The organism is Sediminibacterium sp. C3 (assembly GCF_000508085.1).
Classification (GTDB): Bacteria; Bacteroidota; Bacteroidia; order Chitinophagales; family Chitinophagaceae; genus Sediminibacterium.
Window position 1 is genome coordinate 129,273 of the sequence record NZ_KI669560.1, and the last position, 53,924, is coordinate 183,196.

Genomic DNA, 53,924 nt, shown 5'->3' on the forward strand with positions numbered 1-53,924 from the left:
CGTTACAGCAGAATTGCCCCTGTAAAACCTATCCTTGTTTATTAATCCAATAAAAATCTAGACCATGGATATTCAAAACACACAAAGTCAGATGCGCAAGGGCGTGCTGGAGTTTTGTATCCTTTCAATCATTCGCCAGGGAGAAGTTTACCCCAGTGACCTGGTTGATCGGATGAAAGCAGCCAACCTCCACATTCTGGAAGGTACCTTGTATCCGCTGCTTACCCGACTTAAGAATGCTGAATTGCTCAACTACAGATGGGTTGAAAGCAATAGCGGACCGCCCCGAAAATATTTCGTGATGACTGAAAAAGGTCTAGCCTTCTACAGTGAACTCGAAAGAACCTGGAAAGAACTGGCAGGTGCCGTTCAAGTACTAACAGAACCCTTAGCTCCCCCAGCCACCGAAAACCAAAACCAACCTTAACCAAGCAAAATAAACATACCATGAAAAAGGTAATTAATATAAACTTCCAAGGCAGAGTAATTCCCATTGAGGAATCGGCTTACGACGTATTGAAAGTATACGTTGAAAGTTTACGCCGCTTTTTTGCCAATGAAGAAGGAAGAGATGAAATCATCAACGACATTGAAGGTCGTATAGCCGAACTATTTGGTGAAAGCCTTAAAAAAGGAAGCACCTGTATTACTGAAGAAGACGTAAATAATGTCATAAACAGTATGGGCAGACCTGAAGATTTTGAAGGTGAAGAAACCAATATGCAATCTCAGCTGGGCGGTCAGCAAGAACAAAAAAATAATAGTTACTCAGAGCAGGACCATCACACTTCAAGAGGTCGCTTATACAGAGATACCAACGATAAAATGCTGGGTGGTGTTTGTAGCGGTATGGCTGCCTACTTCAGAATTGACCCAACGGTTGTAAGACTTTTATTCCTTGTATTATTCTTCGGCGGTGGCTCAGGTTTTTTATTGTACTTATTGCTATGGATCATCTTGCCTGCTAAACCATTAGACCATGTAAGCAGCAACAGAAGACTGTACAGAAATCCGGAAGAAAAAGTAATTGCGGGTGTTGCCAGCGGTATCGCCACTTATTTTGATGTAGCGGTTTGGATCCCCCGTTTAATATTCTCTTTACCATTGGTCATTGGTATATTCTCTTCCTTTGTAAGTTCATTATTCTGGTTCGAGTTTAACCCATTCCCCGGATTCATCTTTGGCTCTTTTGGAGGAACCTTATTTGTAATCTACGCTGTTCTGTGGGCTGTAATACCTGAAGCAAAAAGCGCTTCAGAAAAACTGGAAATGCGTGGTGAAAAAGTAGATCTGAATACTATCAAAAATACCATTCAGGAAGACCTTGAAGGATTCAAAGCCCGTGCTGAAAAATGGGGTGGCGAATTCTCTCAGAAAGCAAAAGAATTTTCTTCAGAATTCAGCAGCACCGTAAATGAGAAAAGCAAACAATTTGCCTCTGAAGCCAGTGCTGTATCCAAATCGGGTGGAAGTAAATTGGGTAATGCCATCGGCATTCTTTTCAAAGCATTCTTCTTATTCCTTGCGGGTATATTGGCTTTCACTATACTAGTTGCCCTATTAGGAATGATTGCAGGTAGCGTAAGTGTTTTCCCACTTAAAAGCTTTTTCTTAGAAGGATTCTGGCAAAATGTATTGGCATGGGCTACCTTGGTATTATTCCTCTTTGTTCCTGCCATTGGACTACTTACTTGGCTTGTTCGCAGAATCATCGGAGCTAGAGCGGGCAGCAAGTATTTGGGTTTCACCTTTGGTGGATTATGGACCCTGGGCTGGATCAGCGTTGTATTACTGATAGCATCCATTGCACAAAACTTTGATGCTGGTGCCAAAGACAAAGGCGAAATAAAAATTGTACAACCTACTTCCAACAAAATCACCATTAAAGTGGCAGATGCCAACGTTAGAGTGGTGAGTGGAAAATGGTTTAAAATGGATGGCCTATTAAGATTGGACGATGATAGCATTGTACTCAACAATATCAGAGTTCGCATTGCAAAAAGTCCGGATTCCTTATATCGTGTTAGCTATGTAAAATTCAGCAATGGTTCCGATGAAAAGACCGCATTGAAAAACATAGAGCAAATTAAATACGGTGCCGTTCAGCAAGACAGTGTGCTGTATTTAGACAGAGGCTTCAAGTTGAACAAAGGATCTAAATTCCGCAATCAGGGTGTAACTGTTACCATTTTTGTACCGGTGGGCAAGAAAATAGAAATTGATGAAAATGTTTCCAGAAGATTGAATCATTTCAGCTTTAACTCTGGCAGAAACGACTACGACTGGGACGATGAGTGGAACAATGAAAGCTATGAAAGCTGGATGTCTAATCAGGAATATATCATGACCCCGGGTGGATTGGAAAGAGTTAAAAAGCAAGGAGATGATAATGATGACGCTGATAACAATGAGGATGATTCTGATAAAAGCGCTATTGAAGAATACAAAAAGAGCAGAGAAGAATTGCGCAAGGAATATGAGCGCAAGCAGAAGGAAGCAGAAGAACTAAAAAAGGAATTGGATAAGCCGGTAGATACTACCCGCTACCGTTACCAAAAAGTAGCCATTCTGGATCCACATATTTCTGGTCCTACCAACAAGACCAAGCATATTGAAAATCCTGAAATTATTGAGATTGGAACAGAATTGGGAAGATTCTCCCTGCTGAATTTACAATCCTAAAGAAGGTTGGCACAGGTTGGAAAAGAACCCTGTCTCTAATTTGAGATGGGGTTCTTGCTTTTTACCATCGGTTCGTGGCTTTCACCTATTTTTGCAGCCTAATTTATTGCGCAATGAAAAACACACCGTTTACCCATAAACATATTGCACTAGGTGCAAAAATGGCTGAATTTGCCGGATACAATATGCCAATCAGCTACACTGGTATCAATGATGAACATGCCACTGTAAGAAAGAATGCAGGTGTATTTGATGTTAGCCATATGGGCGAATTCATATTAAAAGGCGAAAATGCCCTGGACCTGATTCAGCGTGTTACCACCAATGATGCTTCAAAACTGGTTGCTGGTCAGGCACAGTATAGCTGCTTACCCAATGAAGAAGGTGGCATTGTGGATGACTTAATTGTGTATTGCATTGAACCCAACAAAACTTACATGTTGGTGGTGAATGCCTCCAATATAGAAAAAGACTGGAACTGGATTTCTAAATTCAATACCAATCAGGTTGAAATGCATAATATCAGCGACAAAACAGCATTGCTTGCTATTCAAGGGCCAAATGCAACCAAGATATTGCAGCCATTAACCGAGCTGGACATCATGAATTTAAAATATTACACTTTTGTTAAAGGAACTTTTGCAGGTGTAGAGAATGTTTTAATCAGTGCAACTGGCTACACAGGTTCTGGAGGTGTAGAGATTTATTTTGAAGACAGCAACGGAGCTGCGGATAAAATCTGGGATGCAATTTTTGAAATTGGCGGACCACAGGGATTAAAACCCATTGGGTTAGGTGCAAGAGATACCTTGCGTTTGGAAATGGGATATTGCTTATACGGAAATGATATTGATGACACCACTTCTCCTTTAGAAGGAGGATTGGGATGGATTACCAAATTCACCAAAGACTTTACTGCTAAATCAATTATTGAGAAAGTAAAGGCAGAAGGCGTAAAACGCAAGTTGGTAGGATTTGAACTGTTAGAAAGAGGGATACCCCGCCACGATTACTTAATTAAAGATGCAGAGGGAAATACCATTGGAAAAGTAACCAGCGGAACCCAGGCGCCATCTTTAAATAAAGCCATTGGGCTGGGCTATGTAGCTACAGCACATGCCGCAATTGATTCTATTATTTACATTGAAATTAGAAATGCGCTGGTGAAAGCAAAAGTGGTGAAAGCCCCATTTGCTTAATTAGCAATATCCAATATTTTAAAGGCTTTTTCGTTTTAAAAGAATGAGAAAGCCTTTTTTCTTTTCCCTGTTGCTGCTAACAATGGCCGGTATGAGCTCCTGTTTCAGAAAAGGCTCAGAAACAGGACTGGCTTCTTTTTATGCGGATAAGTATGTAGGTCGCAAAACGAGTAATGGAGAAACCTTCAGACAAAATAAATTGACGGCTGCCCATAAAACCCTTCCCTTTGGAACCAAAGTAAAAGTGATTAATCAGAACAATGGCAAAACCGTGAAAGTAAGGATCAATGACCGAGGACCTTTTATCCAGGGACGGATAATTGATTTGAGTAAGAAGGCTGCTAAAAAAATAGATATGGTTAACGATGGTGTAACCAAGGTCAGGATTCGATACTAGCTTCCTGAATTATTTTAACTGCATCTTTCCCTACATAATAATAACCAAATTCATAACAATAGGTATACAGCGTTTTACCGGTATGTTTAGCCTGATGGGTAAAATGCTGAGGTGTGAAGCCCTTTATATACAGCTCACTTAAAGGAATATAAGAACCCTTTCTTTGCAGGAGAAATAAGTCGGAAAGTATTTTTCTGTTTCGCAATAACAAGGCATTGATTCGTCGCATATAATTGGTTCGGTTGCCGTAAATGGTATTGTGATAACTGCTTCTGCAATGATTGCTGCAGAATTTCTTGTCTGTTCTCCCTTGCATTTTTTTATTGCAATACAAACATTGTTTAATTAACTGATCCATAGTAGTAAATTTTCAACTACCTGAATTTACCCGGAGGATTGTATAAAATACTTGTAAAAATACCAGTCGCTTTGGGGTATTTAACGGTAAAAGTGTTTGCAAACGTTTATAAACGCCAACAGATGTTTATTATACCCAATTGCCGGAAAGGGTTGTTCATATTTGTTGGGTTAACGGCAGTACGTACTGCTCTTTAAAAAATCAATTTAACTGAACCGTTATGAACGCAGTAAAAAACAAAGTCCAATTAATTGGCAATCTGGGTCAGGATCCCGAAGTAAAAACCATTGGTGAAGACAAAAAAGTAGCACACTTAAGTTTGGCAACCAACGAAAATTACAAAAACGCCAAAGGTGAAAAAGTAACTGAAACCCAGTGGCACAATGTAGTTGCCTGGGGCAAACTGGCAGACATTGCCGAGAAGTACCTGGTGAAAGGAACAGAAGTAGTGATTGAAGGAAAGCTGGTCAATCGTAACTACACTGACAAGCAAGGTGTAAAGCGATATGCCACAGAAATTCAGGCCAATGAGCTATTGATTCTGACCAAAAAAGCCTGACCAATTATCACCCCCCCCCCAATTCAGCTATACCTTATTTAATCAGTAGATGCAGATGGAACCCCGACCCCACTGCACTACTGGTAGTAAGGGCTGATCATGAAATATACAATGGGTCCGGTTACTGCAACATAAAACCAAAGTGGCCAGGTAATTTTTGCCAGTTTCTTATGTGCAGGAAATTCACTGGTTAATCCTCTATAAGCAGTAAATAAAATAAAGGGCAAAATAATAGCTGCTAAAATAATATGCGTAATCAATATAATGAGATACACCACTCTCATGGTTCCTGCAGCCAGTTTCTCTGCTTCGTCTACGATTCCATCGTGATTGGCATCGCCGTATTTGGCTTCTCCGGCCAGTAAATGATGTGCGATATAGGAAAGAAGAAACAATACCGAAAGCACCAATGCTCCCATCATTAGCTTCTTGTGCAATTCATATCGCTGATTTTTAACCGCAATCAAAGCTGCAACAAGCACCACCGCTATCGTTGCATTTACAAAGGCATTAATAGCCGCGAAAATATGTACATCAAAGCCTAAATTAACATCCAGCTTGAACTTGCCAAGAATCACAACAACAATAAAAACCACTAAAGAAAAAATTCCAATCAGCCAGTTGGCCAAACGATCGTTCTTTTGAAATACAGGTTTAAGCATGTGAAATCAATTTTTTACTTATTCGTTTTTTCTCTAAATGATTCTATCTAACTATATGTTCTTCTTCTCAATCTGCCAAATACAGATATTACTGATTGTGATCCTGACGTTTTCTCTTACTCTGCATATAAGTAACAAAAAAGAATACGGCGGTAATGATGATTAACCATAACCAGCTTAGGTCTAATATTTGTTTAAAGACCCCACTCTTTTTCTGACCATCTTTCTCCAGCATTAATAATCCAATATCCCTGGCCAGTTTTTTCATGTCTGCACTATCCAAACCGTTGTAGTAGCCTCTTACTTTATAGGCTTTGTCAATCAAAACAAACCGACTGGTATGAACAAAATCTGGACTAACCGGCTCCTCGCTAAACTGGTCCACTTTCAACTCTTCAAAAGCAAACTGGTAAATATCTTTCTTGTTGCCAGTTAAAAACCACCAGTTATCATGAATGGCTCCGAAACGATCTGCATATTTTTTTAAGACAGAAACGGAATCATTTTCCGGGTCAACCGTAAAAGACATAAAATGAACAATGGAAGTATCAATCTTGTTGCGGACATTACCGCCTTTCTTAAAAGATTGCTGTAAAGTTGACATATTACGGGTAAGCCTTGGGCATATGCTGCGGCAACTGGTAAAGAAGAAATCGGCTACAATGATTTTACCCTGTGGATCGTATAAGCTAACCGAGTCGCCTAACTGATTCACCAATTTGATATTCTTGGTAGTATGCCATACAGTATCACTAACCGATTTTCCATCCCGCACTTTTTCAATTACGGTGTCCAGCAAATAATGTCTTGGCATCACTACCGCTGTTTCACTGGCTGATTTCAATATCAGGTAACAGCTGATGGGTATACCCAGTGCTACCAATAATCCTAAAATGGCTTTCTTTTTCATAATTGTCCTAATAAAAAACCATCGCAAAGCAGCGATGGTTTAGAAATCTAAAAATATTTATTGTGCATAGACCCAACTAGTGAGCTGCTTTTCCTTCCTCTTTTCCCGCTTCGTGCTTGCCTGCTGCTCCGTGTTCTTTCTTCTCTACCTTCTTGGTGCTTTGCTCCTTGAAATAAGGGTCGTAAGTATTACGCAAGTTTTTGAAAGAGTTTCCATCGTACAGGAAGGCAATAATGAACCAAATAAACAAAGCCAATGGAACTACAATCGTCATAATCAGATTCTTCATTTCATGCTTTAAGTGCATGAAGTAAGCAACGATATAAAACGCTTTCGCCATCATTAAAATTACGATTGCTCCTTTCAAAGCCATTCTCAAGCCTACGCTGGTTAATGGAATGTCAATCATCCAGAAACCAATTAAAAGTTCAATGATGGTAAGTACAGTCAGGTAAACCGTGATTTTGATTACTTCCTTGGTACCTCCACCTGCATGTTCGTTGTGCTCAGCTGTATGTGACATATGCTTAAATTAACTTTTGTGAATGAATTAAATCAAATAGAAACAAGTAAATACAAATACCCAAACCAGGTCTACAAAGTGCCAGTACAAACCAGCTTTTTCAATCATTAGATAATGACCTCTTTCTTCAAACTTATTGTTAACGGCCATAATCAACATGATTATATTGATAATTACACCAGAAAATACGTGGAATCCATGGAAACCAGTGATGGTAAAGAAGTAGTTGGTGAAATTGGTTGAAGAAGCAGTTCCATCATGATTCAAGAATGGATTGCTACCCCACCATGCACCTTCATGGTGTAAATGGTTCCACTCCCATGCCTGACAAGACAAAAATGCAATACCACCAATAATGGTCCAGATTAAATTCTTAACTACCCCTTTTTTATCCATATTGTGTCCTGCCTGTACTGCTAGTACCATGGTTACAGAACTAATAATCAGGATAAATGTCATAATACTTACGAACACCAACGGAGCATTCATTCCTTCCGGAGCAAATGGAAAACTCTTAAACACTTCATTTGGGTCAGGCCATCCATTCGTAGAAAAACGAATGGTACCATAAGAAATCAGGAAAGCACCAAATGTAAAGGCATCACTCATGAGGAAATACCACATCATTACCTTTCCATACTCTACGTTAAAGGGACTCTTACCTCCACCCCAGGATTTGGTGGTAGGTGCTGTTGCAGTTGTTGCCATGTTAAAGTAAAATTTCGTACACAAAAGTATTGGCTAGAGTTGAAAAAAGGTGCATAAAACGCAACTTTTTTGTAATTAACCAATCCAATTATAAAATATGAATAAATAAATCCAAAGTATATCTACAAAATGCCAGTAGGTACCCACTAATTCAATGGATAAACTACTGTAATTTTTGACGCTGCTTACATAAGCTTTAATAAACATCACCAGCAATGCAATTACGCCGCCCAGTACATGCAGCATATGCAAACCAGTGATCACCAGCAAAAAGGATGCTGCAGAATTACTTTTAGCACCTGTTAAGGCAATATTGCGCGCTTCCAGATCCATAAAGCCTAGTATCTGCAATGCCATGAATAAAACACCCAGCAAGGCAGTAACCGTTATTAAAGTTCTGTATCTGGCCATCTCCCTTGCTTTAAAGGCTTTTGCAGCCAGATGAACTGTTAAACTACTGGCAATAATCACCAGTGTTGAATACATAAAAACAACAGGCAGGTCAAATTCTAACCAGCTGCTCTGATTCTTTTTTACAATGTAAGCACTGGTTAAACCGGCAAACATCATAATAATGCTCCCCATGGCCACCCATAAGGTAAATTTATGGGGGTGAATTCTTTTCGGGGCTTCGTTCGCAATCGCACTCATCGTTTTAAATTTAATTGTTACCCAATCTTATCCGCCAGCAAAGCCAGCAAAACAATTGGTAAATAGATATAACTACTAAACATCACTCTTCTGGCAGCTTTTACATCCATTTCCTTATATAGTCTGGCACTTTGTACCACCATAAACAAATTGCAGACCAATACAATCCACAAACTGGTAATACCGGTAAGCCCTATAAAATAAGGCACCATGCCAATTGGAATCATTAATACAGAATACATAATCGTCTGTATGGCTGTAAATTTCGTTGGCCCCTTATCAGCGGGTAATAGTTTAAAACCAGCCTTGGTATAATCTGCATGTGCCACCCAGGCAATCGCCCAAAAATGCGGGAATTGCCAAAGGAACTGCATGCCAAATAATACCCAGCCACCCAATGAAAAATCATCGTTTCCGGCAACCCAGCCAATTAAACAGGGTAATGCACCCGGAAGAGCGCCAATCAATACCGCAATGGAATTGATTTTCTTTAAGGGCGTATAGATAAAAGCATATAAAAACAAACTGAAAGCGGAAACCAATGCAGAAGACAGATTAAAATAATACCACATCATGGCAACTCCAACAATCCCGGCGATGATGGCAAAAGCATAGGCTTCATTCTGACTCATACTTCCATTGGCAACGGGTCGCTTGGAGGTACGCTTCATTAAAGCATCTGTATCTTTTTCAACAGCCTGATTAATGGCATTGGCACTACCCGTGATTAACATGCCTGCTACAAACAGCAAGGTAATCATTGTCCAGTCGTATTCCACAACTTTTGGCGCCAGTAAATAACAGATTACGCAGGAAAACACAACAGTAAAGCTCAGAGTGAACTTAATCAGTAACATATAGTCCCTTAATTTGGCAACTACTGCTAATGATGGCGTTGGTTTTTTCTCTGTTGTGGATTTTGTCATTCCTGATTTTGCTTAAAAACAATGCTCCCGTAATTCGGGAGCATTGGAATATAATCACTGAAATTAATTCAGTATTGAATATTAGTGACTGCTTTCGTCGGCTCCTACTGGTGTGGTTTGAGAGATGAACTCTTTACCATCTTTACCATAATCGTAAGCCCAGCGGTGAACTTCAGGAATTTCTCCCACCCAGTTTCCGTGACCAGGATTAATTGGAGTAGTCCACTCTAAAGTATTTGCATTGTATGGATTCTGTGTAGTAACTTTTCTTCCTTTGAAAACAGAGTAGAAGAAGTTAAATAAGAACAATAACTGAGCTGCAAATACAATCATAGCAACAGTACTGATGAATCTGTTTAATTCAGCAAATTGCTTGAAGCTTTCCCATACACTGTAGTCATAGTATCTTCTTGGCATACCAGCTAAACCCTGGTAGTGCATTGGCCAGAAAATCATGTACGCGCCACCCAATGTGATCCAGAAGTGTAGATAAGCCAATGTATTGTTCATGTAACGACCATACATTTTAGGGAACCAGTGGTAGATACCGGCAAACATACCGAACATACTGGCCACACCCATTACAATATGGAAGTGAGCAATTACAAAATAAGTATCGTGTAAGTGAATATCCAATGCAGAGTTACCCAACCAGATACCGGTTAAACCTCCCGAGATGAATAAACTAACAAATCCAATAGAGAATAACATACCAGGGGTGAAGCGGATATTACCTCTCCATAAAGTAGTTAACCAGTTGAACACTTTAATAGCGGAAGGAACGGCAATTAACAAAGTCAATAACACGAACACAGAACCTAAGAAAGGATTCAAACCTGTAACGAACATATGGTGTGCCCATACAAGGAAAGCCAGGATAGCAATTGCAAATAAAGATCCCACCATCGCAATGTATCCGAAGATTGGTTTTCTGGAATTCACAGAAAGGATTTCAGAAACCATACCCATGGCTGGTAACAAGATGATATATACTTCAGGGTGACCCAGGAACCAGAACAAGTGCTGATAAAGAATGGCACTACCGCCTTCGTTTGGCAATGCACCTACTCCATTAATGAAGATATCAGACAAATAGAAGCTGGTACCAAAGTTTCTATCGAAAATCAAAAGGATAAAACCAGAGAACAATACAGGGAAAGATAATACTCCTAATACTGCAGTGAAGAACAATGCCCAGATGGTCAATGGCATACGAGTCATGCTCATTCCTTTTGTACGCATGTTCAATACAGTAGCAATGTAGTTAAGACTTCCCAATAAAGAAGATACCACAAACAAAGCCATTGCAATCAACCATAGGTCCATACCTGTTCCGGAACCTGGAGAAGCAGCTGCCAATGCACTCAAAGGAGGATAAGCAGTCCAACCACCACTGAATGGTCCGAATTCTACGAACATAGAAGATAACATTACGATGCTGGCTGCAAAGAAGAACCAGTAACTTAACATATTCATGAATGGAGAAGCCATATCTCTTGCACCAATTTGCAATGGAATCAAGAAGTTGGCAAAAGTTCCACTAAGACCTGCAGTTAATACGAAGAATACCAATACGGTACCGTGTGTGGTAACCAAAGCATAATATGCTTCAGGGGTTATTTTACCACCTTCAGCCCATTTCCCTAAAATATCTTCTAACCATGGGAAAGTGGATTCAGGATACCCCAGTTGTAAACGGAAAAGCACGCTCATTAAACCACCCAGCACTGCCCAAACCATACCGGTAATCAAGAATTGCTTGGCGATCATTTTATGATCCATGCTGAAGACATACTTCGAAATAAATGTCTCGTGATGATGCTCATGATGATGGTCACCATGTGCGTCATGTAAACCTGCTCCGGCAGGTGCGTGCAATACGGCTTCGTTACTCATACACTGATTCTTTATTAGTTATAACAACCTGATTTTTTGATGGTTGTTGATTGTTCTACAATTTCGCGGTTACTTTTGATGCTAGTTCAACAGGCTTTGCAGCTGTTTTAACAGTATCTGCTTTAGCATTGGCCGGATCCTTATCAGGATTGGAAGTATAGTAGTAAGGAGACTGGCCCGCCATTTTAGCATCAAACTCAGCCTGATCCAATACTTCAATAATTCCCTTCATTGAATAGTGACCATTGCCACACATCTGATCACAACTGATTTCGTATTGGAAATCCGGATTGCCGGTAATTTCCTTCATTTCTTTGGTTGTGTACTTAGGGGTGAACCACATGGTGGTTGGAATTCCGGGAACTGCATCCATCTTCATTCTGAAGTGAGGTAAACCCACATCATGAATCACGTCTCTGGAGCCAATGATTAATTTTACCGGACGCCCCTTTACAATGTACATGGTTTGTTCCATTACCAAGTCGTCATGACCAAGTTTATCGTCCCAGATCAACCCTAAAGAGTTGTTGGCGTTATCGATGTTTTTATAATATTTTTTTCCGAAAGCACCGTCTTTACCCGGATAGCGGTAAATCCATCCGAATTGCTTTCCGGTTACTTCAACTACCATTGCTTCCTTTGGAGGTTCACCAGTGAAAAGGAACCAGTTTCTTAAACCAATTACCACCAATACAGTTAAAGCAATGGCTGGAATAACGGTCCAAATGGCTTCTAATTTATTACTGTGTGCAAAGAAGTAAACTTTACGGGTTTCACTTTCCTGGTATTTGTAAGCAAACCAGAAAAGTACTATTTGGGTAAGGATAAATACAAATCCTGTTACTGCAAGCGTTAACCAAAGCATTGAGTCTACGCGCTCACCTTCCACACTGGCTGATTCATATGGCAACAAGGTTTTATCGTATAAAACTTCATTACAATACCAAACGCCTACTAGTCCCAACACAAGGAAGACTACCATCAGAAAACCATTAATCTTGTTATTCTGCTTACGGCTATGCTCTTCCCCTTTCAAGATTGCCACATACTCACTTGCTTTAGAGATCTGAAAGATCACTACAAAAATGAGTAACGATACCGCGGTGATTAATAAAGCTGTCATAATGCTGTATATATATTATCTAATGTCTTAACAATTTTTAAATTACGCAGGTCATCAATTAAACCTGGTGAATCACACTCTCCTTCAGATAAGGGTGGTACTTGGCAATCAATGGCTTCTTAGATAATGCTGTACCAACATATAGAATCATTACTCCTACAAAGAAGGCAAGTATGCCAAAATCCATCCATCCTAAAGTAACGTGATCCTGCATTAAAGAACCCATTACCATCTGATAAAAATCGATCCAGTGACCAAAGATGATTAAAACTGCCATAAAAGTTACCAATGTATAATTTCTCTTGGCAGAACGCTTCATCAGAATCAACAAAGGACAAAGGAAGTTCACAATCAAATTGAAGAAGAAAATTCCCTTGTAAGCACCCTGAGTTCTGTGCTTGAAATAAACGGTTTCTTCAGGAATATTTGCGTACCAAATCAACATGTACTGAGAGAACCATAAGTAAGTCCAGAAAATAGAGAAAGCAAACATGAACTTACCAATATCGTGCAAGTGCTCCTGGCTGGTAAGCTCCAAATAGCCTTTGTTCTTCAGGTAAATCACCCAAAGTGCAATCAGAGACATACCCGCAACAAATGAACTTACAAAAGTATACCAGCTGTACATGGTAGAATACCAGTGTGCATCAATACTCATCATCCATAACCATGGAATAGTTGAACCAACGGTTAATCCAAACCATACAGTGAACATAGCAGTTCTAACCGTACCTCTGTAAATAAAACGATCACTGGTTTCGCGATCCATTGGACCCGCATCTGCTTCATCATTTAATTTACGGATTCTCCATCCCAAGAAACTCCACAATGCAATAGTAAGGGTAGTCCAGATTACAAAGAAAGTAGGATTTAAAAACCCCGCTTTACCTTTTAAGATAGGATCAGCAGCCACAGCTTCGGTATCTAACCAATGGTAGATATGGTGCTTATGTCCAAAAATAATGTACATCAATACCGCAAAAGTGATGGCACCAAAAATGGGAACCAAGGTAGAAATTGCCTCTGGAATTCTGCGGAAAGTTTGTGTAAATCCGGCTTGAGCCAAAGTAGTAACAGATATAAAGAACATGCTCGCATTGCAAATCAATGTCCAGAATATGGTATTATACATTAGTGTTCCCCAGAAATGCACTTGTTCGTGCTCGTCGGAACTAAAACCCTTGGTGAACATCCCGTACAATAAAGCTGCCAAGCCCAACCCTATCAGGGCGTAAGACCAGGTTTTCATTTTACCGGGAACTTCAAATTGTGTTCTTAAAGATGCCATTGTTACTCTTTTAGTTCAGTTAGTATTGATCTGCTATCAGACCCTTTGCTAAATTTATTTTGTTGTTGCAGTAGCTTCTGCTGCTGGAGCAGGAGCTGATTTTGCTTTACTTGCCTGTTGTTTTGACTTGATGTAAGCAATTACTTCCCAACGCTGCTTGCGACTTAATTGAGATGCATAGGAGCCCATTAAGTTTTTACCATACGCTACAGAGTAGAACATCTGACCTGCAGGCATTGCTTCATATTTTGCATCACCAACCAAAGCTGCTGGCTTGGCAGCATAAGGCCCGTTTCCGTCTTTATAAAGAGGTCCATTCCCTTTTAAATCAGATCCATGACAAATACCACAGTTGATAAGGTATAAACGCTCAGCTTCTTCCATATCCGCCTTACTTAATGAATCATAAGGATTGGGTACTGCTTTAGAAGCAGTATAGTTGGTTGTATCACCGGGCTGATCCATTGGAATATGGAAAGGCATTTCTTCCTCACGGGAAATGGTTCCTGCTACTGGACGACTGTTGTAATTGATCCCCTTTTCTGCAAGATTGCTATGATCTGCATAAGATTCATAAGCACGGCTCTCCGCCATATCCGGCATGTAAATTTTACCAGGAGTGCGCTTAACATCGCTGCAGGCAGTTAATACAGCCAGGGCAGACAAAGAAGCTATGATAAATTTATTCTTCATGATTCAATAGTTCTAATAGTTCTAAATTAAGCGGCAACAATTTGCTTTTCTTCAAAAGGCATTTCGTCTTTATCGTATCGGCCTAACCACCAGCCATCTTCTGCAACTTCCACCTTTGTTTCCAAAGCGCCATTGCTACTCAAGAAAGCCTGAAGATCATCGGTATTGGTTTTGTCTGTACACTCAATTACCATAACAAAAAGATCATCAGTAGCTCTAGCATGAAAATGATGCTTCTTTACAAAAGGAGCCAACTGACACAGGTAGCAAAAAGTAAGTACCATACCTACAGCGGCAAACAAAACGGTTAATTCAAACATGATTGGAATCCAGGCTGGTAAAGCAAAGTGAGGCTTACCTCCAATGTTTAAAGGCCAGTCCTTGGTAAAAATCCAACTGATTGCGCTTATTGCAGTAGTTGTACCGGTAATACCATAAATAAATCCTGCTGTGTGCAAGCTGGTTTCACGAAGACCCATTGCATGGTCTAATCCGTGAACAGCAAATGGCGTGTACACATCATGGATTTTATATCCAGCTGTACGTACTTTTTTTACTGCAGGAAATAAAACTGCTTCGTCATCAAAACAGCCCACTACAAATTTCTTTTTTGCCATACTTTATTTTTTTTCTGCCCCGTATTAACAGGAGCAGTCAATCATACGATTATTAATGGTGTGCATGTTCGTGCACAAAATCTTCCAGTTTCTGATCTTCAATCTTAGTCATCTGATTCTTGTATCCTTCACCCGTTGTTTTTAATACATACTTGATTTCTGCAATTGCAATAACAGGGAAGTATTTGGCGAATAAGAAGAAGCAAGTGAAGAACAATCCGAAAGTACCTGCATAGAAACCAATTTCCCAGATGGTTGGGCTGTAGTAAACAGACCAGCTGGAAGGCAGGTAATCACGATATAGAGAGGTAACGATGATTACGAAACGCTCGAACCACATACCAATGTTTACAATGATACTCATGAAGAAGGTAACGAAGATGTTTCTTCTCATTTTGCGGAACCAGAAAATCTGAGGGCTTAATACGTTACAAGCCATCATACCCCAATAGCTCCATCCGTAAGGAGAGAACAAATAAGCACGGCTGTACCAGAATGTATATCCTTCGTATTTATTCTGGCTGTACCAACCCATGAACAACTCGGTTAAGTAGGCAATACCCACAATTGAACCGGTTAATACAATCACCTTGTTCATGGCTTCTATGTGACCAATGGTTACATAGTCTTCCATCGCAAATACCTTACGAACAATAATCATCAGGGTTTGCACCATGGCAAATCCGGAGAAGATGGCACCCGCAACGAAGTAAGGAGGGAAGATAGTAGTATGCCATCCTGGAATAACAGAAGTAGCGAAGTCAAAAGATACGATAGTGTGAACCGATAGTACCAGCGGCGTACTTAATCCCGCCAATACCAATGATAAGCTCTCGTGACGCTGCCAGTGCTTGGTAGAACCAGTCCATCCGAAAGAAGCAATACCATATAAACGCTTACGTAACTTAGTAAATGCACGGTCTCTTACAGTTGCGAAGTCAGGAATTAAACCTGAATACCAGAATAAAAGAGATACAGTAAAGTAAGTAGAGATCGCAAATACGTCCCACAATAGCGGAGAGTTAAAGTTAACCCATAAAGGACCGCGGGAGTTAGGGTAAGGCAATACAAAGAAAGCCATCCATACTCTACCCATGTGGAAGATAGGAAACTGACCCGCACACATTACCGCGAAGATGGTCATCGCTTCTGCTGCACGGTTTACCCCTGTTCTCCATCCCTGACGGAATAACAACAAGATTGCAGAAATCAAGGTGCCAGCGTGACCGATACCCACCCACCATACGAAGTTGGTGATATCCCATCCCCAACCCACTGTTTTGTTAAGGTTCCACTGTCCAATACCGTAAGTAACTTCACGGTAAACGCTGTAGACACCAAACATGAGTAAGGCAACAGCAATATAAAAACCTACATACCATAATTTGGTAGGCTTGGCTTCAATAGGGCGAACAATGTCTTCTGTAACCTGCTTGTATGTTTTGTCGCCATACACCAGTGGTTCCCTGAGCTGTGATTCGTACTTTAAATGCATCTGTTCTTATTTTGGTCCTTGATCTGCCCGAAGGCAGAATCTGGTTATTTCAAATTCTTTAATTATCCGTGTGCTTTTTCTGTTTTTGCTTCCGCAGCTTCGTGATGAGGCATATCATCTGTGTTTCTAATTTTAGCCATATAGGTAACATTAGGTAACACGTGTAATTGCTCTAACACATAGAACTGACGGTTAGGATTTTCCTGTCTAGCCAAGGTAATTGCACTCTCCTTGCTGTTGGCATTACCGAAAGTAATTGCGTGTGTAGGACAAGCCTGCTGACAAGCTACTTTGATATCGCTGTCGCTTAAAGGACGGCTATCCTTCTTCGCTTTCAACTTACCTTCCTGTAAACGCTGCACACAGAAAGAACATTTTTCAATTACCCCTCTTGCACGAACAGTAACATCAGGATTCAACACCATTCTGGTTAAATCGTCGTTCATGTCTAGTACCACATCGTTCACAATTCCTTTCTGGTTGTCACCAAAGCTATCAGAGCCATTGTAGTCGGCCCAGTTGAAACGACGTACTTTATAAGGACAGTTGTTGGCACAATATCTGGTACCAATACAACGGTTATAAGTCATTTGGTTTAAACCTTCACTGCTGTGGTTGGTTGCAGCAACCGGACAAACGTTTTCACAAGGAGCGTTGTCGCAATGCTGACACATCAAGGGCTGGAATACCACGTTTGGATTTTCCAAATCGCCGCTGTAGTAGCGGTCAATACGCAACCAGTGCATTTCATGACCACGCAACACTTCAGGCTTACCTACAACTGAAACGTTGTTCTCCGCATTACAAGCCACTACGCAGGCACCACAACCGGTACAGGTATTCAGGTCGATGCTCATACCCCACTTAGCACCTGGTCTGTCGAACACAGGATACAGTGTACCCTGAGATTCAAACTTCTCTAATCCACCCCAAGGCTTTAATTCCTTGTCACGCTCATCGCGGATTTCAGTTGGATGGTGTTTATAGGCAGCTAAGCTTAATTCTTTTACTACTTCGGTACGATTTCCTTGTTCAGTATCGTAACGGCTATGTGTTTGTGTTAAGGCAACCGGATACTTCTCATCAGTAAGGGTAAGGGTAACTTCTCCATTGAAGAAGTTTACGGCAGAACCACTTAAAGAAGCCAGAGGAAACGCATTCTTACCAACACCGGCAGCAGACTTTCCTACTTTTTCACTGCGGCCGTAACCAACAGCAATACCAACGGTTTCAGGATGTGTACCCGGTATAATTAATGCAGGTAACTCGATGGTTTTCTGACCTACAGTTACTTTAACTACTTTCTTAGGAGGATTCACTTCGTAAGCATCTGCCTGACCACCATTGCTGATATCAATACCCAACAATGTTTTAGCCATAGCAGGAGACACCACCAGGTAGTTATCCCAGGTTGCTCTGGTAACCGGATCAGGTAATTCCTGTAACCATGGGTTACTTGCGCCCTGACCAGCACCAATACCTACTTTTTCATATAAAACCAATTCAACCTTACCGCCCTTCTTTGCAGAAGAAGCAGCAGCCAATGCACCTGCAACTGCAGCGCCATTGAAGCTTCCAGCGGATTTAGCTGATTCACCTAATACTACTACTCCATCTTGTAAAGCTTTGTCCCAACCATTTACGCCACCCAATTTAGCAGACCAGAAATTCTTTAAGTACGCTAAATAATCTTCAGTTGCACCGCTCCATTTTAAAAGGCTATCCTGCCACTGACGGGTTTTGAATAAAGGATAAATAGTAGGCTGTATAAAAGAGAAATGACCGGTTTTAACTTCCGCGTCACCCCAGCTTTCTAAGAAATGATTGTCAGGTAAAACGAACTTACATAGTTCAGCAGTTTCATCTACTTTACCAGCGAAAGAAACCGTTGTTTTAACCTTTGCCAAAGCAGCTTTGAACTGATCAGCAGCAAACCAGCTGTAAGCAGGGTTTGCACCATGAATCAACAAGGTTCCAACAGTACCTGCATTCATGTCCGCAACCAGTTGAGCAAATTCTGCGTCCACACCAGCGCGTGTATTTAATAAAACACCCCAGTTGATGGTAGAACCACCAGCACCAATGGCGTTGTTAATTGCATTTACAAGAATCTGAACATTTACATCATTACTTCCGGCAACCACCAAGGCAGCGCCTTTATTGGCAGTTAATGCTTTAGCAGCTGCTTCAACACCTGCTTTTAGTTTTGCATCCGCAATTCCAGTAACACCTGTACCATTCACTGCACTTAGCAAAGCAGCAGCAATAGCAAGGGTTTCAGAAGGACGGTGTAAATATTTTTCATCAGCGTTAGAACCAGTTAATGAAGCAACAGATTCAAAATGAATATGCTTGCTCATGCTTGGGTTCTTCTCATCTAATTTTTTACCAGTAGCATACTGTCTTGAGAATTCAACCGGATTTAACCAGGTTCCCAGGAAATCAGCGCCTAAGCTTACGATAGCCTTGGCATTTTCAAAATGGTAAGAAGGAATACCTCTTACACCATAAGTAGCTTCGTTCGCTAAAATCATTCCACTATAAGAAACCGCATCGTAGGTAACGTGCTTGCTTCCGGGATATTTAGCTAAAAACTGAGCAATAACCGCTTTGGTTGAAGGAGAGTTAATTGTGCTGGTTAATAAAACAACATTACCGCCCATCTGAGCAGCAATGGCTTTATCAGCCGCTTCAAAAGTTACTTCCTTACCATCAATAGTAGGGAAACGCAAGCGGGAAGTATCATATAAATCAAGTACAGAAGCCTGAACGCGGGCAGATGTACCTCCTTTAGTAACTGGAGAAAGGTCGTTACCCTCAATTTTAATAGGACGACCATCACGAACTTTTGCTAAAATACTTACTGCATCTCCATCCTGTACGTAGGTGGTAGCATAGTATTTAGCAATACCGGGAACAACATCCTCAGGCTTATTCGCAAACGGAATTGCCTTTTTTACAGGCATTTCACAGCTTGCAGCAGCTGCGGCAGCAGCTGTACTGAACCCTAGGTATTTCAGGAAGTCTCTACGAGGTGCTTTTGCTTCGAGAAAGCTTTTGCTTTCATCTTCCACCATTGGAAGCTCTTCATTGAATTCGTCTTTTACATCCTTGTTAAACGCTGCAGACTGATTCAGCTCTCCAAAACTTTGCCAGTGCTTTTTTTGCTCCATAATTATTGATTAACAGTTGGAATCCGCGGGCGGAGTCCACGTTCGAATGATATATTTTAATAAACCCTTTTGGGATGAATAAGAACTAGTAGTGACATTTCTGACACTCGGTACCACCAATCATTTCAACGGTTACACCCTTGGTGCTATCAATTTTACCGCTCTTTAAATCAGCGTGATACTTTTCATATATGCTGTAGAAACCGTTGTCTTTAAACTGCACTTTGGTTTCGCGGTGACAGTTCACACACCAGCCCATGCTTAAATCGGTAAACTGCTTTACTTCTCCCATTTTCTGGATATCTCCGTGACAGGTTTGACAGGCAACCTGACCCGCTTTTACGTGTTGGGCGTGGTTGAAATAAACATGGTCAGGAAGATTGTGGATACGAACCCACTCAATTGGCTTAGCCTTGCTTGGATCCCAGGGTTTACCCTCTTCAAAGCCAGCGTATTTGTATAATTTCTTTATTTCTGCGGTACCGTCCACTTCTTCACCAGCTTCATTGTAGATTTTTTCGCCTTTGTACTCGTTGATGGCCTGGTGACAGTTCATACAAACGTTTACAGAAGGAATGGTAGCCTGCTTACCCTGAGCAGCACCTGAGTGACAGTATTGACAGTTGATCTGGTTGGTACCAGCGTGAACTGCGTGAGAATAATAAATAGGTTGTTCAGGCTGATAGTCCTTGCTTCTTCCATATGCCATGGCACCTTTGGTAGTTAAGTAACCACCCACCACAAACAAAACAACAGTAACCATTGCTATATAAGCCTTGTTTCTCCAGAAAGGAATAGGCTCTAATGCAGGAAGGCCAGATTTGTCGTCAGCTAGTTTTTTAAGGTTAGAGTTAACCTGTAACATGATTAATGCTACTACAGCAAGAATCAAGGTAAGAATTCCAAATAACAAAGAATTATCAGCTTCCACATTAGAAGCAGTAGCTCCTGCAGCAGCATCAGCCGGCGCTTTTGAAGGATCCGGCACACTGTTTACGTAGGTAAGAATTGCATCAATTTCCTCATCTTTCAAAGTAGGAAATGCGTTCATCGCAATTTTGTTGTACTCATTGTACAAGTTAACCGCATAAGGGTCACCTGTTTTTAAGTACGCAGCACTGTTTCTAATCCAGGAATACAAGTTTTCCTTACTAGACCAACGAGCTTCAACACCTGCAAGCGCAGGACCAGTTAGTTTTTTGTGGGGAGCATGACAGGACGCACAATTGGCGCTGAAAAGCGCTTTCCCGTCCTGGGCATTGGCGGCTACACCGAAACTAAGACTCACAATAAATAAAAAAGCGGCAATGCTGGCTTTTGCTATGGATCTTGACAATATCATATGCACAACGATGGTTCTGGTGTGGAAAAATATCCTTAAACGGAGGCAAAAATATGATACGATTGTGACAATTACGCAATAGGCACAGAATTTTTTTAGCCTTATCCCACTTAATTTTCAATGAGTTCAACAAAATACTGTTGGGAATTGTCATGAAATGAACTTTTTAAAGCACTTTTGCACGCATGCTACATCGGTTAAAAAACAAATGGCAGGTAAGCTGGTTTCAGTTCACCTTAATTTTCAGCACTTTCGCTTTGGGCGGAAGTATGTGCGGATACCTAGGCAGATTACTGCTTTCGTACGCAAACCTGGAGAGAAACCTGCTCTATTTTGTAATTTACGTAGTTGTAGTAACCGTTTTGTGGCCTTTCTGTGTATTGCTTATCAGCATTCCATTTGGACAATTTTCATTTTTCAAGCGATACCTCGGCAGAATTAAAGACAAGATGGTGAATAAAAGAAAATCGTCATGATTAAACTGGCCATTTTTGCTTCCGGAGCAGGCTCCAATGCTGCTAAAATAATCGAGCACTTTAAAAATAGTTCTACAGTTGTAATCGACCTGATTGTTTCTAATAAAAAAGAAGCAGGGGTTTGGGGGATTGCAGCCGCCAATCAGATAGACACCCTGTATATTAATCGGGAAAGTTTTATTGAATCGGATGCCTGCGTAAAACAGCTGCAAGCTAGAAGCATTGATTTTATTGTACTGGCAGGTTTTTTATGGAAGGTTCCCGAATCACTGATTCACGCATATCCAGGCAAAATCATCAATATTCATCCGGCATTATTGCCCAAATACGGGGGGAAAGGCATGTACGGCATGCATGTTCACGAAGCAGTGATTGCCGCAGGTGAAAAAGAGTCGGGTATTACCATTCATTATGTAGATGCCCATTACGACGAGGGAGACATTATTTTTCAGGCCAAATGCACTATTGAACCCACCGATACACCAGCCAGCTTAGCCGCTAAAATTCATGTATTGGAACATGCGCATTTTCCAGTGGTAATAGAGAGTCTATTAAGTGGCTTTTCCATGTAAACCACTTCGGGTAATGGATTGTGATAATAAGCAGTGGTGATTTCAAAACCATGCTTCAGGTACAACTGTATGGCAGGTTGTAATCTTTCCAGAGTATCCAGTTTCATTTTTGCATAGCCCAGGCGCTCTGCTTCTTTTAGTATGGCAGCCACCAATGCATCCCCTATTTTAAATTTCCTGAATGCAGGCTTTACGTATAGTCGCTTCATTTCGCAAACACCCGCTTCCGATAAGGGTTGCAGGGCAACACAACCAACAGGTTTTTCATCATAATAAGCAATCAATAATGATCCGGAAGGGGAGCCATATTTTTTAAGCGGATCTTTTAATTCGGCATCAAAACTTTGAAAGCAAAGATCTACCGCCAGCTCATCAGAATACTCTTTAAACAAATGCCGGGCTGTTTCCAGTCCGGCACTCTCTTTAGTAATATGTTGAATGGTAAGCATCTTTATCCTGGAATACGGGAAATGTATTTTTCTACTTCTTTAATCTGGTCTACTACCTGTTTAGTAGTGGGCTTACAGGCTTTTGCTTTTCTGAAATAATCTTTTGCAGCTCTGAACTCTCTCTTGTTCATAAAAATCTGACACATGCTGATATAAGCAACTGCTTCACTTTCCTTATCCGCAATACCTGCTCTGATGGCAGCTCTGATATAGCTTTCACCTTGCTTTAAATCGCCTCTCTGCATGCACATCATACCCAACTGAAGCTTGTTGGCACCTTCTGCTTCCGGCATGGGAGCACCCAATTCAGAGCTTTTTTTCAAGTGTTTTTCTGCACTGTCAAAGTCTTGTTTCATCATGGCCATATTGCCCTTGATGGTATAATAAGTAGAACGAACTGGCTTGTACAGCAAGTTGGGATACCATACAGAATTCAGGATTCTTTCTACTTCATCCATATCTCCTCTTTCCATTGGCTCCTGTATCAAACGCAAAGGGCCAATAAAAAAATGACTGGCCAATCCAATCACCCCTACAAAATACAAAATGAAAGCAGGCCAGAAACCGCTGGAAATAGTAACGCCAACAGCCGCTACCAAGGCCAGTAAACTCAGCCAAAAACGATACTTGATAATGGTATTATAGAATTTCATGATCTTAATTTGGGGGGCAAAGATAAGCGGAATTCATGAGCAGTCAATAAGCGAGTAGAATCGCTTGGGAAGTTTAGGCTTGAGACTTACCTTCAACAAAAAAATTTTATGGTAAAATACTTGCTTGCCTTTGTTTGCCTGGTAGCAACATTTCATTCAGGTGCTCAAATTACCCCTTCACCCCTGGTGAAAGAAGGCCTGGGCCCATATACACAGTTGATCCTCCGTTCTGCCATGGTGATTAATGGTACGGGTTCTCCTGCGTATGGACCTGTAGATATCATTATAGAAAACAACCGTATTGTACGTATTGCCAATGTAGGCAATCCAGGCATGCCAATTGATCCCAAATCAAGACCTGCATTGAAAGCAGGCGGCAAAGAAATTGATTGCAGTGGCAAATATGTTTTGCCTGGATTAATTGATATGCACGGCCATATCGGAGGAAAAGCACAGGGAACGCCAGCGGAATATGTATTTAAATTATGGATGGCACATGGTATCACAACCATTCGCGATCCATCAGCAGGCAATGGATTAGAATGGGTATTGGACCATAAAAAGAAAAGTGCGGCCAATACCATTACAGCACCTAGAATCTTTGCCTATACAGCATTTGGACAAGGGAGTAAAACGCCTATTGTAAATGCTGAACAAGCGAGGGCATGGGTAAATGAAAATGCAGCCAAAGGAGCAGACGGCATTAAATTTTTTGGAGCATCGCCGGAAGTAATGGATGCTGCCATCAGAGAAAACAAAAGACTGGGATTAAGAAGCACTGCGCATCATGCACAGTTGGATGTAGCCAGATGGAATGTAGTACAATCTGCAAAAGCAGGCATGACCAGTATGGAACACTGGTATGGTTTGCCGGAAGCCATGCTTGAAAATGGAACCCTCCAAAACTATCCAGCCGATTACAATTACAACAACGAACAGCATCGTTTTGAAGAAGCAGGTAAACTTTGGAAGCAAGCAGCAGCGCCTTATACAGAGAAATGGAATAAAGTGATGAATGAGTTGATTGCCGCAGATTTTACACTAGACCCAACCATGAATATTTATGAAGCCAATAGAGATTTAATGCGTGCCAGAAGAGCAGAATGGCACGAAGACTATACCTTACCATCTTTATGGAAATTCTACGAACCTAGCAGGGTTTCTCATGGATCTTACTGGCATAACTGGGGAACAGAGCAAGAAATAGAATGGAAAAACAATTATAAACTCTGGATGACATTTATCAATGAATACAAAAACAGAGGCGGTCGTGTAACGGCAGGATCCGACAACGGGTTTATTTATCAACTGTATGGTTTTGGATTTGTACGTGAACTAGAATTATTACGGGAAGCGGGATTTCATCCGCTGGAAGTGATACGCGCTGCAACCATGCACGCATCACAAGCTTTGGGCATGGAAAAAGAAATTGGCACTATTGAGCCAGGAAAGCTAGCAGACCTCTGTGTAGTAGATGGTAATCCATTAAAGAATTTGCAATATTTCTATGGCACAGGTGCAATAGAACTGAATGACCAAAATGAAATCATCCGCAAAGGTGGCGTTGCATATACCATTAAAGACGGCATTGTGTACGATGCCAAAAAATTATTGGCGGATGTAAAGCAAATGGTAGATGAAGAGAAAAAGAAAACAGGATGGCAATTAAAGCAACCCGGAATAAAATAAAAATCATTTAATTTCGCGCCGATTCCAGCGCTGCAATAAGCGCAAAGTGAATCAGGGTCTCGTAGTTCAATGGATAGAATAGGAGTTTCCTAAACTCTAGATCCAAGTTCGATTCTTGGCGAGACCACAAAGCCCCGACACGAAGTGTTGGGGCGTTTTATTTGAGACAGCGTCACAAGCTCGCTTGTGTAAGATGGCGAAAATAAATACGCCCTGCAACAACCGAAGGTTGGTGTAAGGGGTTTGAGTAAGTTCAATACGGGAAGAAGTCGGTCGCAGACCGACAATCTTGGCATTTGAAAAAAGACAATCTTGGCTTGTGACTTATTTATCAATTCTGGCTCACTTACTTAGGTATTATAATACTTCTTTTAATTTACCGCCTAGCAATACTGGTTTATTTTAATATGAATTTATTCAAGCCTAATTTGTCAACGCAATGTAAAATAATGGAGTTATTTGTCATTCAGTTGTCACTTAATGAATCTTGACAATTATCTCAAAAGCTACAGGATACTTTTGTTGAAATTGCTCAAATAGGATGGAAAAGTTTCTTGTGGCTGGAGTCAATTACAAAAAAACTATCGTTAATGTACGCAGTAGATTTTCAATTAGTCATGAAACTATCAAAGAAATTTATGCGCACTTTAAACGTGAGGGCCGAAGCAATATTATAATACTTTCAACCTGTAATCGCACAGAAATTTATGGATACGAATTAAGTGAAAAGGAGGCTATAAATATATTTCAAAAATACACATCTGCAGATGATATTGATATTGAAGCTCATGTAATTATCAGAAAAGGGCGCGAAGGAATAAAACATTTATTTAAAGTATCATCTGGTCTAGAATCTCAGATTATAGGTGATTACGAAATTGCAGGACAGCTCCGCTCCTCTTTTAAAATTGCGAATGAATCGGGTATGACAACCGGTATTTTTCAAAAAATATTTGAAACTTCTCTACAGGTAGGTAAAACAGTTAGAACACAAACGAATATTTCTGATGGAACAACATCAACCTCTTACGCAGTCATACAAAAATTGAAAAAATGTGAATTCAACTTTTTAAAAATATGTCTCATTGGTTGGGGTAAAATAGGAATAACTACATTTAGAAACATTCGTCAACATCTTCCTGAAGCAGAACTCTCAATTGTAAATAGATCGGTAGACAAATTATTGTCGCTAAATAATTCACAAATTGAAATCTATTCACTCAATCATATTGAACAAGCACTAAGCCATATTGATATAGTAATTGTTGCAACAGCTGCAGAAGATTATTTAATAAAAGCATCAATGATTGCAAATACATCGGTAAAAATAATCTTTGATCTTTCAGTTCCATCTAATATATTTCCTGATGTGTATGAATTAGAAGGTTTATCCTTGTACAATGTGGATGATTTATCAATAGAAATTAATCAGAATTTAGAAAGAAGAACCAAAGAAATCCCAATTGCCGTTAAAATAATCGATACTCATATTGAACAGCTGTATTCTTGGCAGGAAAGAAAAAAAGCAAGAAGTATCTACGCATGAAAACTATTAGAATAGGGACACGTACTAGTCCATTAGCAATGTGGCAGGCCAATGCAGTCAAAGATGCATTGTTGAGCAAAGGCTATAGGGCTTTATGTATAGGTATTGAAAGTTCTGGAGATTTAGACTTGAAAACTCCGCTTTATGCAATGGGTATAGCAGGCGTTTTTACTAAAGAATTAGACACTGCACTCTTGAATGATAAAATTGATATTGCTGTACATTCACTAAAAGACGTTCCTACTCTGCTTGCTTCTGGCCTTTCTCTTAGTGCTGTATTACCTAGAGGATCTTTCGAGGATGTGATTGTAACTAAATATGCTGTTGACTTTATTGAGAAAGGATTGACCATTGCCTCAAGTAGTATCAGAAGAAAATCACAGTGGCTTGAACGATTTCCTACACATCAAATTGTTCCTGTTAGGGGAAATATCCAAACCCGCTTGAATAAATTAAATGATCAAAAAGAATTATCAGGAATGATTTTCGCAAAAGCAGGTCTTGAGCGATTGGGATTATTAAATGAAAATACAACCACTTTAGATTGGATGTTGCCTGCCCCCGCTCAGGGGATTATTGGAGTCATTTGCAGATCAAATGATACAACAATTCAAGATATCTGTCAAAAAATCAATCATTATCAAACTTTTGTAGCTGCCTTAATAGAAAGAGAGTTTATGTATACTCTCCAAGGAGGTTGCTCTGTACCTGTAAGTTGTTTAACCAGATTTGAAGACAATAATATATTGATAGAAGGTGCTATACATAGCATAGATGGGACAAAATCATATAGAAGTAAAAAAAGATTAACCAATGATCAAATAATAGGGGCTGGTGCTTCTTTTGCGAATGATATGCTGGCAATACCAGGTGCCACTTTATTGATGGAAGAAATTAGAAAGAAATGATGGTATTGAGTACAAAGCAATTAAACATGGATATCAAGAGAAAGGCCAAAGAAGAATTTGGCTTTAACTTGGTTTGTAAATCATTTACTAAAATTAAAAAAACCGATTTTGTTTGTACACCCTTCACGCTAGAATCATATGATAGCTATGCTTTTACAAGTGCAAATGCTGTTCAATACTTTCTTGAAAATATTGATAAAAAATTATTAGCCGAAAAAAACATTTTTGCTTTACAGGGTGCAACACGAGATGAACTTTTACTTCGCAATTTAGTACCAAGAATTACTGCCCCAAATGTAAATGAATTGGGTAAATTAATTAAGCTGAACAAAGCAGTTTTAAATATTCAAAAAATTCTTCACCCAATTGGGAATCTTACGCTGCCCGATTTAAGATATGTAGTTACAGGTTCAGGAATGTCTTATCAAGATCTTACTGTCTATCAAACCGAATTAAATCCAATACCGGTAGATGCTATTCCATTTGAAGCAATTCTATTTTTTAGCCCCAGTGCAATTGACAGTTTCTCCTTCGCAAATAGATTTTCTTCAGAAAGAATATATATATGCATTGGCAATACAACTTTTACGCGCCTTCAATACTATACGGATACCTATAATGCAGTGATTGCGAAAAATCCAACGCCTGAAGCCATGTTAATGGCCTTATATAAAAAAATGAAATATGATAAAAAATAACCTGTTTTTAAGTGCTTTAAAAGGAAATGTGGTAGAGCGCCCCCCGGTATGGATGATGCGTCAAGCCGGAAGATATCTACCAGAGTATATTGCACTAAGAAAAAAATATGATTTTTTCACTCGTGTACAGACACCTGAATTAGCTGCCGAAATTACAGTTCAGCCTATTGACATAATTGGAACAGATGCTGCCATATTATTTTCAGATATTTTGGTTGTTCCACAAGCAATGGGCTTAGAAGTGCAAATGGTAGAAACAAAGGGGCCAATACTACCAAAAACAATATCAACTTCGGCTGATCTTGCAGCTTTAATTGTAAATGAAGCAGCAGAAAGTCTTTCTTATGTTTATGAAGCAATCAAGGTTACAAAACAAAAGTTAGACAATCGAGTACCATTAATTGGATTTGCCGGAGCTCCATTTACCATTCTTTGTTATATGGTAGAAGGAAAGGGTTCAAAATCTTTTGATAAAGCAAAACAATTCTGCTTCTCCCTGCCAGAATTGGCACATGACCTTTTAACAAGAATAACGGAGGTTACCATTCAATATTTGAGAAATCAAATTAAAGCAGGGGTTGATTGTGTACAGATTTTTGATAGTTGGAGCGGACTACTTTCTCCAAATGATTTTAAAGAATTTGCTCAGCCTTATTTACTTAAAATAGCAAATGCACTTAGAGGGGAATCACCTGTTATTCTTTTTCCGAAAGGGAGTTGGTATGCGTTAGAAGATTTATCTGATTTAAATATAGCTGCTTTAGGCATAGACTGGACAATCCATCCAGCATTAGCGCGAAGTCTAACACATAACAAAGTTACACTACAAGGAAATTTTGATCCCAACCATTTGCTAAAACCGATTAGTGAAATTGAAAAAGAAGTAAAACAAATGATAGATGCATTTGGGAAAGACAGATATATCGTGAATCTGGGTCATGGCATATTACCCAATGTGCCAGTTGAACATGCAAAAGCTTTTGTACAGGCTGTTAAATCTTACAAATAAAAAAGGTAGAAATTATGATCCATCGCCCAAGAATACTTCGCGCATCTGCTTCAATACGAAAAATTGTTCAGGAGACAATTTTACAACCGCAAAATTTAATTGCTCCGCTTTTTATTGTTGAAGGTGAAAATATTGAAGAAGAAATTCCATCTCTTCCAGGTTATTATCGGCGAAGCTTAGACAAAACATTGGAGGAGGTATTTGTTTTATTCAATTTAGGAATACGATCTATTCTAATATTCATAAAATGTCCTGATGAAAGAAAAGATAATGAAGGAAAAGAAGCCCTACGTGCTGAGGGATTAATGCAAACGGCCATAAGAGCAATTAGAAAACATATCCCGGAAATGATTATCATGACAGATATTGCTTTAGACCCCTATTCCATGTATGGCCATGATGGAATCGTGAAAGACCAGGAAATTGATAATGATACAACCATTAAAATATTGGCAAAAATGGCAGTTAGTCATGCACAAGCAGGAGCTCATTTTGTTGCTCCCAGTGATATGATGGATGGTAGAATTGCTGCGCTTCGTCAGTCGCTAGAAAATGCAGGATTTCATAATACAGGTATCATGAGTTATAGTGCAAAATATGCTTCCTGTTTTTATGGTCCATTTAGGGATGCACTTGATTCAGCTCCTGGATTTGGTGATAAAAAAACATATCAGATGGATCCGGCCAATAGAAAAGAAGCCATTAAAGAGGTTCTTTTAGATGTTCACGAAGGTGCTGATATTGTTATGGTTAAGCCTGCTCTGTCTTATCTGGATATTATTCGAGAAGTAAAAAATGCCACTAATATTCCGGTAAGCGCTTATCATGTGAGTGGTGAATATGCAATGATTAAAGCGGCTGCTCAAAAAGGCTGGCTGAATGAAGATCAAGCTATAATGGAAACTACTTTAAGCATAAAAAGAGCAGGTGCAGACCTAATAGCCTCCTATTTCTCTAAAGATATTATTCGCATTTTAAATAATCTATAAAATGAATTTGATTAGTAATAGGCAAAAGAGTGAGGATTTATTTTCTTATGCAAAACTTTCAATTCCAGGCGGGGTAAATTCTCCAGTACGTGCATTTAAAAGTGTAGGCGGGAATCCAGTTTTTATGGAAAATGCAGAAGGAGCCTACATTTATGATGCTGATGGAAATAGTTATATAGATTATATAAATTCATGGGGTCCTATGATCTTAGGGCATAATCATCCAGTAGTAGTAGAGGCGGTAAAATCACAAGCCACAAAAGCGTTTTCCTTTGGTGCACCAACAGAAATGGAGACAAAGATGGCAGAATTAGTAAAGTCATTGGTGCAAAATGTTGAACTAATCCGTTTTGTCAGCAGTGGAACAGAAGCATGTATGAGTGCTTTACGTTTGGCAAGAGGATATACTGGAAAAAATAAGTTTATCAAGTTTGAAGGTTGCTATCATGGACACGCAGATCCCTTTTTGGTGAAAGCTGGAAGCGGAGTTGCAACATTTGACATACAAACGGTACCAGGCATTCCAGCGGGAGCAGCAATGGATACACTAACCGCAAAGTATAATGACCTGGACGGAGTTATTTCTTTATTTGAACAGAATAAAGATGAAATAGCGGCCGTTATCATAGAACCAGTAGCAGGTAATATGGGTTGTGTGTTACCGAAAGTAGGTTTCTTAGAAGGGTTGAGAAGTTTATGTACAGCTCACAATACAGTGCTCATTTTTGATGAAGTAATGACAGGTTTTAGATTAGCTGCTGGAGGTGCTCAGGAAAAATTAAATATAAAAGCCGACCTTATAACATTTGGTAAAATTATTGGAGGCGGACTTCCTGTTGGGGCATTTGGAGGGAAAAAAGAAATAATGGAATGTTTGGCTCCACTTGGAAAGGTTTACCAGGCGGGCACACTAAGTGGAAACCCTTTGGCTATGGCAGCAGGAATTGCAACGCTATCAATGTTAAAGAGTAACCCTTTGTGTTATAATCAACTTGAAGTCAAAACAATTCAATTAGCTAATGGAATACAAAATACCTTTTCAACAAAAGGAATCCCTGTAGTAGTAAACCAATTGGGGAGCATGATTAGTGTTTTCTTTTCTGAGCATCCAATAAACAACTTTGATGATGCATTAGCAACAGATATCCCTCTTTTTAATCGTTTCTTTCACCATATGCTCAATCAGGGTATCTATCTTCCACCTGCAGCATTTGAAACCTGGTTTGTCTCTACAGCAATCTCAGATTCAGAAATTGACCGAACTATCCTAGCCTTAAAATCATTTTAAATGAAAAAAGACCTTATTGAGTTATTAAATAAATACGACGTTCCGGTACCCAGATACACGAGTTACCCAACGGTACCTTACTGGAATAAACAAGCATTTAATACTGATAAATGGTTAGAAATAATCAAGAAAAGATTTGTAAATGAGCAAAATGAATTATCCCTTTATATTCATTTACCATTTTGTGAAGAGTTATGTACATATTGTGCCTGTAATAAAAGAATCACTAAGAACCATAGTACTGAAGCACCATATATTGAAGCTGTTTTAAAAGAATGGGAAATGTACTTGAACGTGTTCCCAGGCAACCCTATTATTCGTGAGATTCATCTTGGTGGGGGGACACCTACATTTTTTTCACCTGAACATTTGAAAAAATTAATTCAGGGGTTAGTCAAAGATTTTAAGATTTTCAAAGATCATGAATTCAGCATAGAAGTTCATCCTAATTACTCAACATTTGAGCATTTGCAAGCGCTTCGATCCGTTGGTTTCAATCGTATTAGCTTGGGTGTACAGGATTTTAATTATGATGTACAATATATAATCAACCGAATACAAACATTTGAAGAAACGAAAAGAGTAATTGATGAAGCTCGTCAATTGGGTTTTGAAAGTGTAAATCTTGATCTTATTTATGGCTTGCCTAAGCAAACACTTTCCTCAATTGAATACACGATAGAACAAACAAAATTATTAATGCCCGACAGAATAGCTTTTTATTCGTATGCACATGTTCCATGGAAATCTAAAGGACAACGCAGATATAGTGATGAAGATGTACCAGCTGCTGCAGAAAAAATTGCTATGTATAGCTTGGGGAATGCCATGTTGAGTGAAGCAGGTTTCAAAAGCATTGGTATGGATCATTTTGCATTGCCTTCTGACAAATTAGTAAAATCATATAACAATGGCAGCTTACACAGAAACTTTATGGGCTATACTACAACAAATAATAAATTATTAGTTGGCTTAGGCACCTCCAGTATAAGTGATAGTTGGGAAGCATTTGCCCAAAATGATAAAGAAGTTGAGTCTTATCAGGATAAAATTAATTCTGGTAATTGGGCTTTTGTTAGTGGTCATATTTTATCAGACTTAGATATTAAGATTCGCAAACTGATAATAGACATAATGTGTCAGGGGAATTTAGCATTAGATACTTCATTTTTTTCAGAACAGCACCTTTTTTATATACAGAAAAAATGGAATGAAATGGAAGAAGATGGATTAATCAACTGGAATGAATTAAGATTATTCGTACAACCAGAAGGAAGATTATTCATTAGAAATATCACATCAGTTATAGATCAATATCTATTTGAAGCAGGTATATCAAAAAATCAATTCAGTAAAGCTTTGTAATACAATGGGAAAGAAAATTTTATTGCTTGGAAATCTAGGATCCCCTAATACTCCTACTACAGAAGATGTTCGAAGATATCTAGATGAATTTCTGATGGATGAACGAGTAATCGATATTCCATTTCTATTAAGATATATTTTGGTTAAGGGAATAATTGTGCCTTTCCGAGCTCCGAAAAGTGCAAAGAAATATAAAACCATTTGGACAAAAGCAGGTTCACCATTGATAACAATAACCAATCAATTAGCTGCATTAGTTCAAGAAAAAACAAGCATGCCGGTTTATGTTTGTATGCGTTATGCTAATCCAACTCCAAAATTTTCCTTAGATGCCATTCAACGAGAACATCCTGATGCAGAAGAGGTGATTTTTCTCCCCTTATATCCACATTATGCCATGAGTAGCTATGAAACAGCTGTTGAGCACGTTAAAGCAAATCATGAGCAAGGGAGTTATTCTTTTAAGCTTTCAGTTATCAAGCCCTATTACAAAGATGAAAAATATATACATGCTTTAGCTGAATCCATTCGTCCATTCTTGAAAGAAAAATACGACCATATATTATTTAGTTATCATGGCATTCCGGTTCGACATCTCAAAAAAACGGATTCAACAAAAAAACATTGTATTACTTGTGATAATTGTTGTAATACAGCTTCAGAAGCACATGAAGTATGTTATCGTCATCAAGTAAAAGTTACAACTGAACTTGTAGCTCAAAAACTAGGCATAAAAGAAAACGAATTTAGTTTATCATTTCAATCGCGCCTGGGTAGTGATAAGTGGCTACAGCCTTATACAGCTGAGCAGTTGAAGCAATTTCCCCAAAAAGGAATTAAAAATCTACTTGTTGTTTCACCCGCATTTGTAAGTGATTGTTTGGAGACACTAGAAGAAATACATGTTGAAGGCAAAGAAGAATTTGAAGAAAGTGGAGGAGAACATTTTGTAACTGTTCCTTGTCTCAATACCGATACATTATGGATTGAAGCTATTGATCATTTAATTAAAAAACATCTGTCATGAGCTTTTTTTATATAAAAGCTTTACATATAATTTTTGTAGTCACCTGGTTTAGTGGAATGTTTTATTTATGTAGGCTCTTTATTTATCAGCGTGAAGCAATAGGCAAATCTGAGATAGAAAAAAATATTCTGCTATCTCAATTTGAAATTATGACAAAGAGACTGTTATATGCCATAACATTACCCTCAGCAGTAATTACATTAGTACTTGGCACTTCGCTTCTTTCTTATTATCCTGTAATTCCTGGTTGGCTATGGATTAAAATTTCATTTGTTGTATTACTATTTATTTACCATTTATCGTTACATGTTATTTATAAAAAACATTCAAAAAGAATTTTCATTTATACAAGCCAGCAGTTACGGCTATGGAATGAAGTGCCGACTGTATTATTAATGTCAATAGTTATGCTAGTAGTTGTAAGAGAAAAGATGAGTTTGGTTTATGGGCTAATGGGAATTGTGGGATTAAGTTCAATAATAATTATCACGATTAAGATTTATAAAGTAATAAGAAATTAAACTTGCATAGTATAATTAATAGGACAATGCTATTTCTGCATTAGGTTCTCTTATAATAAGTTGCCAGAATCCATCTTTCCATTGTGGCTGAACTGATTTATTATTTACCATACAGATAGAAAAATGATTTGATGGCAATCTAAAAATTATTCGCCATCCAGATTGTTGACAGTTGATTTTATAGGTAAGTTTATTCTGCACTTTACTAAAAGAAACTGAAATCCGATTATCACCAACTGGAATGTTTGTTAAAGAACCGTGGGTTAAAGAATCGGGCAATACAGGAGTAATCATTATCTCTTTATTGAAAGCCTTGGGGTGTAACCCAAAGAACTGTTTAACAATGGGTACTCCATAAGCGTATACATTCCATGCCTGGGTCATCATGCCATAATCGGGAGAAACTTCGTACATGGAACCAGGCAAAGCGTAGCCGAATGTTTTATCCACCTTTTTCAATAGCGCATAAGCCTCATTGGGTCTTCCATAATTATTTTCGGCAATAATCTGAACAGCAGTCGGCAAAGTCATTACGGTGCCTGTATAAGTAAAATCATTTTTCCCTACAGCTGCTGCATAAGAATATTCCTTCTCGTCTCTTTTTACATTCTTATCAATTCCTGTTACATACATGCCAAAAGAATTGGAAAATTTCTTTGCCGTATTCAATGCTTTAATGGCATTTTCTCTGGGAGCAATACCGGTTTCCAAAGGCGTATTCACTACCCAGTTATGATGCATCACAAATCCTTTAGGCTGATTACTGGTATCCTTTCTTGTTTGCCCCTGCATTTCTTTCAAGGCATTTACTGCCCAGGTATTTCCCAGCGTATCTGCCCGGACTATTGCATCAGTCATTAATTGCAATGCCTGTGTTTTAGTAGCAATGAAATCGGCATAGGATTGATTTTTTTCTACCCAGAATTTTGTGTTGATTGTCTGCTGAATTAAATCTGCTTTTTGCTGATAGTCTTTTGCCAGACTCGGCTTTTTTAGCAATAAAGCCATTTGGGCGGCATCCGCAAACGCTTTCTGCGTGTAAGTGGCAACATCTATCATTTCAGAAGTCAGCCCGTGTATTTCCATCATGCCTGCTCCATCCGGTAATAAATTATGATCTGCATCATTCTCATTCAAAACCCAGTTCAACCCTTTTACAACTGCAGGAAAATATTTCTCAAGAAATGCCTTATCACCTGTCCAGCAAAATACTTCCCATAATAAAGAAATAAACTGCGGTGTTTCGTTTACATTGCCTGGATTGAATACGGCACCATTGGTAGACACTTCATGTACAATTCTGCCATTACCATTATGCTTCTCAGAAATGCGCTGTATTAAATCAATAGAACTATATACCAGTTCTTTCTGGCCCATGGCAATCAAAGCCTTTAATGTATAAGCCATATCACCTCCAAACCACCAGGGGTAATCGGGTAGTCCGGCCACGATGCCTCTCCCCATTCCGTCAACATCTGCAATCAACCAATCACTATTATATTTCAACCACTCAAAACTTCTCGTTAATGAAGCATCGTTTAGCTGTAGTTTGGCAACCGAATTCATTTCTTTCAGGCGCTTTATTTTCTTTTCCAACAATGCATAGGCAGATTGTTGCAGTGTTTCATAAGCAGCTGTCGCACGCTCCTTTGATTGGGCAGATCCTGCAATCACAAAAGGCAGTGAAACGGATTGATTGGGAGCTATTGTCAATTCGTAATTCGTTACGTTTACTGTTGTATTGACTTTTTCAGTCACTTGCCTTTTTACTGGAACAGCAGAAATATTGGCAGCACTTCCAAAAACCAGCCACCAGGGATTCAGCGAATCCTTTACGATCCATCTTTGACTATGCTTATCAAAAAGTGCATGGTCTTGTGAATTAACCATACCGGTTCTCTCGCCTAGCCAAACAGGCATAAGATTGGATATAGCTTCAAATTCAAAATTCAATTGTCTTTTGTGTTTACCCTTATTGGTGATTTTATACTCAACATACAAAGCTCCTAGTTGATCGGGCACAAACTGAAATCGTTCTACAATAAGTTCTGAATCATTAATATTGAAAACATGCTTATTACCAAAGGGGTAATTGATAAAAGAATCAGCTTTGTTGAGTAATACAGATTTCTGGCCCATGAACAGTCTCGCATTGAATCCATCCATCAGTTTAATTGGGTGATGCCAGATTCCACCCATTTCTCCCTTAACATGCCAGCCTAAGTCTGGGAAACTACCATCCTGGTGTCCTACCATATACAATTTATCACCTGTGGTATTATAAGGTGTTTCCAGAAAAGCGGGCTTGCCGGCTAGAGAAAAGTGATTTTTAAATAAAGGACTCACTGATTGATCAGCCGGACCTTGTGCAATAGGAAATAAATAGCTCAAACAGAAGGCGCTGATGAGTAGTATTGACTTTAGAACTGGCATAATGAACGGAATTAAGCATACCGTTTAGACGGTATCTAATTAAAATTAATGGAAGTTAGTTTTACTTACTAATTATCCAATCATGCTCACAAGAAAATTTCACTATCTAATCCTGTCACTTTTGTTTATTTCTTTTGGCGAAATAACCCTTTCGCAAAATGGAGAAGTATATATTAGTGAGATGTATAAATACAGAATCCTTAGTGCAAAAGGAATAGTACTGGAAGCCCCCATGGTAAAAGACAAAGAAACAAAGAAAAAGGTTAGTAAAAGCCTACAGGATGGTTGGGGATATTCTGGATCAGAGGCAAAAAACCTCTTGAATGGGTTAGAAAAAGAAGGTCAGCCAGTATGGATTCAAGATGGCATTAGTGAAGAAGAGGAAAAAGTTATTCAAACCCTAAATGGGTATAGCGTAAGAGCATTAACAAACGAATATCAGGTTTTACTATTTTTTCCATCAGTGAACGGCCATTTACCAGCTGAATATCGTTTCAAGGAATCCTTTTCTTTGGTGGTAGGGCATTACTATGTTGTTCTAGACAGCTACTATTCTACAATACTAGAAACTGCTGATACCAGTAAGCCAATAAAAAAATTGCAAGCTTATACAAATTATCCTGTTCAAGTAAATAAATTAAACACTTATAAAGAATCAACTTCCTCCTATGTTACAAGACCTCCTGAATGGCAATTAAAAGCAGCCAGAATGAAAAGACTTTTTCAAGTGGATTCAACTGGTATTTTAAGAACAGAAAATGCCAACCTCTGGCCGAAAGGATTAACCAACTTATCTGCTGAAAATTTGGCCAAATTAAAAGCCTATTATCTTTTTAGTTACTGGGTCAATAAAACAGAATATTTGTATATCAGAATACCAGGAAAAGAGAATGCATCCATTTTCCCGGAAATGGGATTCTTAGCCAACCATGACTTGTATTATACCGTTGAGAATAATAGCAATTATATTACCTGGACTGGAGCAAAGCCAGCAAAAGATTTCAGGATTAAAAACATTATTGAAGTGATGCAAAAAACAATGATTGCCTTTGAAAATCACGACGACTACAGGGATTTATATAAACCCGGAGGAAAATGGGATACCAATGAAAAAGGTGCTGGTTTAATGCCAACTGAGCTGTATGTATTGCATTCAAAAGCCGCTGGTCAGGTTATACATAGAAACGATAAATTTCGAACGTATCAGTTCATGACGCCATTGGAAAAAAGTGCCAACAGAATTGATGCTGCCTTCACCGCTTATGAATTGGCAATGCAGGTAGCCGAAGAAGCTAAATTGATTTTCAAGCCGGGTAGCGAAGCAATTGAGTTTAAATTATCTGAACGCAGGAATTTAAATGATGGTGTATTATATGCATTAGAATATAAAAACGACAACCTTGTAGGCAAGAATAAATTCCAGTTATTTGTCATAATGAGCACGAATGATGTAGTATGGCTGAATCATGTTTTCAGAAATGAGATCTACGGTTATTTATTTTAACGCATAAAAATGTAAAGCTGTAAATTGTTCAAAATTGAAAAATGAAATATTTCTCTTTAATAGCTTTATTTATATCAATCAACGGTTTTGCTCAAAAAACCAAAAGCCCTATTGATAGTTTCTGGACTACGCTTCAACAGCATTGTGGCAAAGCTTATGAAGGAACCATTGTAAGTGGCGCTACTCCTGATTTCAGCAACAAAAAACTAACCATGCATGTAAAAGCCTGTGCAGAAAATAGCATCAGGATACCTTTTAACGTGGGAGATAACCGATCCAGAACCTGGGTGCTTACGCGCAGTAAGAATAATATAACACTAAAGCATGACCATCGACACGAAGATGGTTCTGAAGATAAAGTAACCCAATACGGTGGCACAAGCACCAATCAGGGATTTGAGCACATGCAGATCTTCCCTGCTGATATTCAAACACAAAAAACAATACCTGCAGCCGCTTCCAATGTATGGTGGATTACCATCAATGATAGCAGCTTCACTTATAACCTGAGAAGAATTGGGTCTGACAGACTATTCACTGTTTCCTTTAATCTAAAGCAACCCATAGAAGCGCCATTGGCTCCCTGGGGCTGGAAAGATTAATGCAGTACCACGGTACCACCCATATCTTCCAGCGCAACACCTTTGGTTTCGGGCATCATTTTCCACACATACAATAACTGCAACACCATCATAAAGGCAAAGAATCCAAATATCACCGTACCGGAAACATTTGCGGCAAAATAAGGAAACACCTGTGCAATCAATGCGGCAAAAACCCAGTGCACCAGGCATCCAAATGAAGTACCACTGGCACGAACAGAATTAGGGAATAACTCTGACAGGAACACCCATATCACAGCACCCTGGCCAACTGCGTGCGCTGCTATGAACATGAATACATAATACACAACCATGGAATGATCGGTACTGTTAAAGGATACCGCAATCATTGAAAGTGAAATAATATATCCTGCTGAGCCGATAAACATCAATACCCTTCTTCCATATCGGTCAATCAGATACCAGCCCGCTATGGTGAAAATCAAATTCATTACACCAATACCAACGGTTGATAACAATGCACCTTCTCTGCCAATGCCAGCCATTTCAAAAACCTTGGGAGCAAAATAAATGATGGCATTGATGCCTGATAGCTGATTAAAGAAAGCAATTAAAAAAGCCAGTAATAATGGTTTAAAAAATTTCTTATTGAACAAAGGTTCTGTGGTGGCTTTCCCTACCGATGCTTTTATATCTGCAATCACTTTGGGCGCATCTTCTCCTGTTAAAGCCAGTACTTTTGCTGCAGCAGCATCGTCTTTTTTAAAGAGTACCAACCACCTGGGTGTTTCAGGTGTGATCACCATTAATAAAGAAAAGAACAAAGAAGGAATGGCCACTACGCCCAACATCCATCGCCAGTCATTTTCACCACCAACACCAGCCAATAAATAATTAGAGAAATAAGCAATCAAAATTCCTGCCACCACATTCAGCTGGAAAGAAATGACCATTCTTCCTCTGTACTTGGGAGGAGCAATCTCAGAAATGTATACAGGCGCTACTACAGAAGAAGCGCCAATGCTCAGTCCACTTACAAAGCGGAAAAACATAAATGCATACACATTGGTTGCCAGTGCTGCACCAACTGAGGTAACCAGAAATAAAATGCCTATCCAGATAAGGGTTTGCTTTCTGCCAATTTTATTCGCAGGGATATTTCCCAAAGCTGCACCAAATGCCGTTCCATACAATGCCATGGCAATAGCTGTTCCATGCATCCAGTCAGACAAGGACCAGAGCTGCTGAATGGCTTGTTCGGCTCCGGATATAACAGCTACATCTAATCCAAAAAGGAATCCTCCCAGACCAACGGTAATTGACCAGATTGCTAACTTATTATTCATGGCAAGTTTTGTTCAAAGTAATTTATTCAATAAATGAATGCTGAACAAAATAAACCGAAATTTGATGCCATGAAAAAGATATTAGCCATCTGTCTGCTTTTTGCGCTGAATAGCTATGGACAGAAAAAAAATGCTGCAACAAATACCAATAATGCTGCAAATCAGCAATTGAATGGACTGAAAGAGAAAACCCTTTCTATGCTGGATGCCAGTTATGCTGCTGATAAAAAAACAGCATTACAAATCTGGGACTATGCAGAATTGGGATATAAGGAAAATAAAAGTGCAGCCTTACATGTACAGAATCTAAAAGACGCAGGTTTTACGGTAGAAACAGGCGTTGCAGGTATTCCAACGGCTTTTGTAGCGACTTATGGATCGGGCAGCCCTGTTATCGGTATCCTTGCTGAGTACGATGCACTACCGGGCTTAGCGCAGGAAGCAGTGCCTGAAAAAAAATCCATTGATGGAAAAACAGGAGGCCATGGATGCGGTCATCATTTATTCGGGACCGCCTCTGTGTCTGCAGGCATTGCCATTAAAAAATTGATTGAAGAAAAGAAAATGACAGGCACCATCAAAGTATATGGTTGTCCTGCCGAGGAAGGTGGCAGCGGTAAGGTATATATGGTTAGAGAAGGATTGTTCAAGAATGTTGATGCGGTAATTCACTGGCATCCTGCCAATCAGAACAGGGTAATCATGACCAGTTTCATTGCTAATAAATCTGCCAAGTTCCGTTTTAACGGAATTGCTTCCCATGCCGCCATGTCTCCTGAAAATGGCCGCTCTGCTTTGGATGCAGTAGAAGCCCTGAACCATATGGCCAATATGATGCGAGAGCATATTCCACAGGAGACCCGCATTCATTATGTAATAACCAATGGTGGAAAAGCACCGAATGTAGTACCGGATTTTGCAGAAGTATATTATTATGTACGTCATCCCAAAAGAGAAGTAGCTGTAGATGTATTTGACAGAATTACCAAAGCAGCAGAAGGAGCAGCATTGGGTACAGGCACCAAAATGAGTTATGAAATTGTTGGTGGCACGCACGATTTGCTGATCAATAAAACCCTGGCCGAACTCATGCAGGATAACCTGACTAAAACCGGAGGAGTAAATTATACAGAAGAAGAAAAAGCTTTCGGTAAAAAAATTCAGGCCAGCTTTATTGGGAATGCACCACCAATTGAAGAAGCAGCTACCATCAAACCATTGCAGAAAGAAGCAGATGCAGGTGGCGGTTCCAGCGATGTAAGTGATGTGAGCTATGTAGTACCAACGGTGGGATTAGAAGCCGCTACCTGGATTCCGGGTACTTCAGCGCATAGCTGGCAAGCCGTTGCCTGTGGCGGAACAGAGATTGGCACAAAAGGAATGTTAGTGGCTGCCAAAACGATGGCCTTAACAGTTATTGACCTATTCAATAAGCCAGCAGTGATTCAAAAAGCAAAAGAAGAATTCATAAAGAGTGTAGGAACCTATCAATACAAGCCTTTACTGGGCAACAGAAAACCTGCACTCAACTACAGAGACTAATCAGGTTATATTTATTATCTGCTCAACAGATATTCCTTAAAAGAAGCATAGTCCTTTTGCATGGGTATGCTTCTTTTTTGTTTGCCAAATAGTTCCATCGCCGCAGGGAGGATTGGGGCCTCTATTCCGGCAGCTTCTTTTACTGCTTCAGGAAACTTTACTGGATGAGCTGTTTCTAAAATATAGCCCCTGGCATTTTTATTTGCCTGCTGATATTGCGACAATGCTGCATAAGCCACTGCCCCATGCGGGTCCAGCAAATAACCATATTGCTGATACACTTTTTGAATCGTTTCCAAAGTTACTTCATCCGTAATGGTATAGCCCGACACCATGCGCTGTAGTGTATCATAATCCTGATTCATCAATTCCATGATTCGGATAAAATTGCTGGGATTGCCTACATCCATGGCATTAGACAAAGTAGATACACTGGGCTTAATTTGGTATGCACCTGTTTTTAAATAAGCAGGAACTGTATCGTTCACATTACATGCGGCTATAAAATGTTGTACAGGCAATCCTGTTTTATGCGCCATAATCCCTGCGCAAAGATTTCCAAAATTGCCGCTTGGCACAGCAATCACAGGAGGCTTATCGTACTCCCATTGCTGATGGGCTAAAAAATAATAAATCTGCTGAGAAAGCCATCTGGCTACATTGATAGAATTGGCTGAGCTCAGATTCATTCTGGAATAAATAGCTTCATCCATAAACGCTTCTTTCACCAGCGCCTGACAATCATCAAAGCTTCCGTTTATTTCCAGTGTAGTGATATTGGATCCGCAGGTAGTCAATTGTAGTTCCTGTACAGGACTTACTTTACCAGATGGATACAGAATAACCACTTCAATTCCTTCAACACCCAAAAAGCCATTAGCCACAGCACCGCCCGTATCACCGGAAGTGGCTACCAAAATCGTAGTTGGGGCTGTTGCATTGCTGGAAAAAAAGGAAAGACAACGACTCATGAATCTGGCACCTACATCTTTAAAAGCAAACGTGGGACCATGAAATAATTCCAAAGAAGCAATATCTTCATGAATAGTATGCAAAGGAAAGGGGAAAGCAATGGTTTCTGTAACTATCTCCTGTAATACATTTTTTGGAATGGTGTCACCAACGAAAGGCTCCATTACGCGAAAAGCAATTTCTTCTTTTGAAAAATTCCGAAGCTGCTGAATAAACGGAGTTGAATGTTGGGGAATCCTTTCAGGAAAATACAATCCCTTATCAGGCGCCTGTCCTCTTAAAGTAGCTTCCCTGAAATCTACTGAAGGTGATTGCTTATTTAAACTATAGTATTTCATGAAGCTTCACTTAAAAGAATTCCGCGAGTATTGATTGTTGTTAAATAAGTATGATAACCCAGACCAATTTGATCATAGATCTGTCGCATGGCCATTTCAACAGATTTGGCAGTACTTTCATTGGTACTTAACATGAATATAGAAGGGCCTGAACCGGAAATTCCACCTCCCAGTGCACCCAGTTCTTTACTCACTCTTTTAATTTTATCAAATGCAGGGATTAGTATACTGCGGGTAGGCTCAATTAAAAAGTCTTCCAAAGATCTTCCGATTAAATCATAATCACCTTGCTCCAAGCCCGCTACAAGGCCTGCAATATTGCCCCACTGCTTAATGGCATCTTTCAACAATACCTGCTGCTTTAATATGCTTCTGGCATCCGATGTTTTTACTTCAATCTGAGGATGAATAATGGTAACATATAAATCGGGCACATTCAACTTCACAATATCCAGCGGAAAAACAGAACGAATTAAAGTAACACCTCCATAAATACAAGGAGCAATATTGTCTGCGTGTTTTACACCCGAAGCCAGCTTTTCTCCATTCATCGCAAATTTTACCAACTCTTCATTAGAAAAAGGGGAACCCAGTAGCGCATTGGCACCTGCTACTGCCCCTGCTGAACTCGCCGCACTGGAACCAACTCCACTTCCTGGCTTGATCTGTTTATTAATCTTCAGCTTAAATCCTACCGGCCGCTCATATGCTTCCATCAAAGCAAGCAAGGCTGCGCCAGCTACATTTTGCAAAGGGTCTGTTGGTAAATTAAAATCGTCTTCGTTCTCTATCACAATACCTGGCGCTTCGGTTAATTCAATATGCATAATATCGTAGGGCTCGTGAACGGCAAAGCCAAGCACGTCAAAACCACAAACCATATTGGCAACAGTAGCAGGACTATGTATCGTAATTCTTTTACCCATTTTATGCCACACGAATAATATCTGCAAATACACCGGAAGCAGTAACTTCTGCACCCGCTCCTGCCCCCTTAATTACCAATGGTTGTTCAGGATACCTTTCTGTATAAAAAAGTACCAGATTATCTTTTCCATATAAATGATAGAAATCGGAGTGAGCTGGAATTTCCTGCAATCCAACTTTGGCAGTTCCATTATTGTATTCTGCAACAAATTTTAATTTGGCATGATTGGCATGGGCAGATTCATATAACTTTTTAAAATGCTGCTCCTGCTTTTCCATTTCTTCGTAAAAATCAGCGACTGTACCTTCAAAGCAACTTGCGGGCAAAAAAGCTTCATTGGTAATCTCTTCCATTTCCATCATCTCCCCGGCCTCTCTGGCGAGAATCATTATTTTTCGCATTACATCAGTTCCACCCAAATCCAGTCTTGGATCCGGCTCTGTATAACCTTCGTCCTGTGCGCGCTTTACTACTTGTGCAAATGGAATAGTGCCGTCATAATGATTGAATACAAAATTTAAAGTGCCGGATAGAACCGCCTGTATTCGGGTAATTTTATCTCCGCTTCGCATCAGATCATTCAGCGTGCCAATGATCGGCAATCCTGCTCCCACATTGGTTTCAAAAAGAAAACGTGTATTATAGGTTCTGGCCAGGTTCTTTAACTTCTTATAATTTTCATAGCTGGAAGAGCAGGCTATTTTATTACAAGCAACTACGGCAACACTTTTGGCTAACAATGTACCGTATACAGAAGCTACTATTTCATTGGCTGTTACGTCTACAAACACACTGTTGCGTAGGTTTTTTTCAATGATAGCTGCAACAAAACCGTGAATATTCATTTCCGGTGATGCATCTAAAACCGATTTCCAGTTATTCAGGTCAATTCCGGCATCGTCCAAAAGGGAACGTTTGCTATTCGCAATTCCGACTACCTGAATTTGCACACGCATATGATCTTTTAAATACTGTAATTGCTGGTTCAGTTGACTCAAAAGTTTTCCTCCTACATTACCAGCCCCTGCAATAAATACATTCAGTTGCTTATAGGTTGTTTCAAAGAAATCCTCGTGTAATACATTGATTGCCTTTTTAACATCGCCCGCGGCAATAACGGCTGATATATTTTTCTCAGAAGAACCCTGTGCAATGGCTCTCACATTAATACCATTTCTACCCAGGCCACCAAACATTCTGCCACTAATGCCTGGCAAACTTTTCATTTGTTCTCCTACAACAGCTATAATGCTTAATCCGGTTTCTACCGAAACAGGATTTACTTTCCCATTGTCAATTTCATAAGCAAAAAAAGCATCAATAGCTTGTTGTGCCGTATTCGCATCTGCTTCATTGATGGCCACACAGATAGAATACTCGGAAGAACTCTGCGTAATCAATATAACATTGATCCGGTTCAAGGCCAGTACTTCAAACAAGCGCTTACTAAATCCTGGTATACCAATCATCCCACTTCCTTCCAAACTCAATAAAGCAATTCTGTTTATACTGGAAATTCCTCTTACCACTTCCGAATTGGCAACCGCATGTTGCTGAATAACGGTACCTGCCGCATCTGGCTCAAATGTATTCTTCACCCAAACCGGAATATTTTTTTTCATCACCGGCTGAATGGTAGGAGGATAAATGATCTTAGCTCCAAAATGAGAAAGCTCCATGGCTTCCTCATAGGAAATGGCTTCAATGGGTCTGGGGTTCTGCACCAAACGCGGATCTGCTGTCATCATACCCGTAACATCCGTCCAGATTTCAAGCGCAGTAGCATCTGTTGCAGCAGCAAAAATGGCTCCGGTATAATCAGATCCACCTCTGCCCAGGGTAGTGGTATATCCTTTTTCATTGGCAGCTATAAAACCGGGAGCTACATATAAATCAGTCTTATTGTTTTTCAAAAAAGAAAGTATTCGCTGATTCGTCTTATCAAATTGCACACTAGCATTTCCATGTAAATCATTGGTTACAATCAATTGTCTGGAGTCTGCCCATACCGGAGCGGTATTCATTTCCTTGAGCGCAGCCGTAATAATAAAAGAGGAAAGTAATTCACCATAACTTACCAAACGATCCTGTATCCTGGCAGACAATTCTCCCAATAAAAAAATACCGTCACAGATTCTTTCCAGTTCATTCAATTGTTGTTTCACCCAACTTAAAGTGGCACTCTGATTTTGTATAGGCAATAAACCCCTTACTGCTTCCAGGTGTTTCAGTTCAAGTTCCTGAATTTGTTCTTTATAGGATTCATCACCGGCAGCTGCTTTAGCACCAATACCGATTAGCTGATCTGTTACTCCACCTAATGCAGACACTACTAAAATAACTGGCTCTTTTTGTACAGCCTTTGCCACAATGGCTGTTACCTTACTGATATTGACAGCATTGGCAACAGAACTTCCTCCAAACTTTAATACCTGCATAAACACTTAATTAAATTAAATACCCGAATAAATTATCATTCTTATTGATGGGCGTAAAATTGATATGATAGCGCTGCATGTTTTCCAGCAAACGCTCATAATCCGCTTTATCCTGCATTTCAATACCTACTAAGGCAGGACCTGTTTCCTTGTTGTGCTTTTGCATGTATTCAAAACGAACAATATCATCGGTTGGGCCCAGCACATGATTCACAAACTCTTTTAACGCACCTGGTCTCTGAGCAAAACGGATCAGGAAAAAATGTTTCAGACCTTCAAATTGCAAAGACCTTTCTTTAATCTCCTGCATGCGGTCAATATCATTGTTGCTTCCGCTTACAATACATACCACTTTCTTTCCCTTGATGGCTTCACTGAAATTGTCCAGTGCAGCCACGGACAAAGCGCCTGCTGGTTCAACTACAATAGCATCTTCATTGTATAATTTCAATATGGTAGAGCAAACTTTGCCCTCATTCACCAATACCATTTCATCAATAACTTCTTTGCAAATCTCAAAAGGATAATCACCCACTCTTTTAACGGCTGCGCCGTCCACAAAGGGATCAATGCTGTCTAACTTCACAGGTGCTCCCTGTTTCAATGCCTCCGACATGGACGGAGCCCCTTCGGGTTCAACGCCAATTATTTTTGTATTGGGAGATGAAACATTAAAATATGCTCCTAATCCTGCAATCAATCCACCGCCACCAACGGGAGCAAACAAATAATCGATGCCCTGCAAATCTTCCAGAATCTCAACACCCACAGTGGCCTGACCTTCTATCACTTTAGGATGATCGAATGGGGGAATAAAAGTCATGCCATTGGACTCAGTAAATGCCTTGGCTGCGGCTGCACAGTCGTCAAAAGTGTCTCCCACCAGCTTGATCTCAATATTTCCATCCCCAAACATTTTTGTTTGTCTCACTTTCTGATTGGGCGTAATGATGGGCATAAAAACAATACCTTGAATATTCAGCACTTTGCAACTATAAGCAAAACCCTGTGCATGGTTGCCCGCACTGGCACAAACCACTCCTTTCGCCCTCTGATCTTCCGGCAAACTACTGATCATATTGTACGCGCCTCTTAATTTATAAGATCGTACAATTTGCAAGTCTTCCCGCTTTAAATAAACCGAACAATTGTATTTCTTAGACAGGGAATCATTGTAAATAAGCGGTGTATGTTTTACTACTTCTTTCAATTTTTCTCTTGCAGCTGCAATGTCTAAGCCAAAGCCAGGCTTGGTGGTTTGATTTCCCATCTTTTTACTCCTACTTATAGATTACTGGCGATGGTTTTCATATCGGTCATCGCCTGTCTTAATTTTTCTCCAACAATTTCTACCGGATGGTATCTGATGACTGCATTTACGGCTATCAGGGTTTTATTGTCCACCCCGTTGTCTTTTCCTTCATTAAAATTTTTACCAATTACATCTGTATCAATTTTTGTCATGAAGTTGGCCAATAAAGGCTTGCAGGCATGATCAAATAAATAACAGCCATATTCTGCCGTATCCGAAATAACGCGGTTCATTTCGTACAATTTCTTTCTGGCAATGGTATTGGCAATCAGCGGGGTTTCATGTAATGACTCATAATACGCAGACTCTTCCTTAATACCAGCTTCTACCATGGTTTCAAAAGCCAGCTCTACGCCGGATCTCACGAATGCCACCATCAGCAATCCATTATCAAAGAACTCCTGTTCAGATATTTTCATATTTCCAGCCGCTGTTTTTTCAAAGGCTGTTTCACCTGTTGCTTCTCGCCAGGTCAATAATTTTTTATCTCCATTGGCCCAGTCTTCCATCATACCCGAAGAAAATGCACCGCTCATAATATCATCCTGGTGCTTCTGGAATAAGGGGCGCATAATTTCTTTCAGTTCTTCAGAAAGTTCAAAGGCTTTCAACTTTGCCGGGTTGGATAAGCGATCCATCATGGCAGTAATACCGCCCTGCTTCAAAGCCTCTGTAATCACTTCCCAGCCATACTGAATGAGTTTAGCCGCATAGCCTGCATTGATTCCTTTTTCAACCATTTTATTGAAAGACAAAATAGACCCAGTCTGAAGCAAGCCACATAAAATGGTTTGCTCACCCATTAAATCTGATTTCACTTCCGCAACAAAAGAGGATTTCAATACACCAGCTCTATGACCACCGGTTGCCACACAATAGGCTTTTGCATAATCCCACCCCTTTCCTTCCGGATCGTTTTCAGGATGAACTGCAATCAGGGTAGGCACGCCAAAACCACGCTTGTATTCTTCGCGCACTTCTGTACCCGGACATTTGGGGGCAACCATGATTACCGTAATATCTTTTCTAATCTGCATGCCTTCTTCCACAATATTGAATCCATGAGAATAAGAAAGTGTTGCACCTTTTTTCATCAGAGGCATAACCGCCGCAATAACAGAACTGTGTTGTTTGTCCGGCGTCAGATTGATTACTACATCAGCCGTTGGAATCAATTCTTCATAAGTGCCAACTTTGAAATTATTTTCAGTTGCATTTACATATGAAGCACGTTTTTGCTCAATTGCCTCTTTACGCAAAGCATAGGAAATATCTAATCCGGAATCGCGCATATTCAATCCCTGATTCAACCCCTGTGCTCCGCAACCAATGATTACCAGTTTTTTCCCAACCAATGCATTGATGCCATCCGCAAAAGCAGCTTTGTCCATGAATTCGCAAACACCCAGCTGATTCAGCTGCTCGCGTAAAGGAAGAGAATTGAAATAATTTGCCATAGTATCTTGTTTATTGTTGTTTGTTATTTTTTTTATTAGGATTTACATAGTGAAAACAGCCTGCCCCTGATTGAGGAATTCATTCTCTACTAATTCTTCTGCAGGTTCAACAGCTTCGAACTCTTTAATTTTTTCGTGAAAACCGCTACTCGCTTTAATGATAGCAATTCTGGCGGTGCGTACAAATTCAATAAGTCCGTAAGGCTCCAGAAAATGAATCAACCTATCGGTTTCTTCCCGGTGACCGGTTGTCTCAAAAATGGTATAGTCCTTTCTGATTACAACCGCTCTTGCGCCATATTCACGAAGCAATCTTTCCACTTTCAGTTTTTCGGCTACTGCATCCGTAGGCACTTTATACAATGCCATTTCCTGCCAGATGATTTCCTCGTTGGTATTAAAATAGGCTTTCAAAACTTCCACCTGTTTTTCAATCTGGAAGCAAAGCTTTCTTACTACTTCTTCTGTTTCATTTATTACAATGGTAAAACGGTGAATAGATTCTACTTCGGAAGGAGAAACATTAAGACTGTCAATATTGATTTTTCTTCTGCTGAAAATAATCGCAATTCGATTCAGCAGACCTACCTGATTTTCTGTATAAACCGTTATGGTAAATTCTTTTTTCATTGCTAATTATTTTAAACGGATTTCTGAAACACTACAACCCTGTGGTACCATCGGGAAAACATTATTTTCTTTACCTACCATTACTTCCAGCAAGTAAGAACCTTCTGATTGCAGCATATTTGACAAAGCAGTTCTTAAATCATTTCTTTCAGACACACTGGAACCTGCAATGCCGTAGGCTTTTGCCAACTGAACATAATCGGGGCTTTGTATATCTACAAATGAATAGCGTTTGTCATTGAACAATTCCTGCCACTGACGAACCATTCCTAAGAATCGATTGTTCAGGATCAGGATTTTTACATTCAACCCCGTTTGCATAATGGTTCCCAATTCCTGCAAAGTCATCTGAAAACCACCATCTCCAATAATGGCAACCACCGTTCTTTCAGGTGCGCCAAATTTGGCACCAATAGCGGCTGGTAAGGCAAAGCCCATGGTACCCAAGCCACCTGAAGTAATATTACTTTTTGATTGATTGAATTTTGCATAGCGACAAGCAACCATCTGGTGCTGCCCTACATCCGTAACAATGATGGCATCTCCATGGGTGAGTTCATTCAGTTGCTGAACTACTTCACCCATAGTCATTTCACCTGACTTCGGAAATAATTCTGCATCCATCACTGCTGCTTTTTCTTCGGCAGTGTATTGATTAAATAAAGCCAGCCAATCCTTGTGTTGCTTTTCTTCAACCAGCTGTGTGAGCAGCGGCAGTGTTTCTTTACAATCCCCCCAAACCGGCACAGCTACTTTTACGTTTTTATTAATTTCTGCGGGATCAATATCGAGATGAATAATTTGAGCCTGTTTCGCATACTTGTCTAACCGGCCTGTAACACGGTCATCAAAACGCATTCCCACAGCTATTAAAACATCGCAGTCATTGGTCAATACATTGGGCCCATAATTGCCATGCATGCCCAACATACCCACATTCTGCGGATGGTCAGTTGGCAATGCACTTAATCCCAATATGGTCCAGGCAGCAGGAATACCAGACTTTTCAATGAAAGCCTTAAACTCCTTTTCTGCCTTACCCAGAATTACCCCCTGGCCAAAAATTACAAATGGTTTCTTTGCCTGGTTAATCAGTCTGGCAGCTTCTTCAATATATTCTTTTCTTACAATCGGCTTGGGGCGATAACTGCGAATATGATTACATCGCGTATACCCTTCGTAATTGAATTTCTGAATCTGCGCGTTCTTACTGATATCAATCAATACCGGACCCGGTCTTCCGGAGCGGGCAATATAAAATGCTTTTGCCAGCACATGTGGTATTTCTGTTGCATCAGTAATCTGATAATTCCACTTGGTTACAGGTGTAGTGATATTGACTACATCCGTTTCCTGAAATGCATCGGTTCCCAGCAAATGCGCAAACACTTGTCCTGTAATACAAACCAGCGGTGTGCTGTCGATCATGGCATCTGCAAGCCCGGTTACCAAGTTGGTAGCACCTGGTCCGCTGGTAGCAAATACCACTCCAACCTTACCGCTGCTTCTTGCATATCCTTGTCCAGCGTGTATGCCACCTTGCTCATGTCTTACCAATATATGTTTCAGCTTATCATGATAATCGTACAGAGCATCATAGATGGGCATGATGGCACCGCCAGGATAACCGAATATGGTATCTACTCCCTCATGTATGCAGGCTTCTAAAACCGCTTGCGAGCCGGATAGTTCGCGAACAACTGCTTCTTTTGTTGCAGTAAGTGTTTCTTTCTTTGTTGACAAGTCCAATGTAGTACTCATAAAAATATTTTAAGCTTCATCGGTTACACAACCCTGAGAAGCGTCTTTAACAGATTTGGCGTATTTAAACAATAGACCTTTGGTGGCTTTCAAAGCAGGTTTACTCCATTTTTTTCTCCGCGCTTCAATAATATCTTCTGCTACTTTCAGTGTCATTTTTTTGGTGGCAACATTCAATTCAATGATATCGTCGTCTTCTACCAATCCAATTAATCCGCCATTCACCGCTTCCGGTGTAATATGCCCCACTACAAACCCATGCGTACCGCCACTGAATCGGCCATCGGTAATTAAGGCAACTGACTTCCCTAATCCGGCCCCAATAATGGCAGAAGTAGGTTTCAGCATTTCAGGCATACCGGGAGCTCCCACCGGACCTACATTTTTAATGACAACCACATCACCCGGTTGAATTTTTCCGCTATTGATTCCTTCAATCAACGCATGTTCGCCATCAAATACCCTGGCAGGACCTTCAAACAATTCTCCTTCCTTGCCACTGATTTTGGCTACGCTTCCACCGGTTGCGAGATTGCCATATAGAATCTGTAAATGCCCGGTAGCTTTTACGGGTGATTCTATTGGAAGTATAATTTTCTGTTGATCAAAATCCAGATCCGGAACTGAAACCAGATTCTCTGCCAATGTTTTACCAGTGACCGTTAAGCAGTCCCCATGCAAGAATCCTTTCTGCAATAAATATTTCATTACAGCAGGTACACCGCCATACTGATGTAAATCCTGCATTAAATATTTTCCGCTCGGTTTAAAATCTGCCAACACAGGAACCCGGTCGGATAGGGTTTGAAAATCATCCTGTGTTAATGCAACTCCCACACTCTTTGCCATGGCAATCATATGCAATACGGCATTGGTACTTCCGCCCAGCGCCATGATAATCGTAATGGCATTTTCAAATGCTTTACGGGTCATGATATCTGAAGGAAGAATATTTTTTTCCATTAATACTTTAATGGCTTTACCTGCTGCCAAACATTCGTCTTTCTTCTCAGCACTCAAAGCCGGATTGGACGAAGAGAAGGGCAAACTCATGCCCAATGCTTCAATGGCAGATGCCATGGTATTGGCCGTGTACATACCACCACAAGCTCCGGCTCCGGGACATGCATGCTTGATGATTCCTTTGAAATCATTTTCATCCAATTGTCCTGCCAGTTTTTGCCCCAAGGCTTCAAAGGCGGAAACAATATTTAAATCCTGTCCCTTATAATGACCTGGCGCAATGGTTCCACCATACACCATAATCGCAGGCCGGTTTAAACGTCCCATGGCAATTAAGGCACCAGGCATATTTTTATCACAACCAGGAATGGCGATGAGTGAATCATAATACTGCGCACCACAAACCGCTTCTATGGAATCAGCAATCACATCCCTGCTCACCAAAGAATAGCGCATTCCATCGGTACCATTGCTCATTCCATCACTTACCCCGATGGTATTAAAGATCAATCCTACTAAATCATTTTCCCAAACACCCTGCTTTACCAGCTTAGCCAGATCATTCAAATGCATATTACAAGTGTTGCCATCATAACCCATACTCACTACTCCCACTTGTGCTTTCTGCAAATCTTCATCGGTTAAACCAATCCCATAAAACATGGCCTGCGCAGCGGGCTGCGTAGGATCCTGGGTAATGGTTTTACTGTATTTGTTCAATTCCATTGTATCGTTTTAAAAACTAATTAGTCAAAGGTTTAACCACCAGTTGCTTGTAAGCCTGCTGTACCTGAAAGCTTTTGGTTTCCGAAAAAGGTTTGGGAAAAATATATTCGTCCAGCGATTGCCATCCAATAACCTCAGCCGCAGTGCCACAGAAAAAAGCAGCATCGGCAGCTTTAATATCCTGCATTGTATACGTCCCTTCTCTTACTTCAATACCCAATTGAGCACAGATTTCTAAAACAGTAGCCCTGGTTATACCAGCCAGAATATGTCCGGGTTGGGGCGTGAACAAGACACCGTCTTTTTCAAAAAACAAATTGGCTCCCGGACCTTCTGCCAAATGATCATTCATATCCAGCAAAAAAGCTTCATCGTAACCTTTGTCTTTTGCTTCCTGACTGGCTAAAATGGAATTCACATAATGCCCGGCTGCTTTTGCATGAATCTTAAAAGCTTTTGGATTGGGGCGCTGAAAAGAAGAAGTCATCATGCGCAATAATTTATCCCCTAAAAAAGGGGCCATTTCCCAGGCTTCAATAAAAACAAAGGATTCGGTATTGCGTGCAAAACTCATATTGGCAGGCGCATACACAACAGGACGTATATAGGCATCTCCCAG

At 39.9% G+C, this 53,924-nt stretch carries 48 protein-coding genes and 1 tRNA gene; 21 read left to right on the forward strand and 28 right to left on the reverse strand.

The window, feature by feature from the left end; genetic code table 11:
* Positions 1–64: 64 nt before the first annotated feature.
* From F777_RS0100595 to F777_RS0100610, 4 genes are all read left to right on the forward strand, one after another.
* Positions 65–427, forward strand: a complete 363-nt coding sequence (locus F777_RS0100595; RefSeq protein WP_026750344.1) for a PadR family transcriptional regulator — start codon at positions 65–67, stop codon at positions 425–427.
* 20 nt (positions 428–447) lie between these two features.
* Positions 448–2,682: a PspC domain-containing protein gene (locus F777_RS0100600; RefSeq protein WP_026750345.1), complete on the forward strand. Its 2,235-nt coding sequence runs from the start codon at positions 448–450 to the stop codon at positions 2,680–2,682.
* Positions 2,683–2,795: 113 nt separating this feature from the next.
* Positions 2,796–3,881 (forward strand): glycine cleavage system aminomethyltransferase GcvT, encoded by a 1,086-nt coding sequence (gcvT, locus tag F777_RS0100605; RefSeq protein ID WP_026750346.1) that lies wholly within the window; start codon positions 2,796–2,798, stop codon positions 3,879–3,881.
* Positions 3,882–3,924: 43 nt separating this feature from the next.
* Positions 3,925–4,278 carry a septal ring lytic transglycosylase RlpA family protein gene (locus F777_RS0100610; protein WP_026750347.1) on the forward strand — a complete coding sequence of 118 codons (354 nt, stop codon included), beginning with the start codon at positions 3,925–3,927 and terminating at the stop codon, positions 4,276–4,278.
* Here the strand turns inward: F777_RS0100610 and F777_RS15165 are convergent.
* On the reverse strand, positions 4,262–4,636 hold the full coding sequence (locus F777_RS15165) for a hypothetical protein (RefSeq protein ID WP_051408333.1): 375 nt from the start codon (positions 4,634–4,636) through the stop codon (positions 4,262–4,264). The genes F777_RS0100610 and F777_RS15165 overlap by 17 nt on opposite strands.
* A 220-nt stretch (positions 4,637–4,856) precedes the next feature.
* Between F777_RS15165 and F777_RS0100620 the strand changes: the two genes are divergently transcribed.
* A complete protein-coding gene (locus F777_RS0100620) occupies positions 4,857–5,195 on the forward strand; it encodes a single-stranded DNA-binding protein (protein ID WP_026750348.1) in 339 nt (112 codons plus the stop codon).
* Positions 5,196–5,272: 77 nt separating this feature from the next.
* Here the strand turns inward: F777_RS0100620 and F777_RS0100625 are convergent, their stop codons facing one another.
* From F777_RS0100625 to F777_RS0100690, 14 genes are all read right to left on the reverse strand, one after another.
* Positions 5,273–5,857, reverse strand: coding sequence for a DUF420 domain-containing protein (locus F777_RS0100625; protein WP_026750349.1), 585 nt, complete (start codon positions 5,855–5,857; stop codon positions 5,273–5,275).
* 88 nt (positions 5,858–5,945) lie between these two features.
* On the reverse strand, positions 5,946–6,767 hold the full coding sequence (locus F777_RS0100630) for an SCO family protein (protein WP_026750350.1): 822 nt from the start codon (positions 6,765–6,767) through the stop codon (positions 5,946–5,948).
* A gap of 76 nt (positions 6,768–6,843) precedes the next feature.
* Positions 6,844–7,290 carry a cytochrome C oxidase subunit IV family protein gene (locus tag F777_RS15170; protein WP_051408334.1) on the reverse strand — a complete coding sequence of 149 codons (447 nt, stop codon included), beginning with the start codon at positions 7,288–7,290 and terminating at the stop codon, positions 6,844–6,846.
* 27 nt (positions 7,291–7,317) lie between these two features.
* On the reverse strand, positions 7,318–7,998 hold the full coding sequence (locus F777_RS0100640) for a cytochrome c oxidase subunit 3 (protein WP_026750351.1): 681 nt from the start codon (positions 7,996–7,998) through the stop codon (positions 7,318–7,320).
* Between the two features lie 75 nt (positions 7,999–8,073).
* Positions 8,074–8,649 carry a cytochrome c oxidase subunit 3 gene (locus F777_RS0100645; RefSeq protein WP_026750352.1) on the reverse strand — a complete coding sequence of 192 codons (576 nt, stop codon included), beginning with the start codon at positions 8,647–8,649 and terminating at the stop codon, positions 8,074–8,076.
* Between the two features lie 17 nt (positions 8,650–8,666).
* Positions 8,667–9,575: a heme o synthase gene (cyoE, locus tag F777_RS0100650; protein ID WP_026750353.1), complete on the reverse strand. Its 909-nt coding sequence runs from the start codon at positions 9,573–9,575 to the stop codon at positions 8,667–8,669.
* Between the two features lie 81 nt (positions 9,576–9,656).
* The gene (locus F777_RS0100655) at positions 9,657–11,471 is read right to left on the reverse strand and encodes a cytochrome c oxidase subunit I (protein WP_026750354.1); all 1,815 of its coding nucleotides are present in this window, start codon (positions 11,469–11,471) and stop codon (positions 9,657–9,659) included.
* Positions 11,472–11,526: 55 nt separating this feature from the next.
* Positions 11,527–12,594: a cytochrome c oxidase subunit II gene (locus tag F777_RS15175; protein WP_037368979.1), complete on the reverse strand. Its 1,068-nt coding sequence runs from the start codon at positions 12,592–12,594 to the stop codon at positions 11,527–11,529.
* Positions 12,595–12,652: 58 nt separating this feature from the next.
* Positions 12,653–13,882, reverse strand: a complete 1,230-nt coding sequence (locus tag F777_RS0100665; protein ID WP_026750355.1) for a hypothetical protein — start codon at positions 13,880–13,882, stop codon at positions 12,653–12,655.
* A gap of 54 nt (positions 13,883–13,936) precedes the next feature.
* Complete coding sequence (locus tag F777_RS15180) at positions 13,937–14,575, reverse strand: c-type cytochrome (protein WP_051408335.1); 639 nt, start codon at positions 14,573–14,575, stop codon at positions 13,937–13,939.
* Positions 14,576–14,601: 26 nt separating this feature from the next.
* Positions 14,602–15,192, reverse strand: coding sequence for a DUF3341 domain-containing protein (locus F777_RS0100675; protein WP_026750356.1), 591 nt, complete (start codon positions 15,190–15,192; stop codon positions 14,602–14,604).
* Between the two features lie 52 nt (positions 15,193–15,244).
* Positions 15,245–16,687, reverse strand: coding sequence for an NrfD/PsrC family molybdoenzyme membrane anchor subunit (nrfD, locus tag F777_RS0100680; protein WP_026750357.1), 1,443 nt, complete (start codon positions 16,685–16,687; stop codon positions 15,245–15,247).
* Between the two features lie 62 nt (positions 16,688–16,749).
* A complete protein-coding gene (locus F777_RS15185) occupies positions 16,750–19,860 on the reverse strand; it encodes a TAT-variant-translocated molybdopterin oxidoreductase (protein WP_037368981.1) in 3,111 nt (1,036 codons plus the stop codon).
* Between the two features lie 85 nt (positions 19,861–19,945).
* Positions 19,946–21,202, reverse strand: coding sequence for a c-type cytochrome (locus F777_RS0100690; protein WP_026750358.1), 1,257 nt, complete (start codon positions 21,200–21,202; stop codon positions 19,946–19,948).
* Positions 21,203–21,387: 185 nt separating this feature from the next.
* On the opposite strand from F777_RS0100690, the gene F777_RS0100695 reads away from it, so the two are divergent.
* The gene (locus F777_RS0100695) at positions 21,388–21,678 is read left to right on the forward strand and encodes a hypothetical protein (RefSeq protein ID WP_026750359.1); all 291 of its coding nucleotides are present in this window, start codon (positions 21,388–21,390) and stop codon (positions 21,676–21,678) included.
* Complete coding sequence (locus tag F777_RS0100700) at positions 21,675–22,250, forward strand: phosphoribosylglycinamide formyltransferase (RefSeq protein ID WP_026750360.1); 576 nt, start codon at positions 21,675–21,677, stop codon at positions 22,248–22,250. Before F777_RS0100695 ends, F777_RS0100700 begins: the two co-directional genes overlap by 4 nt.
* Here F777_RS0100700 and F777_RS15190 read toward each other — a convergent pair.
* Positions 22,184–22,699, reverse strand: coding sequence for a GNAT family N-acetyltransferase (locus F777_RS15190; RefSeq protein WP_051408336.1), 516 nt, complete (start codon positions 22,697–22,699; stop codon positions 22,184–22,186). The two genes, F777_RS0100700 and F777_RS15190, sit on opposite strands and share 67 nt — an antisense overlap.
* A 2-nt stretch (positions 22,700–22,701) precedes the next feature.
* Positions 22,702–23,352, reverse strand: a complete 651-nt coding sequence (locus F777_RS0100710; RefSeq protein WP_026750361.1) for a tetratricopeptide repeat protein — start codon at positions 23,350–23,352, stop codon at positions 22,702–22,704.
* 108 nt (positions 23,353–23,460) lie between these two features.
* On the opposite strand from F777_RS0100710, the gene F777_RS0100715 reads away from it, so the two are divergent.
* The 11 genes from F777_RS0100715 to F777_RS0100765 all read left to right on the forward strand — a co-directional run bounded on the left by F777_RS0100715 (position 23,461) and on the right by F777_RS0100765 (position 34,392).
* Positions 23,461–25,041 carry an amidohydrolase family protein gene (locus F777_RS0100715; RefSeq protein WP_026750362.1) on the forward strand — a complete coding sequence of 527 codons (1,581 nt, stop codon included), beginning with the start codon at positions 23,461–23,463 and terminating at the stop codon, positions 25,039–25,041.
* A 55-nt stretch (positions 25,042–25,096) separates the two neighbouring features.
* Positions 25,097–25,168, forward strand: a tRNA-Arg gene (locus F777_RS0100720).
* 414 nt (positions 25,169–25,582) lie between these two features.
* Complete coding sequence (gene hemA, locus F777_RS0100725; protein ID WP_026750363.1) at positions 25,583–26,587, forward strand: glutamyl-tRNA reductase; 1,005 nt, start codon at positions 25,583–25,585, stop codon at positions 26,585–26,587.
* Entirely contained in the window at positions 26,584–27,495 is a 912-nt protein-coding gene (gene hemC / locus F777_RS0100730) for a hydroxymethylbilane synthase (protein WP_026750364.1), read from the forward strand. The genes hemA and hemC overlap by 4 nt, the downstream gene beginning before the upstream one ends.
* A 26-nt stretch (positions 27,496–27,521) precedes the next feature.
* A complete protein-coding gene (locus F777_RS0100735) occupies positions 27,522–28,193 on the forward strand; it encodes a uroporphyrinogen-III synthase (protein ID WP_161631459.1) in 672 nt (223 codons plus the stop codon).
* Entirely contained in the window at positions 28,180–29,202 is a 1,023-nt protein-coding gene (gene hemE, locus F777_RS0100740; protein ID WP_026750366.1) for a uroporphyrinogen decarboxylase, read from the forward strand. Before F777_RS0100735 ends, hemE begins: the two co-directional genes overlap by 14 nt.
* A gap of 14 nt (positions 29,203–29,216) precedes the next feature.
* Positions 29,217–30,191, forward strand: coding sequence for a porphobilinogen synthase (gene hemB, locus F777_RS0100745; protein ID WP_026750367.1), 975 nt, complete (start codon positions 29,217–29,219; stop codon positions 30,189–30,191).
* 1 nt (position 30,192) lies between these two features.
* Positions 30,193–31,479 carry a glutamate-1-semialdehyde 2,1-aminomutase gene (hemL, locus tag F777_RS0100750; RefSeq protein ID WP_037368983.1) on the forward strand — a complete coding sequence of 429 codons (1,287 nt, stop codon included), beginning with the start codon at positions 30,193–30,195 and terminating at the stop codon, positions 31,477–31,479.
* The gene (gene hemN / locus F777_RS0100755; protein WP_026750369.1) at positions 31,480–32,844 is read left to right on the forward strand and encodes an oxygen-independent coproporphyrinogen III oxidase; all 1,365 of its coding nucleotides are present in this window, start codon (positions 31,480–31,482) and stop codon (positions 32,842–32,844) included.
* Between the two features lie 4 nt (positions 32,845–32,848).
* Positions 32,849–33,871 carry a ferrochelatase gene (gene hemH / locus F777_RS0100760; protein WP_026750370.1) on the forward strand — a complete coding sequence of 341 codons (1,023 nt, stop codon included), beginning with the start codon at positions 32,849–32,851 and terminating at the stop codon, positions 33,869–33,871.
* Complete coding sequence (locus tag F777_RS0100765) at positions 33,868–34,392, forward strand: CopD family protein (protein WP_026750371.1); 525 nt, start codon at positions 33,868–33,870, stop codon at positions 34,390–34,392. Before hemH ends, F777_RS0100765 begins: the two co-directional genes overlap by 4 nt.
* A 15-nt stretch (positions 34,393–34,407) precedes the next feature.
* On the opposite strand, the gene F777_RS15195 is transcribed toward F777_RS0100765, so the two are convergent.
* Positions 34,408–36,825, reverse strand: coding sequence for an alpha-L-rhamnosidase-related protein (locus F777_RS15195; RefSeq protein WP_071790290.1), 2,418 nt, complete (start codon positions 36,823–36,825; stop codon positions 34,408–34,410).
* A gap of 82 nt (positions 36,826–36,907) precedes the next feature.
* On the opposite strand from F777_RS15195, the gene F777_RS0100775 reads away from it, so the two are divergent.
* Together F777_RS0100775 and F777_RS0100780 are read left to right on the forward strand one after the other, a co-directional pair.
* The gene (locus F777_RS0100775) at positions 36,908–38,329 is read left to right on the forward strand and encodes a hypothetical protein (RefSeq protein ID WP_026750372.1); all 1,422 of its coding nucleotides are present in this window, start codon (positions 36,908–36,910) and stop codon (positions 38,327–38,329) included.
* 41 nt (positions 38,330–38,370) lie between these two features.
* A complete protein-coding gene (locus tag F777_RS0100780) occupies positions 38,371–38,931 on the forward strand; it encodes a hypothetical protein (protein ID WP_026750373.1) in 561 nt (186 codons plus the stop codon).
* Here the strand turns inward: F777_RS0100780 and F777_RS0100785 are convergent.
* On the reverse strand, positions 38,928–40,238 hold the full coding sequence (locus F777_RS0100785) for a sugar porter family MFS transporter (protein ID WP_026750374.1): 1,311 nt from the start codon (positions 40,236–40,238) through the stop codon (positions 38,928–38,930). The genes F777_RS0100780 and F777_RS0100785 overlap by 4 nt on opposite strands.
* A gap of 69 nt (positions 40,239–40,307) precedes the next feature.
* Here F777_RS0100785 and F777_RS0100790 point away from each other — a divergent pair, with 69 nt between their 5' ends.
* A complete protein-coding gene (locus F777_RS0100790) occupies positions 40,308–41,780 on the forward strand; it encodes an amidohydrolase (RefSeq protein ID WP_026750375.1) in 1,473 nt (490 codons plus the stop codon).
* 14 nt (positions 41,781–41,794) lie between these two features.
* Here F777_RS0100790 and thrC read toward each other — a convergent pair whose 3' ends face one another.
* The 9 genes from thrC to F777_RS15200 all read right to left on the reverse strand — a co-directional run.
* The gene (gene thrC / locus F777_RS0100795; protein ID WP_026750376.1) at positions 41,795–43,090 is read right to left on the reverse strand and encodes a threonine synthase; all 1,296 of its coding nucleotides are present in this window, start codon (positions 43,088–43,090) and stop codon (positions 41,795–41,797) included.
* Entirely contained in the window at positions 43,087–44,016 is a 930-nt protein-coding gene (locus F777_RS0100800) for a homoserine kinase (protein ID WP_037368985.1), read from the reverse strand. Before F777_RS0100800 ends, thrC begins: the two co-directional genes overlap by 4 nt.
* Before the next feature lies 1 nt (position 44,017).
* On the reverse strand, positions 44,018–46,456 hold the full coding sequence (gene thrA, locus F777_RS0100805) for a bifunctional aspartate kinase/homoserine dehydrogenase I (RefSeq protein WP_026750378.1): 2,439 nt from the start codon (positions 46,454–46,456) through the stop codon (positions 44,018–44,020).
* Positions 46,457–46,466: 10 nt separating this feature from the next.
* Complete coding sequence (ilvA, locus tag F777_RS0100810; protein ID WP_026750379.1) at positions 46,467–47,726, reverse strand: threonine ammonia-lyase; 1,260 nt, start codon at positions 47,724–47,726, stop codon at positions 46,467–46,469.
* Positions 47,727–47,740: 14 nt separating this feature from the next.
* Positions 47,741–49,225 (reverse strand): ketol-acid reductoisomerase, encoded by a 1,485-nt coding sequence (ilvC, locus tag F777_RS0100815; RefSeq protein WP_026750380.1) that lies wholly within the window; start codon positions 49,223–49,225, stop codon positions 47,741–47,743.
* A 42-nt stretch (positions 49,226–49,267) separates the two neighbouring features.
* The gene (ilvN, locus tag F777_RS0100820; RefSeq protein WP_026750381.1) at positions 49,268–49,855 is read right to left on the reverse strand and encodes an acetolactate synthase small subunit; all 588 of its coding nucleotides are present in this window, start codon (positions 49,853–49,855) and stop codon (positions 49,268–49,270) included.
* A gap of 6 nt (positions 49,856–49,861) precedes the next feature.
* Positions 49,862–51,616 carry a biosynthetic-type acetolactate synthase large subunit gene (ilvB, locus tag F777_RS0100825; RefSeq protein WP_026750382.1) on the reverse strand — a complete coding sequence of 585 codons (1,755 nt, stop codon included), beginning with the start codon at positions 51,614–51,616 and terminating at the stop codon, positions 49,862–49,864.
* A gap of 9 nt (positions 51,617–51,625) precedes the next feature.
* Positions 51,626–53,305: a dihydroxy-acid dehydratase gene (gene ilvD / locus F777_RS0100830; protein WP_026750383.1), complete on the reverse strand. Its 1,680-nt coding sequence runs from the start codon at positions 53,303–53,305 to the stop codon at positions 51,626–51,628.
* A 16-nt stretch (positions 53,306–53,321) separates the two neighbouring features.
* Positions 53,322–53,924, reverse strand: a 603-nt coding sequence (locus tag F777_RS15200; protein WP_037368987.1) for an aminotransferase class IV, incomplete at its 5' end; no start/stop codon positions are given.

Bases quoted from the DNA above. Each gene is read 5' to 3' on its own strand.
- F777_RS0100595 (WP_026750344.1), top strand. From the start codon at position 65: ATGGATATTCAAAACACACAAAGTCAGATGCGCAAGGGCGTGCTGGAG.
- F777_RS0100600 (WP_026750345.1), top strand. From the start codon at position 448: ATGAAAAAGGTAATTAATATAAACTTCCAAGGCAGAGTAATTCCCATT.
- gcvT (WP_026750346.1), top strand. From the start codon at position 2,796: ATGAAAAACACACCGTTTACCCATAAACATATTGCACTAGGTGCAAAA.
- F777_RS0100610 (WP_026750347.1), top strand. From the start codon at position 3,925: ATGAGAAAGCCTTTTTTCTTTTCCCTGTTGCTGCTAACAATGGCCGGT.
- F777_RS15165 (WP_051408333.1), bottom strand. From the start codon at position 4,636: ATGGATCAGTTAATTAAACAATGTTTGTATTGCAATAAAAAAATGCAA.
- F777_RS0100620 (WP_026750348.1), top strand. From the start codon at position 4,857: ATGAACGCAGTAAAAAACAAAGTCCAATTAATTGGCAATCTGGGTCAG.
- F777_RS0100625 (WP_026750349.1), bottom strand. From the start codon at position 5,857: ATGCTTAAACCTGTATTTCAAAAGAACGATCGTTTGGCCAACTGGCTG.
- F777_RS0100630 (WP_026750350.1), bottom strand. From the start codon at position 6,767: ATGAAAAAGAAAGCCATTTTAGGATTATTGGTAGCACTGGGTATACCC.
- F777_RS15170 (WP_051408334.1), bottom strand. From the start codon at position 7,290: ATGTCACATACAGCTGAGCACAACGAACATGCAGGTGGAGGTACCAAG.
- F777_RS0100640 (WP_026750351.1), bottom strand. From the start codon at position 7,998: ATGGCAACAACTGCAACAGCACCTACCACCAAATCCTGGGGTGGAGGT.
- F777_RS0100645 (WP_026750352.1), bottom strand. From the start codon at position 8,649: ATGAGTGCGATTGCGAACGAAGCCCCGAAAAGAATTCACCCCCATAAA.
- cyoE (WP_026750353.1), bottom strand. From the start codon at position 9,575: ATGACAAAATCCACAACAGAGAAAAAACCAACGCCATCATTAGCAGTA.
- F777_RS0100655 (WP_026750354.1), bottom strand. From the start codon at position 11,471: ATGAGTAACGAAGCCGTATTGCACGCACCTGCCGGAGCAGGTTTACAT.
- F777_RS15175 (WP_037368979.1), bottom strand. From the start codon at position 12,594: ATGACAGCTTTATTAATCACCGCGGTATCGTTACTCATTTTTGTAGTG.
- F777_RS0100665 (WP_026750355.1), bottom strand. From the start codon at position 13,882: ATGGCATCTTTAAGAACACAATTTGAAGTTCCCGGTAAAATGAAAACC.
- F777_RS15180 (WP_051408335.1), bottom strand. From the start codon at position 14,575: ATGAAGAATAAATTTATCATAGCTTCTTTGTCTGCCCTGGCTGTATTA.
- F777_RS0100675 (WP_026750356.1), bottom strand. From the start codon at position 15,192: ATGGCAAAAAAGAAATTTGTAGTGGGCTGTTTTGATGACGAAGCAGTT.
- nrfD (WP_026750357.1), bottom strand. From the start codon at position 16,687: ATGCATTTAAAGTACGAATCACAGCTCAGGGAACCACTGGTGTATGGC.
- F777_RS15185 (WP_037368981.1), bottom strand. From the start codon at position 19,860: ATGGAGCAAAAAAAGCACTGGCAAAGTTTTGGAGAGCTGAATCAGTCT.
- F777_RS0100690 (WP_026750358.1), bottom strand. From the start codon at position 21,202: ATGATATTGTCAAGATCCATAGCAAAAGCCAGCATTGCCGCTTTTTTA.
- F777_RS0100695 (WP_026750359.1), top strand. From the start codon at position 21,388: ATGCTACATCGGTTAAAAAACAAATGGCAGGTAAGCTGGTTTCAGTTC.
- F777_RS0100700 (WP_026750360.1), top strand. From the start codon at position 21,675: ATGATTAAACTGGCCATTTTTGCTTCCGGAGCAGGCTCCAATGCTGCT.
- F777_RS15190 (WP_051408336.1), bottom strand. From the start codon at position 22,699: ATGCTTACCATTCAACATATTACTAAAGAGAGTGCCGGACTGGAAACA.
- F777_RS0100710 (WP_026750361.1), bottom strand. From the start codon at position 23,352: ATGAAATTCTATAATACCATTATCAAGTATCGTTTTTGGCTGAGTTTA.
- F777_RS0100715 (WP_026750362.1), top strand. From the start codon at position 23,461: ATGGTAAAATACTTGCTTGCCTTTGTTTGCCTGGTAGCAACATTTCAT.
- hemA (WP_026750363.1), top strand. From the start codon at position 25,583: ATGGAAAAGTTTCTTGTGGCTGGAGTCAATTACAAAAAAACTATCGTT.
- hemC (WP_026750364.1), top strand. From the start codon at position 26,584: ATGAAAACTATTAGAATAGGGACACGTACTAGTCCATTAGCAATGTGG.
- F777_RS0100735 (WP_161631459.1), top strand. From the start codon at position 27,522: ATGGATATCAAGAGAAAGGCCAAAGAAGAATTTGGCTTTAACTTGGTT.
- hemE (WP_026750366.1), top strand. From the start codon at position 28,180: ATGATAAAAAATAACCTGTTTTTAAGTGCTTTAAAAGGAAATGTGGTA.
- hemB (WP_026750367.1), top strand. From the start codon at position 29,217: ATGATCCATCGCCCAAGAATACTTCGCGCATCTGCTTCAATACGAAAA.
- hemL (WP_037368983.1), top strand. From the start codon at position 30,193: ATGAATTTGATTAGTAATAGGCAAAAGAGTGAGGATTTATTTTCTTAT.
- hemN (WP_026750369.1), top strand. From the start codon at position 31,480: ATGAAAAAAGACCTTATTGAGTTATTAAATAAATACGACGTTCCGGTA.
- hemH (WP_026750370.1), top strand. From the start codon at position 32,849: ATGGGAAAGAAAATTTTATTGCTTGGAAATCTAGGATCCCCTAATACT.
- F777_RS0100765 (WP_026750371.1), top strand. From the start codon at position 33,868: ATGAGCTTTTTTTATATAAAAGCTTTACATATAATTTTTGTAGTCACC.
- F777_RS15195 (WP_071790290.1), bottom strand. From the start codon at position 36,825: ATGCCAGTTCTAAAGTCAATACTACTCATCAGCGCCTTCTGTTTGAGC.
- F777_RS0100775 (WP_026750372.1), top strand. From the start codon at position 36,908: ATGCTCACAAGAAAATTTCACTATCTAATCCTGTCACTTTTGTTTATT.
- F777_RS0100780 (WP_026750373.1), top strand. From the start codon at position 38,371: ATGAAATATTTCTCTTTAATAGCTTTATTTATATCAATCAACGGTTTT.
- F777_RS0100785 (WP_026750374.1), bottom strand. From the start codon at position 40,238: ATGAATAATAAGTTAGCAATCTGGTCAATTACCGTTGGTCTGGGAGGA.
- F777_RS0100790 (WP_026750375.1), top strand. From the start codon at position 40,308: ATGAAAAAGATATTAGCCATCTGTCTGCTTTTTGCGCTGAATAGCTAT.
- thrC (WP_026750376.1), bottom strand. From the start codon at position 43,090: ATGAAATACTATAGTTTAAATAAGCAATCACCTTCAGTAGATTTCAGG.
- F777_RS0100800 (WP_037368985.1), bottom strand. From the start codon at position 44,016: ATGGGTAAAAGAATTACGATACATAGTCCTGCTACTGTTGCCAATATG.
- thrA (WP_026750378.1), bottom strand. From the start codon at position 46,456: ATGCAGGTATTAAAGTTTGGAGGAAGTTCTGTTGCCAATGCTGTCAAT.
- ilvA (WP_026750379.1), bottom strand. From the start codon at position 47,726: ATGGGAAATCAAACCACCAAGCCTGGCTTTGGCTTAGACATTGCAGCT.
- ilvC (WP_026750380.1), bottom strand. From the start codon at position 49,225: ATGGCAAATTATTTCAATTCTCTTCCTTTACGCGAGCAGCTGAATCAG.
- ilvN (WP_026750381.1), bottom strand. From the start codon at position 49,855: ATGAAAAAAGAATTTACCATAACGGTTTATACAGAAAATCAGGTAGGT.
- ilvB (WP_026750382.1), bottom strand. From the start codon at position 51,616: ATGAGTACTACATTGGACTTGTCAACAAAGAAAGAAACACTTACTGCA.
- ilvD (WP_026750383.1), bottom strand. From the start codon at position 53,305: ATGGAATTGAACAAATACAGTAAAACCATTACCCAGGATCCTACGCAG.